Below are 57,006 nucleotides of genomic sequence, written 5' to 3'. Positions count from 1 at the left end.
TGTTTTCGACAGAACAGACGACGCCATTGTTGACAATGCCGTCAACTCCTCGACGAATAGAAGCAGGTTTGCGATAAGGAAGAGGTGGGATGGTCGATTACGACTGAGAATAACTTCTGGAGGGTAAGCCGCTAAGTAGAGCTGCTTTAGCGAACCTCGAGATACCCGTCTACGAACAGCAAGAACGCGAGTACGAATACCGCGATAACGAGCAATCCGACGGTGTTCGAACCTTGGAACGCAAAGCGCCAGATGAAGAACCCTGAGACGGACGCAAACAGGCAGATCCCAAAGAAACGGAGTTCTGACGACGTGGTCACAGTCTCATCCGTATCTGTCACACGTTAAGTGGTCCTCTATATCGAGCGGTCGTTCCGGTTAGAGCGTAGATGAAGCCTGGTTGCATCCGTATTCAGAACTCGCCTAGGATGATGTCGGCGACGTGCCGACGGTCGAAGAACCGTTCTTCCGCCGGGAGCTCCGGGTACGCTCCGTCGACGTACGTCGGCCACTCGCCGAAGGCGTCAGGATAGAGTTGCTTGGCGGTCATCTCCAGTTGGAAGAGGTTCAGGATGGGTCCCTGATAGCGCGCGCCCTGCGCGTAGATACGGTCGTTCTGCACCGCGGTGAGTTCCTGTCCGACGGGGTCGTTTCTGAGCGCCGTTCGGACGTTCGCCATGTCGGTATCGGGGTGCATTCCGCCGAGGGCGAGGATGACGTCGGGGTCGGCTTCTAACAGCGTCTCCATGTCTATCTGCGAACCGGAGGCGACGTCGTCTCCGAACGCGTCGACCGGTTGTAGGGGGCGTACGTGCGCGGTGAGGAACCCGGGCGTGTCCACGTTGTACACGTAGGGCGCCGACGGATCGGAGAATCCGCCCATGACGATGCTCGGACGCTCCGACTCGGGCGGGAGGTCAGCCTCGATGGCGGCGAGTACGTCGTCGTGAACCGCCGACAGGGCGTCGTACTTCTCCTCTTCACGGAACACCTGCGCGACTTTCCAGAACTGTTCCCAGAGGGTGTAGTACCGGTATCGGTCGGCGTACGCGTCGGGCGGCGAGATGTGTCTGTTGCTGTAGTGGTTGCCGAACCACGGCGCGATGTTCTCGCGGACCTCCTCGACGTCGGATCGGCTCCACCCGTCGAGTTCGAGTACGCTCGCCGGGTCGGCGAGGTGAACGTCGCTGTCGAGTTCGTACAGCGTCTCCTTGCTCGGACTCCACGAGGAGTAGAGACCGCTCCAATCGAGCGAGACGCCCGGGAGGCGCGGGGTGAACTGGTTCCAGAGGCGTCGTAGTAGTCCGGCGCGTGCATCGTGTTCACGTCGTCGCCGCGACCGAGTGCGAACGCCATCCCGGCGAGGTGCGTCAAGCGCGTGAAAATCGTCTCCGGTACCGCTTCGAACTCGACTTCGCCCATCGGCGCCATCGACACCGCGTACGACTCGTCCGTGGTCGTGCCGGTGGCCGCCGGCGACGCCGACGGTGTCGAGTCCGTTCCGCTACCGCCCGTACACCCGGCGAGGAGGCCGCCGGCGAGAACGGCACCGCCGTACTTCACGCAGTCACGTCGTGTCGGCGCACTCCGACTCGCGTCGTCTCGTCGCATGGAACTTAGGCTAGCCTAAAAATATAAAACGGTTCCGAATTTTAGGCGGGCCTAAACGATGATGGGGTGGGGCGTAAGGTCGCCAGTCGCGTCCGTTCGTACGCTGTCGCGGCGGCAATCCGAAGGTTACGTGAGACGCCCAAGGCGTTGCGAGGGACGACCGAGGGCGGATTCAGCGATAGTGCGGTTCCCGAAACGGGACGGCGGGGATGTTGCGGACGCGGAACGCCTCGCCGCCGCGTTCGACGGTCGCATCGAGCGTCGCGGGAACGAGTTCTGCGAGTCGGTCGAACGAGAACGACGGCGGATTCGGAACCGCGGGGACGGTCCCGGGTCCGGTTTCGTCCACCGGGTAACTGACGCCGACCCAGAGAACGCGCTCTGGAAACGCTGCCGTGCCGATTGCCGCGCGCGTAGCGACACGTAATGCGTCGGCCCCGTCTCCGAACCGTTCACGCACCATCCGTTCGACTGTCTCCCTCGCGGACTTCGTCGCTTCGACGAGAAGCCAGCTCTGAAACGACATCTCGTCCGTTCTCCGGACCTCTTCGTTCGATTCCGGGTCGCGAAGACCGCCGTACTCTCGCGCAATTGGCGCTCTTCCCCGGAGGAACTCGGGGGTGACGCGGTGAGCCGTCGCGTCCTCGTCGCTCGCGTCCAGAGCGTCGGTTGTCTCGCCTTCGACGCCGAGTCGGACGACGGCCGCTTCCAGTTCGTCTCGCTCGACGCCGAATCGGCCCGCGACTTCGGCGAGCGAGTTCGGGTCCACCGACCCTCGTTGGACGAGGAGGGTCCCGAGCGCGGCCGCTATCCTCCCGTCTTCGTGAAAGGGAAAGAGGTCGTACGTCGCCTCCATCGGAGAGGGTCGGTTCCGCGAGGTGATAACGGTAGCCTCTCGGAGGCGTTTCTTTCGCGGGTGTCCGTTCCGCCGGGGAACACCTCCCCGGCGAACCCCTCTGACCCTGAGCGAGAAGGTGAGCGTTACTTCCGCGCTTCGCGAAGGAAGACGAGGGCCGCGCCGAACAGCGAGAGGTTCTTCATGAACGCGATTTTCTGGGAACTGCGCTCGTCCTCGTCGGCGTTCCAGTAGTCGTGCATCACCGGCGTGACGCCCGCGAGGAACGTCGCCACCGCGCCCGCAGAGAGCGTCGGCAGTCGCCACAGGGCGATGCCGAGACTCCCGAACGCGAGCATCCCGCCCGTGAACGGCACCATCGTCTCCGCGTTCGGCACGTCCTTGGACTCCGCGTACGCTATCTGCCCTTCGAGGTTGCGGAACGTATCGACGGCGAGAGAGCCGACGCCCGCCGCGAACAGCAAGCGACCGAGCGTGGACGGCGCGCCCTCGGTTTCGTTCGTCGTCTCGGTAGTCATGCGTCCGGCATCGCACGGAATTTCCTTGAATTCTGTGGCCCGAAAACGGCGGTATCGACGGATCGACCGCCCGAGAACGAACGATTCCGTCGAGGTGCGGTGGTGAGAGGGGGCCGCTCTCACAGCGACGACTCGACGAACCGCCGGACGATGAGGTCCTCTGCGGTCCGCAGGCGGTACTGGACGGTCGAACGCGGCGTATCGAGCAGCTCCGCGAGGTCGGCGACGGTCACCTCTCTGGGACGGGAGTAGTACCCGCGTTCGACCGCCGTCTCCAGCGTCTCCCAGTGGGCGGGCGAGAGTTCGGCGGCCACCTGCGACTCGGTGTCCCAGTTGCCCGCGCGACTCAAGTGGGACACCTTGAGGTGGAGGCCGTCGCGCAGGTTCTCCTCGATGGCCGAGTAGAGCTCGCCGATGGGCTGGTCGCCGGGGTAGAGGATGCGCCACCGGTACTCCCGCCCGGCGCGCCGCGACTCGAAGACGACGCCGTCGCCGACGTGGTTTACGACGTGGTGCGGAATCGAGTGACAGCGGTGAACCTCGTCGCGGTAGGTGTACACCGTCCGGGAGTTGGCCTTCCGGTCGAGGACGTGGTACTCGCGGTGCGTGTGGCAGTTCGGAACGTCGAGGCACTCGTTGCACCGCGACTCGTCTAAGAAGATATCGTCGAGTCGTTCGAGCCCTTCGCTCGGGCCGCGCGCGTGGTCGATGCGCCACATCGTGCGCTCCGTCGAGGTGCAGACCGACGACCGCATCGTGAGCGTCGGATACTCCGCGAAGACGTCCATCAGATCGTCGCTCCCGTCCTCGAAGTGGACGATGAACTCGAACTCGCGCATCTGGTCGGCTGACTGGCTTTGGGAAGGCATCTAGTTTCTGCTAATCTACTCTCAGGGGGCGTACGGATGAAAAGTGACCGAATTTGGCCGTTTGTACCTCCTCCGAAACCGAACCTAGCTATAGCCAACGGTACTCGCAAGCCCGTGACCGTCCGACGATGTGATGGGTAGCACGATGAGCGACACCGAACGTCCCGGCGAACGCGCGGCGGCCGAACCGGGAGAGACACCGCCCTCGGCGGACGCCGCACGCACTGCGACGCTCGGGACGATTCGGTCGTCGTCCGACGGTACGACGAACCCCTCGAACGACGAGCGCGGCACGACGCCGGAACATTCGACCCATAGATACATGCAGAAGAACGTAACTCGACACGAAAGCGATAGATTGAGCGCACTCGGCGGCTACGGCGTCCGAAAGCGAGGACTCCAACTGGTCTTCTTCGACGGGCAGACCCCTGACGAACGGACGGCGTTGCGGCGCGGCGTGAAAGAACAGACGATGGCCGCACTCGACCGGGTCACCGCCGTCGCCGCGGAGTCCGACGTCGAAGCCGACGACATCATGCGGACGACGGTGTACCTCACGAAGATGGACCGACTCCCGGAGGTGGAGTCGGCCTACGAGGAGTTCTTCGACGGGCGACGGCCGTCGATGACCGTCGTCGGCGTCGGCGCACTCCCGAACAGCGCCGCCGTCCAAATCGAGGCGACGGGCGTGGACCGGTGAGCGCCGCGAGTACGGCGTGAACCGGTAAGCCGGACGACTCGAACGCCGACGCAGACGACAGAGGCACCCTCGAAATTACGATCACTTACATTCGAAATGACGTTCGAGAGCGGACCTCGGTACCTCCGAAGCGGTACCGAGACCGACTCACAACTCGTCCACGCCGACCGTCATCTGACGGCGTTCCGTCCGGAAGCCGAGCGCTTCGTACGCGGAGAGCGCACGCTCGTTATCGACGTGGACGTCGAGTGCGAGCTCCGAACACCCGATCTCTCGCGCACGCTCTGCGACGCGGTCGATAAACTCGCGGGCGAGGCCCCTCCCGCGGTACGGCCCGCGGACGTAGATATCGCCGACGACCAGTCGGTCCGGGCGGTCGAAGACGGTCGGCGACTCGTCTACGTCGGCGGTGACGAAACCGACGAGTTCGCCGTCGAGGCCGCCCTTCGAACGCTCACCGGTCCCCTCGACGGCGACCCAGGTTCGGTGGTGCTCGGTTTCGAGCAGATCCAGCCGGAACTCGGCCTCCTCGGCGACGAGGTCGATATCGTCGGCGAGTGCGTGGGCATCGACGGTCGCTTCGAGGTGGCGGTGGTAGGGAAGCCACAGTTCCTCGACGTAGCGACGGACGGCGGCCTCGTCGGCGGGGAGGCGGCGGATTTCCATACGAACGAGTACGCGGCGACCTCGACTTATTCGTACCCCTCAGTCCTCGGTGTCGGCAACTCGCTTCTCGCGCCGTTCCGGGGTCGAATCTGTGCTCTCATCCTACCGAGAATGGACGTAATTTATTGGACGAACACCGGCCGCATCGATTCCCGAAGTACCGACGGGAGTCGAAGATTGGGCGGGGCGGACGCTCGTCGCCCGAATCACCGATCTCGGGAGCGAGCGGATTTATGTGTCCGAGCGGAGACGTGGACACGATGTCATGGACGTTCGAGCGGGTTTCCGGCCCCCGCGAGGCAACCGAGGGCCCCGTCTGGACGGGCACGGCCGTTCGATTCACCGAGATTCGGCGGAACCGAGTTCTCGAATACGACCCCGAGACGGACGCGACGGAGGTGTACATCGACGAGACGGCGGGTGCGGTTGGTCTCCACGAGGGGCGCGACGGAACCCTCTACGCCTGCGAGGCGGAGGGGCACCGAATCGCGGCGCTCTCGCCCGACGACCCGACGAGGGTAGTCGTAGACAAGTTCGAGGGGACGCCGCTGAACGGCCCGAACGACTTGGAAGTCGACCGCGAGGGGGACATCTGGTTCACGGACCCAGACGACGTGGGACGGGTCGAACTCGGTCACACGTCGGTGTACCGGGCCGAACGGACCGACTCGGGGTGGGACCTCGTCCACCTGACCGACGAGATGGACCGGCCGAACGGGATCTTGCTCTCGCCCGACGAGTCGCGACTCTACGTCGCCGAGTGCACGTACGGTTCGGACCAAGACTGCGACCTGCGGGCCTACGAGGTTCTCCCGGACGGGTCCCTCGGCGAGTGCGAGGTGCTCCACGACTTCGGCGACCACCGCGGCATCGACGGGATGACCCTCACCGAGGAGGGGAACGTCGTCGCCTGCGCCGGGTGGGAGAAGAGCGGACCCGGACCGTCGGTGTACGTCTTCTCGCCTTCGGGCGAGATACTCGCGCGCCACCCGTTCCCGGAGAATCGACCGACGAACTGCACGTTCGGCGGCCCGGCCCGCACCGACCTCTACGTGGCCGACATGACGGGTAGTCTCCACCGCGCGGAGACGGACCTCACGGGGTTCGAGCGGTTCTGAAACGACGGGAAAAGGGGCAGACGCCGCTGTTCCTCACCGCGAGGTTCGTGTTCAGGTCCACCTCCTCGGCTCTCTCCTCCGCGGCGTCGAGCGTCGACTCGGCCTCCGCCAACGTGACCGCTGCTACATCGGTCGTACCTCGCCGCAGGCGACGAAAAAAACCACCGCTCCGTCGGACTCGGTCGCCGTCCGCCGCGGTCGATTACAGCGAGGGGGCGTTGCCCGACGTCGCGAACCGCTCGACGTCGCCGGGGTCCTCCGCGTCGAGTAGGTCGTTGTTCGTCAGCAGGCGTTCGTCCTCCGTGCCGTCGAGGGCGAGGAACGTCGTCGTGCCATCGGCGGCGCGCGAGTCCCGGACGGTGACGTCGCGGGCGTCCGAGAGGCGAATCGCCGCGCCGTCGCTCCCGTCTTCCCCGCGGTGGGCCTGTCTGCCGACGAACCCGTCCACGAGCACTCCCTCGACGTTCGAGCAGGCCAGTCCGTCCCGATAGTACCCCGGCAGGTCGTCGGCCCACGAGAGTTCCACGTCGCGCATCGTCACGTTCCGGACGTTCTCGACGTGGACGCCCGCGATGTCGTGTTCGAAGATGGGCGGCAGCACCGACGTGGGTTGCAGGTCGAAGTTCCCGCCGACGAGTTCGGCGTTCTCGCTCCCGGTGAGTTCGATGCGCACGTCGTCGAACGTCACGTTCTCGATGTCGGACCCCTCGGCACCGTAGACGAGTGCGCCATTCTCGCTCCGGGCGACGACGTTCTCGAAGCGGACGTTGCGAATCGCGCCGAGTTCGGTGTCCTCGTCGCGGGGGACGGAGGAGACGTGGATGGGTTCGCCCTTCCCCCACCACGGGCCGGGGAGCAGGTTCGAGTCGATGACGACGTCGGTGAACAGCACGTTCTCCAAGTCGCCCGAGTCGCGGTGTTGGATGCCGAGCCCTCGGTTCGAGCCCTGCACGACGATGTTCTGAAACACGCAGTCGCGGATGGTGTCGTCGGTGCCCGACCCGAACTTGATGGCGCAAGCGCTGGAGGAGAGCGTGCAGTTCGTGACGGTGACGCCCTCGCACGTCGTCTCCACGTCGGGGCGCGCGCCGAACGTGATGCAGTCGTCGCACGACCGGATGGTGCAGTCGGAGACGTGGACGTTCCGACTGTCGCCGATGTGGATGCCGTCGCAGTTCGGAATGAGCATGTGGTTGAGGATGTCCACCCCGAGCACGTCTATCTCCTCGGACCCGTGGAAACTCAGCGTCCACGCGGGCATGTCGCGGAGCGTCACGTCCCGCACCGTCACGTCCGTGCAGTGGTTAAATCGGAACATCGGCCCCGGCCTGAAGTCGGGCTTCGCGACGGGCCACCCCTCGGTGCCGTCGCTCCGGGCGAGGTATCGCTGTCCCTGTCGCGCCTCGTGCGGGCCGTTCGAGACGAGGGGGTGGCTCGCGCTCTCGTTGGAGTGGCCCTGAATCGGCGTGTCCATCCGCATGAACTCCGTGCCGCGGCCGTCGAACTCGCCCTCGCCGGCGATGGTGACGTTCTCGGCGTCCTCCGCGAGGAGGAACACGCGTTCGCCGTCCGGGCCGATGTGCTTCGACGTGAACGCGGACTCCTCCGTCGCCGGGCGAACCACCGCGCCCGCCTCCAAGTGGAGCGTCACGTCGCTCCGCAGGCGAATCGTCCCCGTCGTGTACTCGCCGCTCGGAACGACGACGGTGCCGCCGCCGGCGTCCGCGCAGGCGTCTATCGCGCCTCGGAACGCGTCGGTGTGGACGCCGTCGTCCGGGTCGCCGTACTCCGTCACGTCGTACGCACTCGCTGCGGGTGACATGTACTCGTCGAGACACCCGGCCGCGCCTTTATGATACCGGTGGTCGAACTGACGCGGGTGTCCGCAGGCAAGCCTAACGTCCTCTTCGTGATGACGGACCAACAGCGATACGACACCGTCCGCGCCCTCGGAAACGCGCGAATCCACACCCCCAACATCGACCGTCTGGTCGAACGGGGCGTCTCCTTCACCGACGCCTACTCGCCGGACCCCATCTGCATCCCCGCCAGACACACGATCCGGACGGGGTGCGAGGCGACGACGACGGACTTCCTCGGGAACGAGAAGCGAGACGCCCGCCACCTCGAAGACCGGTGCGGCCCGTTCCTCGCCCGGGCGATGGGCGAACGGGGGTACCGGACGTTCCTCGTCGGGAAGTACCACGCCCACCCGCGCGACATCGACTTGGGGTACGACACCCGCCTCAGCGTCGAGGCGTACCGCGAGGACACCGGCCACGAGGTCAAGACCACCGCCCGCGAGGGCGCGATGGTCCACCTCCCCCAGCAGAACCACCTCCCGCCGGAGTCGAACTACGAGGCGTGGATGACCGACCGGGCGGTTGAACTCGTCGGCGAGGACGGCCCGTTCTTCGGCCTCGTCTCCTACGAACCGCCGCACCCGCCCTTCGCGCCGTCGCCGCCGTTCGACCGGATGTACGACCCCGACCGACTGCCCGGCCCCGTCCGCGGCGACCGGACGGTCGACCACGCGGACGAGAAGATTCCGGCCCAGAACTACCACTTCTGGACGGCGCGCGAGGACGGCGTCGACGAGACCACCGCCCGCGTCATCAAGGCGCACTACTACGGGATGATCTCGGAGGTGGACCGCCACGTCGGGCGACTGCTGGACGCCGTGGAGGCCCGCGACGACGCCGAGAACACGCTCGTCTGCTTCTTCTCGGACCACGGCGAACTCCTCGGCGACCACCGCGGGTGGGAGAAGTCGTCGTTCTTCGAGGCGTCCTGCCGGATTCCGTTCCTCCTCAGTTGGCCCGCGGAGTTGCCGCGTGGGACGCGAAACGACGAACTCGTCTCTCTCGCGGACCTGTTCGGCGTCGCCACGACGGCGGCGGGGGACCCGGACCTGCGGGAGGGAGTCGACCTCCTCGGGATGCTCGCGGGCGACGCCGACCCGCGAGACCGACTGCACGGGTACCACGAGACGCCCGGCCTCGCGCCGAACTTCACGACGATGGTCCGCGAGGGCGAGTGGAAGTACGTGTTCATGGCCAACGGCGGGCGGGAGCAGTTGTTCGACCTCTCCGCCGACCCCGACGAACGCGACGACCTGTCCGACGAACGTCCCGAGAAGACGGCCGATCTGCGGGAGACGGCGGCGCGGAAGTTGGCGGCGGACGGCCGAACCGACTACCTGGAGAACGGCACCCTCAAGCGGCACCCCTACCGCCGACTCGATATGGGGCGTCTCGTCCGGGAACCGTACCCCGACTCCCCGAGCGACGTTCTCGACTGAGTGCAACTCGTCGCTCTGCCGTAATTTTATTACCGCCGCTAGCGGATGTCACGCCATCGATGGAAATCACCGACGTCCGTACTATCCGGTTTAGCTGCGCCTCTCACGTCGAGGCCGACGAGAAGGGCCACGGCCACCCCGGACCGCCCACCGAGACGACGAGGACGATAACGCACATCGTCGTCGAGGGCGGTCCGGACGGCTACTGCCGCGGCGGCCACCCGGAGGCCAACGAGTTCGCGAAGCGCCACCTCGTCGGGGAGAACCCCCTCTACCGCGAGGAACTCTGGCAGCGACTCTGTCGCGCCGAGCGGTTGAACAAGGGACTGCTCACCGACAAGCGTGTGGCGGCCATCGACTGCGCCCTGTGGGACGTGGCGGGCAAGCACGCCGGACTCCCCGTCTACCAACTGATCGGCGCGGCGCGCGACGAGGTGCCGGCCTATGGGAGTACGATGGTCGGCGACGACGACCCCGAGGGACTCGGGACGCCCGAGGCGTACGCCGACTTCGCCGAGGAACTGGTCGAGGAGGGGTATCAGGCGGTCAAACTCCACACGTGGATGCCACCGTTCGGCGAGAGCCCCGAACGCGACATCGAGGCGTGCCGCGCCGTCCGCGAACGCGTCGGCGACGACGTGGACCTGATGCTCGACGCGCACCACTTCTACAGTCGCTCGGAGGCCAAGGAGATCGGGAAGGCCCTCGAAGAACTCGACTTCCGGTGGATAGAGGAACCGATGGACGAACACTCCATGTCCTCCTACGAGTGGTTGTCGAACGAACTCGACCTCGCCGTCGTCGGCCCGGAGACGGCCGAAGGGCGGATGCACACCCGCGCCGAGTGGATAAAGCGTGACATCTGCGACATCGTCCGCGTCGGCGTCTTCGACACGGGCGGTATCACGCCCGCCCTGAAGGCTATCGGCCTCTGCGAGTCGTTCAACGTCGAGTGCGAGATACACGGCCGCGACGCGCCGAACCTCCAACTCCTCGGGACGATGGCGTTCCCCGGTCGGTACTACGAACGGGGACTGCTCCACCCGAAGCACGACTACGAGACGTACTTCCCCGAACTGGAGGAACTCCCCGACGAGGTAGACGACGACGGCGTGGTTGAGATGCCGCAGTCGCCCGGACTCGGCTACGAGTTCGACTGGGAGTTCGTCGAGGCGAACCGCCTGAACTGACGCCGCGAGAACCGACTCCGAGCGGACCCGATTCTTCGCCGTTCGACCCGTTCAGCGGTCGTATGCGCCCCACGCCCACAGGAAGAGGCGCGCCCCGACGCTGGCGAGTATGAGCGAGATGCCCCACACGCCGAACATCCCCGCCATGACGCCGTCTAGCGCGAAGCGAGCGAGCATGATCATCACGATTCCGCCGGCGACCGAACCGACGAACAGTTTGTGCTCCGACAGCGCAGAGAGGGGGGCGAACCGACGAGATGTCTCGACAGCCATGTTCTGCCGGCTGTTAGACAGCCACTCACAAATAGATGTTGCTCCGCCTACCGGAGTTCGCCCTCGTCGTCCACGATGCTCGGACTGTTCCAGTACTCGTGGGTGTCGTCGGCCCGGTAGCACCGCGCGAGGCGGCCGCCGTCCGTGGTGATGAGGTCAGGCTCCTGCGCGCGGCACGTCTCCCGCGCCTCCGGGCACCGGGGGTGGAAGTGACACCCCGTCGGCCGGTTGACCGGGTCTGGGATGTCTATCTCCCGCACCGGCAGTTCCTCCTCGCCCTCGTCGCCGTACAGGTTCGGCGTCGCCCACTTCAGCGCCTTCGTGTAGGGGTGCTGGGGGTTCTCTATCACCTGCTCTATCGGGCCGATTTCGACTATCTGTCCGAGGTACATCACGGCGATGCGGCCGCCCGACTTCTCCGCGATGTACCGCGCGTTCGAGAGGTCGTGGCTGATGAACAGGTAGGACGTGCCGAACAGGTCCTGCAGTTCGAGCATGAGGTCCATCATTTCGACGCGCAGGCTCACGTCCAGCGCGGAGATGGCCTCGTCGGCCAGAATCAGGTCCGGATTCAAAAGCAGCGACCGGACGAGGACGACTCGCTGTTGCTCGCCGCCGCTGAGTTGGTGCGGGAAGCGATTGACGAAGTCCTCCGCGGGCGAGAGACCCACCTTCTCCAGGAGCGCGAAGATTCGCTCCTTGCGGCGTTCCCGACCCAACTCGGGGTTCCACTTCTTCATCGGGAGCATCAGAGAGGTGAGCAGTCGCTGGTTCGGGTTCAGCGCGCTTCCGGGGTCCTGGTGGATGATCTGGAGGGAGCGGCGAATCTCGGAGAACGGTATCTCCGGGTTACGTCCATCTTTCGCCTCCCAGACGTCCTGACCGCGGTACTTCACCGACCCGGAGGTCGGACGCTGCGCGCCGATGAGAGCCTTCCCGAGCGTCGATTTCCCGCACCCGCTCTCGCCGATGAGGGTGACCACATCGTTCTCGCCGATGTCGAGCGAGATGCCGTCCACGGCGCGGACCGTTTCGTCCTCGGAGAACAGGTCGAACAGGCCGCCGCTGTCTGTGAAGTGGACGGAGACGTCGTCCGCGGAGACGACGGGCGCGTCGCTCATCGGCTCCCCTCCCCGTCGCTGCGAAGCGGCATCGCCTCGTCCACCTCGTCGTGGTAGAAACACGAGGTTCGGTGTCCCGGTGACCGCTCCACCATCGGCGGTTCCTCCTGCTTGCACGACTCGTCGGCCATGGGACAGCGCGGGTGGTAGGAACAGCCCGGAATCCTGACGACGGGGTCCGGTTTGTTCCCCTCGACGGACCGCATCTCGTCCACGGGGACGTTCAAATCCGGCGTCGCCTGCAGGAGCATCCGGGTGTACGGGTGCGCCGCGTGGTAGAGGATGTCCTGGGTGTCGCCCATCTCCACGACGTCGAACGCGTACATCACGACGAGCCTGTCCGCGAGTTTGGTCAGGAGCGGCAGGTCGTGCGTGATGAAGATGATGGTCAGGTCGTACGCCTCCTTGAGGTCTCGGAGCAGGGAGATGATAGAGCGCTGCATCAGGAGGTCCAGCGCCGCCGTCGGTTCGTCCATCACGAGCACCTCGGGTTCGAGGACGAGCGAGAGGGCGATGAGCGCCCGCTGTTTCATCCCGCCGGAGAGTTCGTACGGGTAGGAACTCAGCACCCGTTCGGGGTCGAGGTACAGGTCTTCGAGGATCCCGCGGGCGCGTTCCATCCCGGCGTCCACGTCGCGGTTGTGGTCCTCGAGCGTCTCCTTGAAGTGGCCGCGAACGCGCTTGACGGGGTTGAACGAGCTCATCGCGCCCTGGAACACCATCGACACCTCCTCCCAGCGGAACTCCCTCAGTTCGCTCTCCGAGAGGTCGAGGACCGATATCGGCTCCCTGTCGTCCGGCGGGTAGTACGTCACCTCGCCGCTGGTCTCGCCGGGCTCTACGACGGCGTTCATCAGCGTCGAGGAGAGCATCGACTTCCCCGACCCGGACTCGCCGACGATGCCGAGCGTCTCGTTGCGGCGGATGTCGAGGTCAACGTTGCGAACCACCTTCGACTCGCCGCGGTCGGTCCCGAAGGTGACCTCTAAGTCCCGCACTTCGAACACCACGTCCGATTCGTCCCGCGTCTCGTCGTCCATCCTTGATTCCGTATCGAGTGTCGAGTTCATAGTTTTACCTTCGGGTCAGTCACTTTGGCTGGCGGACGGTGCGTCCTTCTTCGGTGCGTCCTTCTTCGTCGTGTTCGCGTGCCGGGCGCGGAGGCGGACGTTGAACAGGCTGTCGAGCCCCTGCGAGAGGAGGACGAGGCTGAACGACAGGAGGAAGATGCAGACCATCGGGAACACCATCCAGTGTATCATGTCGGGCCGCGTCAGCGCGTTCCCCTCGTACGCCAAGTTCATCATCACGCCCCAGTTGAACGTGGTGAAGGGGAGGATGCCGAGGAAGTACAGCCCGACGGACTCGAAGATGATGCGGCGGGAGGTGATTGCGCCGTTTATCATCACGTACGGCATGAGCTGCGAGAGGATGTCCCGCCGGAGAATCGACGAGAGGGGGATGCCCATTATCTCCGACGCCTCGACGTAGGACTCCTCGCGGATGCTGAGCACCTGCGACCGGACCGTGCGGGCGAGTCCCGGCCAGTTGTCGATGCCGAGGAACACGCCGACGAGGTAGGGGTTCTCCGGCTGGAAGATGGCCGTGATGACGATGATGAGCGGGAGGCCGGGAATCGTGATGACCACGTCCGTGAGCGTCATCAGTACCGTGTCGATTCGCTGGCCGTGTTTGAATCCCGAGAGGACGCCGACGAGGGCGGCGAACCCGACGCTGACGATCGCCCCGGCGAATATCATCTTGAAGATGCCCGGCGTCGCGTGGATGAGTTGGGCGTGAATCGGCTGCCCGAACACGTCCGTTCCCAAGGGATAGGCCAGATTCTCGAACGGCCCCACGAGGACGGGCGCGTCGCCGCTGGTCGGCTTGTCCACGAGGGCGACGCCGACGGTGCCCATGAATATGAACATCGCGAGGAGGGCGCCGCCGAGGAGGGCGCGCCAGTCGTTGACGGCCACCCGCGCGGGCGCGAGCACGTTCAGGTCTATCGCGCGCTTGAGTCGAACCCGCGTCGATTCGGGTTCGTGGTCGATGCTCTCGTCGTAGACGCTCTGTAGGTCGAAGCTGTCTGTCTCTGGGTTGCTCATGACTCCTCCACGGAGATTCGCGGGTCGATGAGGCTGTACGTGAGGTCGGCGACGAAGATGGCCGTCAGCGAGATGGCCGTGAAGACGATGAGCGTCCCCATCAACAGCGGGTAGTCCTGCGTCTTCACCGCCTCGAACATCAGCAGTCCCATGCCGGGGTAGGAGAACACCTGTTCGACGATGACGGCGCTACTGAACACGCCGGCGATACCGATCATGAACTGCGTGTACATCGGCAGTATCGCGTTGTGTCCGAGGTACTGCGTCGCGATTCGCGTGTCGCGGAGGCCGCGGAGTTGCGCGACGCGGACGTAGTCCTCCCCGAGGATTCGTATCGCGTTCCCGCGCATCGAGAGGGCAGCCGAGGTGGCCAACACCCCCATCGAGAGGGCGGGCAGTGCGGCGTGTTTGACGAGGCTTATCATGAACTCCGGATTGTACCCCACCGGGACCCCCGACCCGATTCGCCCGCCGACCGGGAAGAACGACTGGCGAATCGCGAGGAAGTAGATGAGGACGACGCCCACGATGTAGTAGGGGACGGAGTTGAGCGCGATGACCACCGAGGAGACGCCGGAGTCGAACCGCGATTTCTCCTTGTACGCGGTCAGGACGCCGAGGACGATACTGAGCGAGTACCCGAGGGCGAACGCGTACAGGCTGATGAACATCGACCACGGCAGACGCTGCAGGATGAGCGTCGTGACCTTCTCGTTTTTGAAGAACGACCGCCCGAGGTCCTGATACAGCACCACGTCCCGGAGGTAGTTCAGGTACTGGACGTGGACCGGTTGGTCCGGACTGACGTTCGTGTACAGCTGAATCAGCGTGTTCAGGCGGTCCATGTCGATACCCGTCGAACCGCTCTGCGAGAGGATGACGCTCTTCATCGCCTCCGCCGGGCCGCCCGGCATCGCCTGATACAACGCGAACGACAACGTGATCGTCACGAAGAACGTCAGCAACGCTTGTCCGATCCGTTTCAACAGATATCGTGGGGTCATGAGATAACGTCCACCGTGCGATATTATAAACGTTTAGCTGTGATGTATTACGCCGGACATTTTACTTCGAGCTGATCCATCCGTTCTTGAAGGCGAACTGCCCCGGTCGGTTCGTGTTGAGCTCTTTGTCGCCCTCCGTGGGCATCGAGAAGCTTTCGACGTCGCCCCAGTAGCCGGAGTCCTCCTCGACGAACACGAGGTCCGGGAGCGCGTAGTTGAACCACTGCACGAGCGTCCGGGTCTTCTCTTTGACCGCCTGTTGGGACTTCGACGAGGGGAGCTCGTTCATCAGCGTCGCGGGCTGAATCTCCGTTCCGCTCCCCTGTACCTCCTTTGCGCCGACTTCGCTCGGGATGGTCGTCGTGAACGGCTTGCCGGTCGGACCGGTCTCTCCGCCGCCGGAGGGGTCGCCCACTTCGATGCCGTAGAAGTTGTTCGAGTAGTACGCCGACGGGTGCCACAACGCCTTCGCGACGTGCCAAATCCAGAAGATGTCGGCCTGGTACGTCTGCAGGCGCTGGTAGTAGTCCGAGGAGCTGACGGTGCTTATCTTCGTCTGGAGGCCGAAGGAGTTCAGCTGGTCGTTGAACACCTTCGTCGCCTGCACCTGCGTGTTCTTGTTCTGCGTCAGCACGGTTAACGTGAACTTCTTGCCGTCGGGGTCCACCCACGCGCCGTTCTTCTTCGTGTATCCGGCCTGTTCCATCAGTTTGGCCGCGCCCTCGGTGTCTTTCCCCGTCGGGTAGTCGATGAGTTTATCCACGAAGCTCGACCCGAGGTACTTGTCGTGGATGGTCGAGCGAAGCGCGGTCTGTGTCTCGGGCGGCTTACCGACGGTTCCGGCCTGCCGCATCGCGGCGACCATCGATTCGAGGTCCACGGCGTGCGCGATGGCCCGGCGAACCGGGAGCTTCGCGAGGTGTTCGTTCTTGAAGTTGAAGGTGAACTTCTGCATCCGGAACCAATTGAGGCGGTAGACGTTCTGTATGTTCTTCGGGTAGGTGCTCTTCTGGGACTCCGACATGAGCACGTCGGGGTTCATGTCGAGTTTGTTGTTGACGGCGAGGGAGTCCACGTCGGCCGTCGTCTCGGGGACGATCTTCACCTTCGGGACGTTCGTCCTGTCGGCGTACGGGTGGTCCTCGAACTTCTCCAGCGTCGTCTCCGAGGAGTTGAACCCGGTCACCTTGTAGAGGCCGTTGCCGAGTCCGTCGTCTATCAACTGCTGGGTCGTTATCTTCATGTTCAGCAGTTCCTCGGTCACCGAATCGCGTTCGCTCTGGTCCGCGGCGTCTTGGAGCTTCGTGAGGTACTCCTTGTAGACGGACCGCGGCGTGTTGACGAACGTCTCCGCCACGTCGGCCTTCATGAGGTTCGGCGCGACGGCGGTCTTGAACGTCCGTTCGATGGTGTAGTCGTCCACCAGCGTGTTGCTCTCGATGTTGGACTCCTCGGGTTGCTGCAGTCGGTCGATTTCGAGGCCGATGTAGTAGTCCTCGGCCGTCAGGTCGTCGCCGTTCCACCACTTGAAGTCCTTCGGGAACTTCAGCGTGAGCGTCTTCCCGTCGACGGACATCTCTTCGAGGAGGTCCGGCCGAACCGACCCGTCGGCGTACCCTCTGGCGACCTGTTCGAACAGTTGGTCCTGGAGGGTGTGAGCGTAGTTGCCGAGGCTGTACCGGTTGAACTGGACGTCCGTCGCCGGTCGGCCGGCCGGGAAATCGAGGGTGTCCTCTCCCGACCCGCTTCCGCCGCCGCTTCCCCCGCCGCCTCCGCCTCCCTCGGCGGTCGCCGTCGTCTCCGAGTCACTAAAGCAACCCGCCAAGCCGGCAGTGCCCGCGACGGTGCCGTACTTGACGAACTCTCGTCTGCTCCAACGGTTTGAACTCTCTTTCGCCATGCGTCATCACTTATCATACCGGGCGCTCCATAAATACGTGTTGGTAAGCACTAATATTAGATTCGAGACATTTCGCAGGGGTGGGTCCCCCACCTTCGGAGGGGCATATGTCCGGCTCACCCGCGGTGTATCGTCCAGAGGAGCGCGGACATGACCACGAGGAGGACGGCGAACGTCGCCAACTGCACCAGCGCCAGCACGTAGGTGCTCGTCCCGGGTTCGACTTCCGTCAGCGACAGCAACAGGAGGACGACGGACACCGCCGAGATGACGAGTACCACCTTCATCTGAGTCGTGTAGTCTCGGAGGACGTCGACGAGTCGCGTCTCGGCCATAGCGACTACTCGCGCCCGGCGTATTTGATTGTGTTGTCCGTCGGAGAGTGTGCCGTCCGCGAGAGTGTCTCCGTCGATAGAGTTAGATAACGGGGGTCGCATGCCTACGGTATGGACCGAGGAGTAGTCCTCTTGGAGGACACCGAGATGCACAGGCGACTCCTGCGCGAGGCCAAAGAGCACGCCGTCGGGGCCGACACCGACCTCGTTCTGTTGGTGACGCTCACCGAGGAGGAGTACGAGGAGACCCACGAGATGCTCGACACCATCGGGAGCGTCGAGCACACGACCTACACCGACGATCAAGTGCTCACCGCGGCGACGAACGTCGCAGAGGAACTGGCCCGCGACGTTCTCGCGGACGGTGCCGTCTCGTACGAAATCGTCCCGCGCGTGGCCGACGAGAAGGACCGCGCAGAGACCGTCGTGACCGTCGCCGAGGAGACGGGAAGCGACCACGCGTTCGTCCTCGGACGAAGGCGGTCCCCGACGGGGAAGGCGATATTCGGCGACCTCGCCCAGCACGTCGTCCTCAACTTCGACGGGTACGTCACGCTTCACGCCCAGTGAGGCGGTGACGCCGTTCGAACGGCCTCGTTCGACCGCGCGCCTCGGAACTCGGCCTCTTGGACGGCGACCGGTACCGCGAGACGGCGGAACGGGCCGTCGAGGCGTCGGTCCGCGTCGTAGACGACGGCGCGGTACGGCGCGTCGCAGGGCCGCCGGGCGGCCCGGAAGCGCCCTCACGGACACGCCCTACGGGCAGGAGTGGTTCCTGATGGCCGCGAACGCGTTCCGCTGAGCCGAGTCGCTCGCCCGCTTTTCCGATTCAACGCGTCTTGTCCACCACGTAATCGACGTCGACGTCCGACCCGGGGTCGGTCCGCCACTCGAACACGAGGTCCCAGACGCCCGCTTGGCCGTCCCACTCGAAGTAGCTCTCCCACGAGTAGGTGCTCGACGTGCCGCCGGTCGCGGGTTTCGCGCGGAGGTCCAGCGCCGAGCGTTCGAAGTCCTCCGGTTCCTCGACGCTACCGGGAACGGACGCGTAGTCGGACCCGCGGACGCCCTCGACGCGCGCGGCGGGCGACTCGCCCGAGGAGAGGGTGACCTCGCCGGACGCGAACCCGCCGCCGACGTTGTCGCGGACGACGGTGGTGTTCGAGAACGTCCGGACGTTCTCCTCGGTCCCCGCGCCGCGGACGTCGTTGTTGACGATGCGGTTGTTGTTCGTCTTCGGGCCGGTCTCCAGGATCCCCCACGCCTGCTTCGGGTCGTCTCGGTCGTCGTACACGCGGAGGTTGGTCACCGAGACGCTCTCGGCGGGGATCTGTTCGCCGTCGTTGCGGGAGTCGATGCGGACGCCGTCGCCGTCGCAGTTCTTCACGACGCCGCCCTGCACCGCGAAGTTCCGACAGTTCTGGATCAGGATGCCCTGGTCCGACGCGCCATCGATGTTCACCTCGCCGACGGTCACGTCGTAACACTCCGAGACGCCGAAGATGCCGCGCGCGCCGCCGCGACTCACCACCTCGCCGACGGTGATGTCGTGCGCGCCGTTCGCGACGCGGAACGTGGCGTACCCGGCTGGGACGCCGGGTTCGAGACCGACGACGCCGTTGACCGTCGCGTCCACGGTGTCGTTGAGGAGGACGACGCAACTCGCGGGGTCCACGCCGATTATCTGATCCACCTGCAGGCGGTCCACGCCGTACGTCTCGAACGCGTGGTGGTCGTTGCCCTCGACGTACACCCGTTCGACCTGGATGTCGGTCGAACGCGGCGCGTCGCCGCGGCCGTCGATGCGGACGCCGTCGCTCTTCGTGCCGACGATTCGCAGGTCGCCGAGGCGAACCTCCGAACAACTCGTCAGTCGGACGCCCATCTCCGCCGGTCCCTCGACGACCAGCGACTCGACTTCTATCTGCTCTGCGCCCTCGGCGCGCACGACGGGCAGCACCTCCTCGCCGTCGGGAACCGAGAGCGTCACCGGCGCGTCGAGGATAGTGTAACTCGGCAGTTCGATGGACCCGTCTCCCTCGCGTATCTCGCCCGGCGACGCGACGACCACCTTCTCCTTCGACGTTCGGCCGTCCGTGAGGCCGTCGATGGCCGCCCGCGTGACGGGAACGACGCCGTCTCCGCTGGCAATCTCGCCGTCCGGGCCGTCGGCGTGGAAGACACCCTCCTCGTCCTTCCAGACGACCACGTCCGCCTCGCGGGCCGAGGTGTAGACGTGTCGAACGTCGAGTTCGTCGAGTTCGTAGAGGCTGTGACCGTTGGCGTCCACGTCCCGGTTCCACGGCTTTCCGGAGGGACCGCCCTCCGTCCCTCCGTCGGCGGACGGCGTTTCGGCACTCGCGTCGCGTCCGAGTGCGGCGACGCCGCCGACGCCGAGGAGTGCCATCGCCGTCCGCCGAGTGTACGTCAGGGCGTTCTCCGTCTGCTGTTCGTCACCGTCGCTGTGTGAATGCGATTCACTCACACGATACCGATTACGTTCGTCCGTTAAATAAACTGTCTCTCTTTTGAACGTCCGGGAATCGGACGCATCTACTGCGAAGGCGGCGGAGAACTCGGTCGGTTCACCGGGGCGGACTGTCCCACTCCTCGCCGTCGTCCTGCGGGTTGTAACCGATGCGGGCGCGGGCGTGTTCCAGGTCGTACCACCGGCGGTGGTTGTCGCTCACGCCGCTGAAGATGCCGAACTCCACGTCGTCGTCCCGCAGACAGCAGTCTATCTCGTGGGCGAAGTCGCGGCGGGACTGCCACATCGCCTTCATGCGGGCGACCATTCTGTCGTACTCGGCGCTTCCGCGTTCCGTCGTGCCCTCGTCTACGGCGTGTTCTGCGTCGCCGTACGGGTGGTCGTACTCGGGCATGTTAACGGTACAAACGCGAAGCGCGTAGAACTGCTCGGGGTGCTCGTAGTTCTCGACGTAGTACCGACCCATGTCCTCTCCGTAGGCCTTCGTCATCCCGTAGAAGGAGTCCGGCCGGACCGGGTCGGTGTGGTCGATGACCAAGTCGTGGTCGGGGTAGTAGATGTCGGGAGCGAACTCCTGTTCGTACCCGCCCATGACGTGGTTCGTCGAGAGGAAGACGAACGTCTCCATCTCCGCCTCCCGCGCGGCCTCGAGGGCGTTGTACATCCCGATGATGTTCGGCTCGAACACGTCGTTCCAACTGCCGTCCGTGTCCGGGTACGCCGCCATGTGGACCATCGCGTCCTGCCCCTCCGCCGCGGATCGAAGCGCATCAGCGTCGGCGACATCTCCGACGACGGTGTCGTACCCGCCGTAGGGGTGGTCCTCCGGGCGGTCAGACCGATTGAAGTACGTGAAGTCGTACTCCTCTCGGTCATGGAGGTGGTCTATCACCGCGGTACCGCATCGACCGTACGCGCCGGTCATCAGCACGTCCATACCTTCCCACTCCGAGGTGTCCGTAATAAGTTGCGGGGTTCGCACCAGTGCGCTCTGTACCGCGAAACGCGGCGAGACGGCCTCACTGACGGTGGGTTTATATTCGGCGACCCTGTGGTTACGACCCATGTCATCGTCAGACACATATCTGCGGCGACGCCTGCGTGGCGTCGCCGTCGGGTTGTTGACGCCGTTCGACGACGAACTGCGGGTCGCGCACGGGAAACTCGCGGAGAACGCGCGGACGCTCGCCGACGAGGGAATCGAGACGTTCCTCGCGGCCGCGAACATCAGCGAGTACCACTCGCTCTCGCAACGGGAACGCGTCGAGGTGACCGAGACGAGCGTCGACGCGCTTCCGTCCGACGCCTGCGTCCTCGCCGGCGTCGGCGGGTCCACCGCGGACGCTCGGGAACTCATCGAAGCGTACGACAGAGTCGGCGTGGACGGGATGATGATAATGCCGCCGGACCACACGTACCTCCACGAGCGCGGACTCCTCCGCTACTACGAGAAACTTGACGAGGCCACCGACACGCCCCTCGTCCCCTACGTCAAGGGGTTCGACCCCTCCGTGGCCTACCTTCGGGACCTCACCCACATCGACGGCGTGGTCGGCATCAAGTACGCCTTGGAGGACCCGGTGAAACTGGGTGCCGGCGTCGCGGCCGGGGCGGACGACGTGGTGTGGGTGGACGGCCTCGCGGAACCGTACGCCGTCTCGTTCTGGAACGAGGGGATCGAGGGGTTCTCCGCCGGCGTCAGCAACTTCCGGCCGGAGGTCGGACTCGCCCTCTTCGACGCCCTCTCCGACGCCGACTGGGAACGCGCCCGGACGATTCGGGACCTCACGCTCCCCTACCAGAACTTCCGCGACTCCACCGGCCGGGACAACGACATTCCGGGCGCGGTCAGCGTCTCCGCGGTGAAGAAGGGACTCGAACTCGCCGGCCTCCACGGGGGGCGGGTCAGAGAACCGATTCGCCCGCTCTCGCCCGAGGACGAGCGGAGAGCGGAGGAACTCTACGCCCAACTCGACGACGACATCGAGCGAGTCATCGGGTAATCCGGTCCGTCCGCCGAGTCGACGTCTGTTTCTCCGTACCGTGGCGTCTCGCCGTCGCAGTCACCGTCTAGCTGCGACACCGGCCGCCTGTCCCCCGGTTTCCCGTTAGAACGCGTCACCTCCGGAACATCGCGTCCGGACCGGGCCTCCACCGCCGACCCGTTCGCGCTGGGGGAACGGAATCGAGCGGGGGACCCCCGCCTGAGCGGAAAATCTACCCTGGTAGTTCCCGACAGGGGAACCGTTCGATTAACGGCTCGTACCAGCCGGTCGTCGGCGGTTCGTCCACTCTCGAACGCGATTCGCCGCTCGGAGACGGTTCCACGAGCGCCGAAATTCGCCTCGAACGGACGAACTGCGACCGGACGTTACAGTTCTATGTGCGTAACGGTTCGGCCGCAGGGAACCGGGGCGTGGTAGCAGTCACCGAATACGCCGAACGAATCGTTCGACCGCCCTCCGGCGGCGGGGATACCGATAAGTGGGTGTACCGCGCAGGGAACCCTACATGAGACGAGACGGTATCACGTTTCACAACGTTCGGGAACTCCGCGACGTCGAGGGCGACGGTCTGAGACTCCAGCGAGTGCCCGAGGACGTTCGGACCCGACTGAACGAGGGCGCACAGACTCGGATGTGTCACCCCGCCGGCGTCGAACTCCGGTTCGTCCCCGACGGGCCCGTGCGAGTGACGCTCTCCTCCCGCGTGCGCGACAGCGTCGTTCGACCGTTCTGGGGCGACTTCCAGGCCGCCGGCGAGGAAGTCGTCGTCGGGGAGGAACCCCGCACCATCGAACTCGAACTCCCCGAGAAACTCACCGACCTGCGTCCCTCGGTCCGGGACGGACTTCGGTACGACCCGCGCCTCTGTCGCCTCGTTCTCCCGGGAGAACACCGCGGCGGACACATTCGTTTCCACGGCGTCGAGGGGGATGTTCGGCCTCCCCGAGAGTCGGAAGTTCCCTCGCTCCGGTATCTCGCCTACGGCACCTCGATAACGGAGGGGGAAGCCCCCAGTAGTGAGACGCTCACGTACGTCAATCAGACGGCGCGGCGACTCGGCGCGGACCCGATAAACCTCGGGTCCTGCGGCACCGCCTACTGCGACGAGGCGATGGCCGAACACATCGCGGGCCGGGGCGACTGGGACCTGGCGACGCTCTCGCTCTCGGTGAACATGGTCGGGACGTTCTCCGTAGAGACGTTCCGCGAACGGGCGGCCGCGATGGTCGATGCCGTCGCGGGGGCGAACTCCGACCGGCCCGTCGCCTGCATCACCATCTTCCCGAACGCCCGCGACTACCGCGTCGGCCACGAGGAGGGCGAGGAGTGCGAACGCTTCCGAGAGGCCCTCAGATCCGTCGTCGCCGACTCCGACCGCGAGAACGTCCACCTCGTCGAGGGACCGGACGTGCTTCCGACGGCCGCCGGACTGACGACGGACCTCGTCCACCCCGGCGACGACGCTATGGTGCGGATGGGCGAGAACCTCGCGCGCGAGTTGAAACCTCTCCTGCCGGCGGTGGAGTCGCCGGCCTGACGCACCGTCGGAACGACCGCTAACCGCGTAAAATCGGATCCTGCGGGCGTATACGCCGAGGGTGTACAATACGGTTTGAGAATCGCCGTCGCCGAGAACGCAAGAGACAAACCGTCCACGGCACTCCGGGCGACTATGAGTGTCGCACTGAAGTTGGGTTACATGCTCGCGCTCCTCGGCGTCGGCCTCGTAGCCAAATCTACGGGCGTCGTCACCGAGAGCCGGCGCGACCGACTCACCGTCTTCGCGTTCTACATCGCTCTCCCCGCCTTGGTGTTCTCCTCGACGTACGCCCAGCCCATCAGCGAAGTCGTCACGCCCACGCTGATGCTCGGCCTGTGGGCCGTCATGTTCCTGATGATAGGCGTCAGCCTCCTCGTCCACCGGTCCATCGCGGGGCGGGGAGCCCGAAGCGTCGCCATCGTCCAGTCGTACCACAGCAACTTCGGCTTCCTCGGGCTTCCGCTCGTCGCTTCCACCTTCGGTCCCATCACCACGGCGAAGGCGAGCATCATCCTCGGCGTCGGTTCGCTCACGCAGGTTCCCGTCACCGTCGCGTTGCTCGTCTCCATCAACGACGCGGACGTGGCGTTCCGCGACGAACTGGTAGAGGTGTTCAAGACGCCGGTCATCCCGGCCCTCGTGACCGGACTGCTGTTCTCCTACTTCGGACTCGGCGTCCCCTCGGTGGTCGCCTCCGGATTGGACGCCGTCGCGAGTCTCGCGCTTCCCGTCGCCCTCGTCTGCGTCGGCGCGTCCCTCTCCGCGGAGAGAGAGTCGTTCGACGCCCGGACGGTCGGCTCCGTGGTCGGTCTGAAGGTGTTCCTCATGCCGATTCTCGCCCTTCTCGTGTTCTCCGCGATGGGATCGGACTGGTCTACCGTCCAAGCGGGCGTGACGATGCTCGCCGCGCCGACGGCCGTCTCGACGTTCGTCTACGCGACCGAACTCGGCGGCGACCCTCGGTTGGCGTCGATGAACGTGTTCGTGACCACCGTCGTCTCCGTCGGAACGCTCCTCGCGGTACTTCGATTCCTCCTCTGAGCCGCCCGCCGAAACCTAACCATCGATAGTTTTAATACCTGAACGGTGTACGTCTGTACCGTCCCGCCTCTCACCGACGGGACTGTGATGCCGCTGCTCCAACACATCACACCGCGACCGACCGCCGCCACGGCCCGCGAAGCTGTTCAACCATCACTGTCTGTCCATGCCGCTTTCGCGGGAGGCCGGTTCGTCGAGGCATCGACGGGCCGGCCGTAACGGTCGCGTTCGATACGCACTGTCGCCGATCCTGCAACGCGCGCAACTCCATCACCGACGGAACCCCGCCTGTACCGAACGTTACTCCTCAGATTCGTTGTATCCGTCATCGAGACTCCCGACAGCGCGGGCCGCCGTCCGCGACAACTGAAGCGTTCCCGAGCCGGGAACTCTCTCGCTCCGTACCCGAGACGCCGAACGGCGCGGTTTTCGGCCTCGGCGGGTCGGAGCGACGGGAGCGGCGTTCGCCCGGACCGGTCGGATTCGGCCGAACGCGACCGATTCGACGCCGAGACGGGACGGAGCTACGCCCGTTCCGGTTCGGATGGCGGGAACGGGACGGAGACGAGGGACGAAACGGGCGGAGTCGGCCGCCGGGGCCCGTCACGCGAACTTCGTGTTCAGTTCGATGACGTTGGCCGCGCGCCGGACGTGATCCGAGAGGTCCCCGTGGAGTTGGTCCTTCGTGAACCGACTCGACGGACCGGTGATGCTGACCGCGCCGAGAACCTCGCTCCCGTCTCTGACCGGCGCGGAGACGCAGCGGAGGCCCTCGATGTTCTCCTCGTCGTCGATGCCGAACCCGCGTTCGCGGATGGCTTCGAGGTCATCGTACAGTTCCTCCTCGCTGGTCACCGTGTTGGCGGTCACCGGTTCGAACGACATCGACCGGACTATCTCCTCGGTGCGTTCCGGCGGGAGGAACGCGAGGATGGTCTTGCCCAACGACGTGGAGTACATCGGCGCTTGCGTCCCGACCCGAGAGCGAGTCTCGACGGCGTACTCCCCGGCCGCCTTGTAGAGGTACGACACCTGCCCGTGCTCTTCGATTCCGAACTGGACGATTTCGCCCGTCTCCTCGGCCAAGGAGTCGACCTCTTCGCGGATGACGTCGTAGTTTCCGACCTGCTCTCGGACGTGCGTCGCCATGTCGAGAAAGCGGAGACTGAGTCGGTAGCCGTCAGCCTCCCGGACGAGTATCTTTCGCTCCTCCAGCGTTCGGAGGTGACTGTGGACGGTGCTCTTCGAGTGACCCAACTCGTCCGCGATTTCGGTCACCCCGATTCGACCCCTGTCCTGCAGGAGGTCGATTATGTTGAACGCTATCTTCACCGAACGGATGGTGCGCCCCCGACGTTTGTTCGTGCTTGTCATACGACGACCCACGGTACGACCGCCCATAAATTTGTTCCCGAGCGGGGAACGAGACGACGGTCGTTCGCGGCCTCTCTCTGCTCTCCGTCCGCCGACGCGTCGCGGGCGAAAAAGGTTCGGTCCCGAAGAATTATCTTGCAGTGCGTCGCACCACCGAGTGATGCGATTCGTACGATTCACTGCGGACGGAAGCGTCGGCTGGGGCGTTCGAGACGGCGACCGAATTCACGACCTGCGGGCGCACGCGACGGGCGTGCCCTCGTACGGCGACGTCGCGTCCGCGGGCTACCGAAACCGAGTTCGAGACGCGGTCGAACGGGGGTCGCTCACGACGCACGACGCCGAGGACGTGAAGGCGTTAGCGCCGGTAGCCCAGCCCGGGAAGATAATCTGCGTCGGCCTCAACTACCACGACCACGCCGAGGAACAGGACGAGGAGGTGCCGGAGAAACCGATGCTCTTCGCGAAGGCGCCGTCCGCGGTGACGAACCCCGGAGACCCCATCGTCCACCCCGCAGACGTCGAACAGGTGGACTACGAGGTCGAACTCGGCGTCGTCATCGGACGGACCGCCCGAAACGTCGAGGAGGCGGACGCCGACGACTACGTGGCGGGGTACACCGTCGTCAACGACGTGAGCGCGCGCGACGCCCAGTTCGAGGACGAACAGTTCTTCCGCGGGAAGAGTTACGACACGTTCGCGCCGATGGGCCCGGCTCTCGTCACCGGCGACGAACTCGACCCGAACGACCTCGAAGTCGAGTGCACCGTCAACGGCGACGTGAAGCAGTCATCCACGACGGCGGAGTTCATCTTCGACGTCGGCGAACTCGTCGAGTACCTCTCCCACCGGATGACGCTCCACCCCGGCGACGTCATCTCCACGGGGACGCCCGGCGGCGTCGGCATCTTCCGCGACCCGCCGGAACTCCTCGAACCCGGCGACTCCGTCACCGTCTCCGTCGACGGCATCGGCGACCTGACGAACCCCGTCGTCTCCGAGGACTGAGTCCGCCTTCGACCGTACGGAAACGCTCGGTACCGCGCGGTAGCGGCACTCTTCCTCCAGTTCTCTCCTCGTTCGTAGCGGGCTTCACCCGCCGGACCGAGCGGTTCGCGGACAGCATTGCCCCGACAGTGACTTACAAATACGTTCGTTATATATCCCATCTCACAGTTGTAACTTTACCTCGATTGCCTTTCCTCCGACGGTCGGAACGGCCGTCTCTGCTCGTGAGTCGTCTTCCGCGCGTGAGCGTCGGAACGGGGATTCGTTCCGACCGCTTATCGGGCGAGTACTCGCGCGGCCCACGCCCGGAACCTCGGTCCGAGGGCGTTCGAATCGACGGCGACCGGGTCGCCGTTCGCGTCGAGGTACGTTCGCTCCTCACCGTCGCGCGTCCAGGCGAGACTCCGTCCCCCGTCGGTCGCGTTCGCGCCGCCGCGGAGTTCGTACCCCGGCGGCGCGCGGAGCGTGAATCGGTCGGTGCCGAGGTAGCGCGGCCCCTCGCTGCCCGAGGCGAACGGCACTCCGGGCCCCTCCGGGGACAACGGCGTAAACACGACTGCGCCGGCGACCGACTCCGCGGCGTCGGCGTCGCGGTAGTCGACCACCAGCGTCTCGCCGTCGATTCGACTGCGGACCGCTTCGGGTTCCGCGACGCTCCGTCTCGTCGTCTCTTCGACGACGGCGCGCCGTAACGACTCGTTCTCAGCGAGGGCGTCGCGTCCGGACGCGAGTTCGACGCGCGCCCGCCACGTCGTCGAACCGTTCTCGTGGAGCGTGACGGTCAGCGTGCTGTCGCCGGCGGTGACGGGAGTGCCGTCCGGGGCTGTCAGGTCGAGCGAACAGACGCCGCAGACCGGCGTCGGCGGCTTTCGCGCGTCCGCGGACGGGACGGCGGCGACGGCGGATAGCGCGAGGAGGAGGGCGATCGCAACCGCGGTAGTTCCGTGGGGACGCATACCTGACAGTCAACATTGAATAACATATCGTTTTCGGATACAGAAGAGACGGCCCGACCCGCCGGCGGCGGACCGACGCCTCAGTGCCGCCCGGGTTCGACGGTCAGCGTCGCCGTCTCGCCCTCACAGGAGAAGACGAACGCGCCGGGTTCGACCCGTTCGTAGTCGCCGGCGCGGACGGCGAGGGATTCGACGGGCACCGTCATCTCCAACTCGGTCGACTCGCCGGGTTCCAGCGACGCCTTGGCGAACCCGACGTGTTCCCGGACGGGCGTGACGCGCGAACTGACCACGTCCTCGACGAACAGGTCAACCGACCGCTTCCCCGCGCGGTCACCCGCGTTCTCGACGGTCACCGACGCCGTTACCGTCCCCGCGGGGCCGACGCTCTCGGTTGAGAGCGTCAGGTCCGACACCTCGAAGTCGGTGTAACTCAGGCCGTGGCCGAACGGGTAGAGGGGGTCGTACGAGTCGGGGTGTTCGTCCGCGCCGATGGGCGTCGGGTGCGGCAGGTGGTCGAACAGCGTCGGCAGGTGCGCCGCGGACCGCGGGACGGAGACGGGGAGGCGACCGCTCGGGTTGTGGCGGCCGAACAGCGTCTCGGCCACCGCCGTCCCGCCGTCCATCCCCGGAAAGTAGGCCGTGAGGATACCGGGGACGTTCTCGTCGGCCCACGGAATCGAGAGGGGGCGACCCGACACGAGGACGAGAACCGTCGGCGTCCCCGTCTCCTGTACCGCCTCCAGCAGGTCCCGTTGGGCCTCGGGGAGTTCCAACCGCGTCCGCGTCGGGAACTCGCCGGTCGGACGGGTGATCTGCTGGGGGCCGAACTCGTGGATGTACCAGTCCTCGCCGAGGACGACGACGGCGGCGTCGGCGTCCTCGGCGGCGTCCGCCGCGGCGTCGATGCCGACGTCCTCGGTGATAGTCGCCCCTTCTTGGTACGTCACCGACTCCTCGCCGACGACGTCTTCGATGCCCTCGCGGACGGTCACGCCCTGCAGGTCCGTGTCGTCCATGACGCTCCACCCGCCAAACTGGTTGTGCAGGTCGTCGGCGTTCGGCCCCGTCACCAGGACGTCGTCCAGCGACTCCGAGAGGGGGAGGACGCCGTCGTTCTTCAGGAGCGTCATCGACTCGCGGGCCGCCTCCAACGACGCCTCGCGGTGGTCCTCGGTCGAAAGCGCCTCCGACGCGGCGTCGGGTTCGACGTAGGGGTCCTCGAACAGGCCGAGTCGCGCCTTCAGTTCGAGGACGCGTCGAACGCTCTCGTCGAGGCGACGTTCCGATAGCTCCTCCTCGCGGACGAGTTCGACCAACTCCGCGGCGTAGTCGGGGCCGCCGACGGAGACGAGGTCCAGACCGGCGGTGAACGCCTGCCACGCGGAGGTGCGCCGCGAGTCGGAGGTGCGGTGGTCCTCGTGGAGGTGATCCACGCCGCCCCAGTCGGAGGTGACGAACCCGTCGAAGCCGAGTTCGCCCCGCAGGAGGTCCGTCAGGAAACGCTCGGACCCGTGAGCGGGTTCGCCGTCGACGGAGTTGTAACACGGCATTACCACGTCCACGCCCGCCTCTAATACTCGCTCGAACGCCGGGAGGAACGTCCGGCGGAACGTCGATTCGGATATCTCGACCACCGAGGCGTCCTCGCCGCGTTCGGGTTGCCCGTAGGCGGGGAAGTGCTTCGCCGTTGCGGCGATTGTCGGGTCGTCGCCGTCGGGTCCGCGCAGGCCGCGCGCCTCCGCGGCGGCGAGTTCGCCGCAGAGGTACGGGCTCTCGCCGTACGTCTCGAACACCCGCCCCCAGCGCTGGTCGCGGACCACGTCCGCCGTCGGGCCGTAGTTCAGCGTCGCGCCCGTCGCCCGCGCCTCCAGACCGGTCACCTCGCCGCCGCGTTCGACGAGTTCGGTGTCGCGCGCCGCGGCCATTCCGACGTTGTGCGGGAAGATGGTCGCGCCGTTGATGTAGGCGTGCCCGTGCACGGCGTCTACGGGAATCAACAGGGGGATGCCGAGGCGCGTCTCCTCGATTGCGTGCCGTTGGAGGCGGTTCGCCACCTCAGCGGCCCGTTCGGGTTCATCGAGCGTCGTGATGGCGATACCGAACGGCGACACCGCGCCGATGTGGTCCTCGGCTATCTCCCGTTCGGCGTCCTCCATCGTCTTCTCGGTGCCCAACTTTCCGACGTACGTTCCGGCGAGTTGCCCGGCCTTCTCTTCAAGCGTCATCTCCGCGAGCAACTCGTCGATGTCGTCCGCCGAAACGCCCGGAAGCGCTCCGTCGGACCGCCGGCCGTTCTCCGTATCCGAGTCCATGCGTCCCACATCTTCGACCGGCGACATAACCTCTTGGGAACCGTCCACATCTCCTGACGCCTCCGCGGCTGCGCGTACCTCCGACCTGCTTCGCGTATTCCCTCCCTCCGCGACGCCGCCCACCGACGGCGACGAGCTTCCACGGCCCGCGACGGTGCGGTGTCTTTTTTGACCGCGGCGACGAGGTTCCGCTATGACAGACACGCCGTACCGAACGCCCGCGTGGTTGCGTCGGGACGCCCTCGGCGTCCTCGACTTCCACAGAGAGCGTTCGCTGGACGCCCACTTCGGCGGCTACACCGCACAGGTAAGCGACGTCGACGGGGCCGTCTACGACCAGCGAACGAAACACCTCGTCCCGACGGCGCGGTTCGTCTTCGGGTTCAGCGTCGGCAAACTTCTCGACGGTCCGGTCTGGTGCGAACCGGCCGCCGAACACGGCCTCGCGTACCTGCGAAACGTCGCGTACGACGCGGAACGCGACGGCTACGGCTGGCAGTTCGAGGGGCGCGAAGTCGTAGACGACACCCGGGCGACCTACGGCCACGCGTTCGTCCTCCTCGCGTACGCGACGGCCGCCCGCGCGGACATCGGCAACGTCGAACACCTCGTCACCGAGACGGCGGACCTCCTGGACGACCGGTTCTTCGAACCGGAACACGGCGCGTACGCGAGCAACCGAACGGCGGAGTGGGAACCGGTCGAACCGTCCTACCGTGGGCAGAACGCGAACATGCACGCCTGCGAGGCGTTGCTGGCGGCGTACGAGGCGGTCGGCGACGAACGCTGCCTCGAACGCGCGACGACCGTCGCGGAGAAGATAGCCCTCGACAGGGCAGACGCCGCCGACGGCTTGCTCTGGGAGCACTTCACCGAGGACTGGGAGGTCGATTGGGAGTACAACCGCGACCAGAAGGCCGACCTGTTCCGCCCGTGGGGCTACCAACCCGGCCACCTCCTGGAGTGGTCGAAACTGCTCGTCCAACTCGACGAACACGACGACGCCGACTGGTACCTCGACCGCGCGGAGCGATTCTTCGAGGCGGCCGTCGAGGACGGGTGGGACGACGAACGCGGCGGGTTCTACTACACGTTCGACCGCGACGGGTCGCCCATCGTCGAGGACAAGTACACGTGGGCGCTGGAGGAGGGTCTCGGCGCGGCCGCCCGCCTCGGCGCGGCCACCGGCGACGACGGCTACTGGGAGTGGTTCGACGCCATCCACGCCTACCTCGACGAGTACGCGACGAACCACTCGCTGGGCATCCGCTACGAACGCCTCACGCCCGACGGCGAACCCCACCCGACCATCGACGAGACGCCGAAGGTCAAGAGCGGCTACCACCACGTCAACTCCTGTTACGAGGCCCTGCGGGCGTTGGACGCCGTCTAGGCGAACCGGCGCGTTCGGCGCTTCTCTGGAGCGTCGGGCGTGAACCCGATTCGACGGTCCCGAGGACGCGACTGGGGATGTGGGGGCGTTCGCAGACGGTGTGTGAGACGAAATGACTATGTGTTGGGTCTGTCATGACGTAGACGGATATGAGCAGGTACACAGTCGCCGTCGTGGGAACCGGGGCCGACCCGAGCAATCCGACAGTCGAGGGGTTCGCCATGGGGTATCGACACGCAGAGGCGTACGCGACCGACGACCGCTGCGAACTCGTCGCGTGCGCGGACATCGTCCGCGAGAACGCCGAGGCGTTCGCGGAGACGTTCGGCGTGCCCGAGGCGGGCGTCTACGAGGACTACGAACGGATGATAGCGGAGGTGGAACCGGACGTGGTGAGCGTCTGCGTCCCGCCGAGTCTCCACCGCGACCTGGTGGTCGATTGCGCGCGAAGCGGCGTCGTTCGCGCCGTTCACTGCGAGAAGCCCATGGCCGACGCGTTGGCGGACGCCCGCGAGATGGTTCGGGAGTGCCGCGAGTGCGACGTGCAACTCACGTTCAACCGTCAGCGACGCTTCGGCGCGCCGTTCACGGAGGCGAAGCGTCTGCTCGACGAGGGGACGATCGGCGGCCTGACGCGCGTGGAGATCGGCTGGGGTGACTTCTACGACCTCGGCGCGCACACGGTGGACCTCGCGGGGATGTTCAACGACGAACACCCCGCCGAGTGGGTCATCGCGGCCCTCGACTACCGCGAGGAGGACCTCCGGTTCGGCTCCCACCAGGAGAACCAGATGTGGGCGCAGTGGCGGTACGAGAACGGCGTCTACGGCGTCCTCTCCTCGGGGAAGGGCGACGACTTCGTCGACGCGGCGTTCCTCCTCCGCGGCACCGAGGGGAACATTCGAATCGACGTCGAGGGCGGTCCGATGCTCGAACTCGAACGCGGCGGCGAACGCGAACCGATAGACGTCGGCACCGAAACGCTGCACCGCACGGGGACGGAGACGGACCGCTTCGGGTCGCACTTCCACGACCGGGCGGTCGCGGAGGTGTTCGACGCGCTCGACGAGGGGCGAGAGTCGGTTCTGAGCGGCCGTCTCGGCCTCAACACCGCGGAGATTCTGTTCGCGGGCTACGAGTCCGTCCGCCGCCGCGGCCGCGTGGACCTGCCGTTCGACGCCGACGACCACCCGTTCGAGGCGATGGTCGAGTCCGGCGAACTGTCGCCCGAACCGTCCGACGACTGAGGACGCGGCGCTTCGCTTTCGACTCCCCGTCTCGGAGGCCACCGACGCCCGATTTCCGTGAACATAGACGTGATTACACTTCTATGACTGTAACGCCCGTTCGATCCGCCCGCGACCTATCGCTACGAGCCTCCGCTCCGCGCTTTTATCCGGCCGACGAGTGTAACTCGGACAATGACCCCCGACGGCCCGCGGTTCGAGTTCGAGTACAGTCCCGGGAAGATACTCTGCGGCGAGGGGTGCGTGGCGGATCTCGGCGACGAACTCGCCCGACGGAATCTCTCGCGCGCGATGGTCGTCTCCGGGTCCACCGTCGGTTCGACGCCGGGCGTGATGGACCCCGTCCGCGACGGACTCGGGGACTCGTTGGTCGAACTGTTCGACGAGACGACGCCCGAGAAGTACCTGCGGACCGCAGTCGAGGGCGCGCGCGTCGCACGCGAGAACGACGTGGACGCTCTCGTCGCCGTCGGCGGCGGCAGCAGTCTGGACACGGCGAAGACGATGAGCGCACTCCTCTTGCACGACGCGCCGCCGGAGGAGACGGCCGAGGCGGCCATCGAGGAGGGAGCCGTTTCCGTCGCACCGGACGGCCGGCCGACGCCCGTCGCGGCCGTTCCGACGACGCTCGCGGGCGCGGACCTCTCGGTCATCGCGGGCGTGAAACTCACGCTCGACCCCGGAGAAGCGCCCGACCACGAACTCCCGAACGGGTCGGTCAGCGACCCCCGTCTGATGCCCGCGGCGATCTTTTACGACCCCGACCTCTACCGCACGACGCCCGCATCTGTCCTCGCCCCGTCGGCGATGAACGGCTTCAACAAGGGTGTGGAGATGCTGTACTCGCCGTACGCCACGCCCGTCACCGACGGGACGGCCGTCCGCGGCCTCCGACTCCTGCAGTCCGGCCTCGGAACGATTCGGGAGGACCCGATGGACGACGAACGACTGTTCGAGACGCTCTCCGGCGTCGTGAACGTCCAGTACGGCATCTCGACGCCCGGGCGGTACAAGGCCTCCGTCATCCACGCCTTTGGACACGGGTTCTCGCACGACTACGACGCTCACCAGGGGACGGTCCACGGCATCGTGACGCCGCACGTCCTGCGGTACGTCTTCGACCGCGCGGACGGTCGCCGCGACCTGTTGGCGGAGGCGTTCGACGTTCGAACCGACGACAAGACGGACGCCGAGGTGGCCGACGCAGTCGTCGAGGCCGTGGTCGGCGTCCGCGACAGTCTCGAACTCCCGTCCCGCCTGCGGGAGATAGACGGCCTCGAACGCGACCACCTCCCGAGCGTCGCGGAGGAGATTCGCGCGGACGGACTCATGGACGCCGCCCCCGAGGGAGTGGACCCGACGGCCGAGGAGATTCTGGAGATTCTCGAACGGGCGTGGTGAACGCCCCCAGTAGGGCCCCTTCCTCTGGGGCGAGGCGCGAACCGCGACCGCGACGCGCCCGAACGATCGTTACAGCCCTGTTCGATATCTTCGAACGACTACGAGTACGCGATGTTCAGTTCGAGTTCGTTCGCCGCGCCGAGGAGGAGGTTCGGCAACTCCTCTTCGAACCACTCGCCTTTCAGCCGGTGGGAGGGGCCGGAGACGCTGAGCGCGCCGATCACCTCCTCGTCCACGGAGACGGGCACCCCGACGGCGTTGAGTCCCTCGATGTTCTCCTGGCGGTTGAAGCTGTAGCCGCGTTCCCGGATTTCGTCGAGTTCGTCGCACAGAACCTCCGAGTCGGTTATCGTCTGCTCCGTCATCGGTTCGAACTCCGTCCGTTCGACGACTTCGAACAAGCGTTCCTCGGACAGTCCGGCGAGGATGGCCTTCCCGGCCGCCGTCGAGTGGAGGGGGATTCGGCTCCCGATTCCGGGGTCGGTCATGACCGCGCGTTCGCCCACCGACCGGCAGAGGTACACCGCCTCGCCGTGCTCTTCGACGAGGAACTGGGCGCGTTCGGCCGTCTCGTCGGCGATCTCGGCCACCTTGTCGCGGGCGAGCTTGTACCCCGGCTGGCGGTCCCGTGCCCGTTGCCCGAGGTCGAAAAAGCGGAGGCCAACGTGGTACCCGTCGGACTGTCGGACGACGTACCCCAGCGTCTCCAGCGTTCGGAGGTGCCGGTGGACCGTGCTCTTGGCGTAGTCCAACTCCGCGGTCACCTCCGTGACGGTCATCCCGCCACCGACCTTCAGACACTCCACGATGTCGAACATCGTCCGGGCCGAACGGACGGTGTCTACCTCCCCCGCGTCGTCTGGTTCGCTCATGGCGGGAGGGAGGCCTGGACGCACTAAAGTTTGTTCGATAACTTCGAACGACTGGCGGCCGGCGGAGAGCCAAACGCTTAACTGGCGAGGTGGGGGAGTAACTACCATGCCACCGGAGTCGCCCGAGCGACGCTTGAGCGAGTTCGCCGCCGAAGTCGAGTACGCCGACCTCTCCGAGGAGGTGCGAGAGACGGTGATTCGGGCGTTCGTCGATACGGTCGGCGTCACCCTCGCCGGAACCGTCGAGGGCGCGGGGGAGACGACGACGCGTTCGCTCTGCGTCGAACCGACGGACGCCGACGCGGCGACGCTGTTGGGAATCGACGCCGCGGAGCAACCCGCCCAAACCGCCCTCCGCGTCGGGACGGCCAGTCACGCTCTCGACTACGACGACCTGTCGTGGGCGCTCGACGGCCACCCCAGCGTGACGCTCGTCCCGCCCCTGTTGGCGTTGGCCGCCGAGGCGGACGCCGACGGGCGGGACCTGATAACCGCCTACGCCGCCGGATTCGAGGTGGAGTGCGCCGTCGCGGGGCCGATAAGCCCCGCCCACTACGAGGCTGGATGGCACGCCACCTCGACGTTCGGGACGTTCGGGGCCGCGGCGGCGGCGGCCAACCTCCTCGGTTTGGACGCCGAGACGACGGAGCGAGCGCTGAACGTCGCCGCCTCGATGCCCTCCGGGGTGAAGCGGAACTTCGGGTCGATGACGAAACCGTTGCACGCAGGGCTCTGTTCTCGGTCCGGGGTCACCGCCGCCCGCCTCGCCCGCGACGGCCTCACCGCCTCCGCGACGGCGATAAGCGGCGAACGCGGCTTCTGGGACCTGTACGGACCCGGCGAAGAGGGGGCCTTCGAACTCGGCGACGAGTGGGCGCTCGAAACCGAGGGCATCCACGTCAAAGCCTACCCCTGCTGTTACTTCACACACACGAGCATCGCCGCCACCGAGTCGCTGGTCGAGGAGGAGGGCATCGACCCCGACGAAATCGAGCGTATCGAGGTTCGGGCCGCGGGCGGCGCGGGCGACGCCCTCACCTACCCCGACCCCGACTCGGGACTCGAAGCGAAGTTCTCGATGGAACACGCCGTCGCCTGCGCCGCCGTCCGCGACAGGGTTGACCTCGCTGCGTTCGAGTCGCCCGCGATAGAGGACTCCGCCATCGCGGACCTGCGCGAACGCGTCGCGTTCGAGGTGGACGAGGGACTCGACTACGACTCCCACGAGGCGACGGTCCGAATCGTCGCCGCCGACGGGACGTCCGAACGCCGACAGGAGAACCCGCCGGGGACGCACGACAACCCCCTCTCGGCCGGCGAACTCCGGGCGAAGTTCGGCGAGTGCGCGGAACGCGCGCTTCCCGCCGAAGAGGCCGACAGACTCTACGACGTCGTGGCCCACCTCGACACCGTCGAGGACGTCGCCGACGCGCTTGCCGGCGAATAACAATCCGTGGCTTTAAGCGGGAGGTCGTCTCATACCAAGCTGACCCGAATGGTACGCAGAGACACGGTTCAGTTGACCGAGCAGCAGCGACGCGTGCGCGACTCCATCCGCGACATCTGCGCCGACTTCGACGCAGCGTACTGGCGCGAGTGTGACGCCAACGCCGAGTATCCGTCGGAGTTCGCGGACGCGTTAGCCGAGGACGGCTGGCTCGGCGCGCTCATCCCCGAGGAGTACGGCGGCATGGGCCTCTCCACGGAGGAAGTCGTCGTGATGCTGGGCGAGGTGGCCGCGAGCGGTGCCGGATTCAGCGGCGCGCAGTCCGTCCACGGCGCGATATACAACTCCGTCCCCCTCGTGAAGTACGGCGACGAGGCGATGAAAGAGGACCTCCTGCCGGAAGTCGCCGCCGGCGAGACGTCGATTCAGGCGTTCGGACTCACCGAACCCGACGCGGGGTCGGACTCGACGTCCCTCGCCACGCGGGCGGAGAAGGAGGGCGACGAGTACGTCGTCAACGGCGAGAAGATATGGATATCCCGGGTGGACGTGAGCGACTACCTCGTGTTGATGGCCCGGACGACGCCCCGCGAGGACGTCGAGAAGCGAACGCGCGGCATCTCGATGTTCCTCGTGGACTTGGAGGAGGCGTTCGACGCCGGCAGCCTCCACCTCTCGCGGATAGACAAGACGGCCAGCGAAATCGTCCACTCCTACGAGATGACGTTCGAGGACTTACGACTCGACGAGTCGGCGCTCATCGGCGAGGAGAGCAACGGCTTCTACCAGATGCTCGACGGCCTCAACGAGGAACGCCTCGTCATCGCCGCCGAGTGCGTCGGACTGGGCGAACTCGCCGTCGAGAGGGGCGCGGAGTACGCCGGCGAACGCGAGGTGTTCGGCCGCCCCGTCGGGCAGAACCAGTCGATCCAACACCCCCTCGCGGAGGCGTACGCCCGGCTGCAGGCGACCAAGCAGATGGTGTACAGCGCCGCGGAAGCCGCCGAACGCGACGGCGACGCCAAGGCCGTCGGCGCGCGGGCGAACATGTCGAAGTTCCTCGCGGCCGACGCCGCCTTCGACGCCGCCGACGCGGCGGTCCAGACCCACGGCGGGTTCGGCATCGCCCGCGAGTACGACGTGGAGCGATACCTCCGCGAGGCGCGGCTCGCGCGGTTGGTGCCGATAACGCAGCAACTCGTCCTCAACTTCGTCGCCGAGAACGAGTTGGACCTCCCGCGTTCGTACTGACGACGAATCGGCCGACGACGGGGGCGAACGAACGGACCGACAACGAACGTACAAGCGACGAACCGACCGACGACGAACGCACCAGCGACGAACACACCCGCGACACACCACCATGACAGAAGAACACGACGCGAACGGAACCGACGAGGAACGCGAGCGACGACTGGTCGAAGGCTGGCAGGGCCGCTACTACGAGGACTTCGAGGTCGGCGACATCTACAAGCACCCGTACGGGCGGACGGTGACCGAGACGGACAACGTCTGGTTCACGAACCTGACGATGAACCTCAACCCGATGCACTTCAACGAGGCGTACGCCGCCGAGACGGAGTTCGGCGAACGCCTCGTGGACGGCACGTTCGTCATCGCCCTCACCGTGGGGATGAGCGTCATCGACGTCTCCGCGAACGCCACCGCCAACCTCGGCTACGACGACATCCGCCACCACGCGCCGGTGTACCACGGCGACACCATCTTCGCGGAGAGCGAGGTTATCCACAAGCGCGAGAGCGAGTCCCGCGACCACGTGGGCATGGTCACGACCGAACTCCGCGCGTACAATCAGGACGACGAACTCGTCCTCTCCTTGGAGCGGACGCCGATGGTGCTGAAACGCGAGTACGCCCAACCCTCGGCGGCGCAACCGACCGGGTGGCCCGAAGGAATCGGGACGCAACCGGAGGAGTTGGAGTAGTGAGCCTCGAGAGTCGTATCGAGGGCGACGTTCCGGTGACCGACGCGGAGACGGCGACCGACGCCGTCGGCGACGACGCGACGCTTCTGGTCAGCGGGTTCGGGAGCGTCGGCTACCCGAAGGCCGTCCCGAGGGCGTTGGCCGAGTCGGGGCGGGACCTCTCGCTCACGGTCGTAAGCGGCGGGAGCGTCGGCGAGGAGATAGACGTGGCGCTGGTCGAGTCCGACTCGATGGAGCGCCGCTTCCCGTTTCAGGCGCGGCCGGCGGTTCAGGAGGCGATAAACGAGGGCCGCGTCGCCTTCGGCGACCGGCACATCTCGTCGCTCGGCGACGAGGTGCAGTACGGCGGACTGGTCGACTCCGAGGACGCCGTCGCGGTCATCGAAGCCGTCGCCGTCGGGGAGGATTGGCTCGTCCCCTCCACGTCCATCGGCACGACGCCCGCCTACGTCGAAGCGGCCGACCGGTTGATCGTGGAGGTGAACGCGGCGCAACCGCGTTCCCTCGAAGCGTTCCACGACGTCTACCGGCCGGGGAAACCGCCGAACCGCGAGCCGATACCGATGACCGACCCCGGCGAGCGAATCGGCGGGTCCCGCGTCGAGTTCGACCCCGAGAAACTCGTCGCCGTGGTCGAAACCGACGGCCGCGACGCCCCCTACGAGTTCCGCGACCCGACCGAGGACGACCTGACCATCGCGGAGAACCTCGGGACGTTCTTGGAGGCCGAAGTCGAGCGCTCACCCCTGTTCGAGGAGTCCATCCGCCTGCAGTTCGGCGTCGGCAGCCTCGGAAACGCGCTGATGGGCGCACTCGGCGGCGCAGACTTCGGCGACAGGGACCTCGTGTACTTCGGCGAGGTGATACAGGACGGCCTCTTGGACCTGCTGGACGAGGGCGAACTGCGCTCGGCGAGTGCGACGTCGCTCGCACTCTCGACGGAGGGGCAGGACCGCCTCTTCGAGAACGCCGACCGCTACGCCGAAGATATCATCCTCCGCCCCGGCGACCTCTCGAACAGTCCGACGCTCATCGACCGCTTCGGCGTCGTCGCCGTCAACAGCGCCGTCGAGGTGGACGTGTACGGCCACGTCAACTCCACGAACGTCGGCGGGTCGCAAATCATAAGCGGCGTCGGCGGGAGCGGCGACTTCACGCGCAACGCGCCCCTCTCCGTCGTCGCCCTCCCCTCGACCGCCGCGGGGGGCGACATCTCCCGAATCGTCCCGATGGCCCCGCACGTGGACCACACGGAACACGACTTGGACGTGGTCGTCACGGAACAGGGCGTCGCCGACCTGCGGGGCACCTCCCCCCGCGAACGGGCGAGACTCCTCGTCGAGAACTGCGCACACCCCGACTTCCGCGGGGACCTGCGCGCCTATCTCGACCGCGCGGCCGAACGCGGCGGACACATCCCCCACGACCTGCACTCCGCCTTCTCGTGGGAGGAGTGAGGGACCGACCGCGGTCACCGACCCCTGACGCTACGTTTCTTCGCCGCGGTGGACCGATCCCCGACGCTCGTACTCCATGCGTTCGGCGACGGCGGCGGCGACGTCCGCGCCGAACTCGCGTTCGACGAGGTGGAGAGCGAGGTCCAACCCCGAGGTGACGCCGCCCACGGTCACCACGTCGCCGTCGTCTACGACTCGCGCCTCGACGACCGTCGCCCCCGACTCGCGCAAGTCGTCCACCGCGCCGCGGTGCGTCGTCGCCGGGCGACCGTCGGTGATGCCCGCCCGCGCCATCAGCATCCCGCCGGTACAGACGCCGGCGATAGCCGCTCCGTCGTCGTGCAGTCGGCGAATCGCCGCCGGGATGTCGCCCCTCTCGGCCTCCGCCCGCGCGCCCGTCTCCCCGCGGGCGTTCCACCTGCCGCCGGGGACGACCAACAGGTCGGGCGAGACGTCGTCGAGGCGGGCGTCCGAACCGAGTTCGAGGCCGTGACTCGCCGTCACGGTCGGCGCGCCGTCGAGCGTACAGAGCGTGACCGTCAGGTCCGCACCTTCGGCGGCGGCGTTCTCGAACACTTCGAACGGAGCGACCGCGTCGAGTTCGTCCACGCCGTCGAAGAGAACGATCGCGATGTCCATGGTACCGGTCCGCAGGCGACCGAAAAAACAGTTGCGCGTCGCGTCGCTACTTCCCTTCGGCTTCGCCCGCCTTCGGCACCGAATCGCCGGAGAAGCCGAACGCGCCCTTGAGCGCCGCGATCGGGCTCGGCCGACCGGTCGCCGCACCGGCAGTCGCGGCGTCGGTTACCCCTCGTCGGGGGACCACTCGCCGCCGACGCGGTCCGCGCCCATGAGTTGGTCGCCGTCGTGTTCGGTGAACGCGACTTTCAGGTTCGGACGCGGTACCGCCCACGACTCGCAGAGCCAATCGACGACGGCGACGGCGAACGCCCGCCGCCGTTCGAACGACCGGCCCCGCCGAACGTCGGCGTCCAACACGGCTATCGGTCCCTCGACGGCCCGACCGATGGACATCGCCGTCGACGGATGCTCCCGGACGGCGACGGCGACGTGGCCGGCCGTCGTCGCCATCTCCTCGGTGTAGATGTCGGTGAGCGTCTCCGTCGCCTCCCGTCGTTCCTCCGCGGTGAGGTCGGCCGTCGTATCGAGTGCGAGATACGGCATCGGGCGGACGGACGCGCCCGCCGGTGTTAGTTGTACTCCTGTTCCTCGCACTCGCGCCTCCGCGCTCAGTCCGCGGCGGCGGTGACGTTCTCCGGCGGTTCGGTGAGGATGACTCGGACGACGAACCCAGCGCCGACGAGTGCAAGCGCCGCGAGCATGAGCCAACTCCACCGGTAGCCGACGGCGTCCGAGAGGTAGCCGAACGCCGGCGGCGCGAAGAGCGCACCCGACGTGAGCGCCAACTGCCCGCCGCCCGTCGCGCCGCCCATCTCGTCCGCCGAGACGAGCGTCGCCATACAGGAGTAGTAGACCCCGGTGAACCCGAGGACGAAGAAGCCGAGGATGACGAACGCCGCCGTGGCGAGCGTCGTCCCCTCGACGAAGGCGACGCCGACGAACAGCGCCGCGCTGGCGAGCGACTGGACGAGCAGAATCGAGCCGATTCGGCGGCGAGGCTCGCCCGGGAGCGCGTCGCTCAACCACCCCGTGACGACCCGCCCGGCGCTTCCGGACACCTGTAGTGCCGCGAGGACGATACCGCCGAAGGCGACGGACGCGCCCACCGACTCGTCGATGTAGAGTATCGTGTATCCGGTGGTGGTGAACAGGCCCGCGCCGAGGCAGACGCCGGCGGCGGCGAGCGAGCGGTACGGTCGATTCCCGAGCAGTCGGCCGAAGTCGGGGTAGCTCGCCTCCTCGGCGCTGCCGGATCCGCGGTAGACGAACCAGAACGCCACCGCGACGGCCAACCCGCTCGCCGCCGCGGCGTAGAAGCCCACCTCCCAGTACAGCACGCCGGCGATGCCGGTGACGAGCAGCGCACTCGCCCCGCTTCCGGCGGTGACGCCGACCTGTTTCACTCCGACGGCGAGGTTCTGCCGTCCGGGCGGCGTGCTGTCGAAGATCGCCTTGTTCGTCCCTGGCATCGCCGTCCCGTAGAGCGACCCGAGCAGGAACGCGCTGACGAGCAACGCGGGGTACGACCACGCCTGCGCGACGAAAATCGATCCGAGGGAGAGTCCGAGCAAGCCGACGGTGAGCGTTCGGTGTTCGCCGAACCGGTCCGTGAGCGCTCCCAGGGGGAGCAGAAACACCGCGTACCCGAGGGTGAGCGACGTGACGACCAACCCGACGGCCGCCCCCGAGAGTCCGAACTGGTCGCGGAAGAACGGCGTCGCCGCGAACACCGCATAGTAGCAGATGCTCGCGGCCAACTGCCAGACGAAGATCAGCGATACGACTCGGTAGATACCCATTCTCGACGGGACTGTTCTCGGCCAGACCCTAAAACCGTCGGGTTCCGGAACGAGCGTCCGCCCCTCGTATCGACTCAGCCGCCTCGCTTGCCTGCCCGGGAAGATTCAGCGGACAGCTTCGCCCCTCCCGCACAAAAGCGTCCTCTCCCGGCGAAACCGGTGCGAGAAAGAGAGTGATAGCACATTTGCGAATATAATTTATCATACGACGACAGTCGGGTCGTTCGACGTGGGAATTGTACTATAATATCTACACTAGAAAATAAGAGCAGTAGTCGCCTTTCTTCACAGTAAGTTAGTTGTATACCCTTATATCTTGACTAGTTCTATCTCGGCAGAAAACGCAACTGTTTACTCATCCAATTAAATGTGTGTGCACTGTGCTGTCCGGCGCAAATTCTACTCGGTGAGAGACGCACAGAACTCGCCGACGCCGGAATATCCCCCGCCCTCTCCGCGCACTATCCGTCTCCGGGGTATTACACCTGTATTCCTGTAACACACGAATCTATTAGTCGGACTACGAAATTCCAGCGTGACTGGAATTCCTCCTCCGCTCGTCACCGAGCAATGGGCGTTCGGTGCCGGTTCCGGCGGAGTCGAACCAGCGACGGTCGGGAGGCCGTCGAGTTGCGAGACGACCGTTCCGCTACGAGGAGAAGTAGTGCACTACCGAAACACGCGAGACGGTCGAAAACGGGGGTCAGCCGCTTCCGAGAGCTTTTCGCGCGGTTGCGAAGTCCATGCAGCTCTGCCCGGAGTACGGTTTCGTCTTTTCGAGCCACTGAACCTCCATCACGGAGAGTCGGTAGTGGCACGTCGAGGGTTCGATGCGGTTCCAGTAGATGTACCGGACTTCGGGCACGGAACCGACCGCTTCCACCTCCTCGGCCCGGTCGTTCGTCTGCAGGTCTTCCATGGGGACCGGGCCCGGCGTTTCGACGGGCGAGAACACGAGTCCGAGGCTTCCCAACAGGACGATGTTCACGACGAGAACGGCCGCGATCGCGCCGCCGAGGTACCGTCGTCGACGGGCGTCGTCGAGACGCGCGGCGACGACACCGACGCCGATAGCGAGGAACCCCAAGCACGGAATCAGGTCCGTGTACCCGCCGACCTCGAAATCGACGAAGAGGATGAAGAATCCGAACCATGCCCCTCCGGCGAGAATCCACCACTCGTCCCGTCCGATAGGGTCGTTCCGGTCGGTCAGAACGTCCACCGCGACTCTGACGAGGCCGGCCGCGCCGAGAAGGACGAACGGTGAGGCCCACTTGAAGTGGATGACGCCGCCGGCGAGACGGTTCAGGAGCGGCGTCGATTCACCCACCGTCAGCGGGACGAGGACGGCCTGTACCAGCATCTCCGACGTCGAGTTCCAGAGGAGGTACACCGGTAACAGCATCGCGGCGGTGAACGCGACGCCGCCGGCGACGGTGCGAACGAGGTTCGTCCGGTCGCCGTCTCTGAGGGCCATGCCGACGACGAGACACGGGAAGATAATCGCCGCCTGCCAGTACCCGACGCTGGCCGCGGCGGCCGCACCGCTGAGCGCGGGATACCCGCGGGTGTAGGCGTAAATCGCCACTAATCCCGCGAACAGTACCATGTACTTCGCTTTGAAGCCGTAAGCCGGCCGAACCAAGAACCCCGGCAGGAGGAACATCGAGAATCCCGCGATGGACGCGGCGAACCGGTCGCGCGTGGAGTGCCAGACGAGGGCGGCGACGAGCCCCACGATGCTGCAGGCGACGACCATCATCAGCAGCACGCTCAGGAGGTGGAGGAGATACACGTCACCCCCCGCGAGGAGGGCGAGGATCCCGGTCGTCTCGAACGAGAGCGGGGGTTTCACCTCCCACGCGTCCGCGTACAGGCGGGCACCTCTCGTCAGGAACCAGCCGATGTGCTGGAATATCCCCGCGTCGGGCGTCATCGGCGGTCGAGCGCTTCCGAGCGTGATGTCGAACAAAAAGTATAGCTCTACGACTCCGGCAGTCAGAACCGGGAGAGCGAACCAATGGTCGAGAGGAGCGAAGGCGGGCAACCACTCCAAGCTCAGAGCGGCGTCCAAGTGTTTCCTGCTCACGACTCCCCGTACAGATTCGTTTGTATTAATAACGGAGACTATAACTCGTAAACGGGTCCCTGAGGTGAGGATAATGCGACATTAATCCGGTCAGCTGTGCGGATATTGGGTAAAACCGTCAGACGGAGACGCCGTGCGTCTGACGCAAAACTTCAGGAACCGCTTCGTCACCGTTCAGTGCGCTGGTACTTCGAGTTCTGCGAATCGGAGTTAGTCGATTCGTACGGACCCCTGTTCGGCAGTACCAGGTAGTCTCTCGGTATCGCGAGGCGTTCTTACTGCCTTTCTCCTCGTGATGAAGGACCCGTCCGTCGCGGATTACGTTCGCTAGTCGGACCAGAATCGCCATACTACCGGGCTTCGCACCACGGTTCGTTGCAATGAGCAAGGGACAACCAAGTCGGGTTGACGAAGCGACGTGTAACTCTACGACACGGCGACGACTCCTGAAAGGGACGCTCGGTGCGGCGGCAACGGTCGCTGCCGTTCCCGCCCTGGGTGGCGTTGCGGCGGCGCACTTCCCGGTCGAACTCGACATCGATGTTCAGCCCGGAAACGAGGAGAACTTCCTCGACGCGGCGGAACACGAGTCGGTGTCGGTCGCCGTACACCCTTCCGAGTTCCTCGGCAGCGACGGCGAACGCACGACGTTCAACCCCGCCGACGAATCCGTCCGCTATCGGTTCGGTTCGCGGTTTACCCTCCAGAAGGGAGAGGGTGCACGACCCCTCGACGAGGGAGAGATTACTCGAGTCGAAGGCGCGTCCGGCGAGAGTCATGAGATGCTCGTTCTACGCTTCCCGGTCGACGACACTGGATTCGACGGCGGGGAGGAGACGGGATGGCTCTACTGGGAACGCGACGAAGACGGACATCACGGCTACGCCGGGTTCGACTCTGTTAGGGTCTACGGGACCGAGACCCTGAATTCAGACTTACTCGAGCTATTCAAACGAAAGCTCGGCGCGGAGGATAACTGAGGAGGCTACCAACAGATCATGCTGTCGAGCACTGACTCCGATACGGATTCAGCATGACCACTGCACGGCTAGTTCGGTCACGTTGCACTGACGAACTCTCGGAAGGAGACGCTACGTACGCATCGGGGTGTCGGTCTCACTACTGAGACCACCGCATCTGTATCGTACTATGGGATATACGTCGAGTGCAGGAGGAGGGAAGAACACTCTCGGCGAAGAGGCTCACGCCAGTCGACCCCGCAAAGTCGGTCCTGGCAGAACAGCCATGTACCTCTACCGCGAACGGGAACTAACTACCCACATGGACTCAACCGACTGGCTCATCGAGTCGATTGCGGAGGCGACCGGGACCGTCAGGACGCACCTCCACGACCACCGGAACAAGACCGGCGCGACGAACCCGACCGGCGACGAGCAGATCGACGCCGACGACTGGGTGGACGGCGTGTTCTACGACGCGTTGACCGGGACGGACGCGGTCGGCGCGTACGCCAGCGAGGAGCGTTCCGACGTCGTCGACGTCGGCGAGGGCTACGGGGTCAGCATCGACCCCCTCGACGGGTCGTCGAACCTGCTCTCGAACTCCGTCACCGGTACGATACTCGGCGTGTACGACGCACCACTTCCCGCCCGGGGCCGGGACCTCGTCGCGGCGGTACTGGTGCTCTACGGGTCGTACACCACGGCGACGGTCGCGACCGACGACGGCGTGACTCGGTACGTCCTCTCGGACGGCGAAGCCGTGGACAGCGAACCGGTTTCGCTTCCGGACGACCCGGACATCTACGGCTACGCAGGTAACCGGAGGGAGTTGTCGGACGAACTGCTCTCGACGCTCGACGAGTTGGGGAAGGCGTACAAACTCCGATACAGCGGTGCGATGGTCGCCGACGCCGCGCAACTCCTCACCCACGGGGGCGTACTCACGTACCCCAGTCGCGATTCCGCGCCCTCCGGTGACCTCAGACTGCAGTACGAGTCGAACCCGGTGGCGTACATCGTCGAACGCGCCGGCGGAGCGTCCTCCGACGGGTCGCAGTCGATACTCGACGTCTCGCCCACTGAACTCCACCAGTCGGTCCCGACGGTGCTTGGGTCGCCGGAACTGGTCGAACGCGTGGCGGCGATCGACAGCAGTTCGTAGAACCGTCTCTCCGTCGTCGGTCAGGCCGCGTGTCGAAGACCCGTATTTCTGTGAATCCCAGCGAGATTCTTCTAAACTGCGTCGGCCATCCTCCTCGACGTCTCTAACCCCCCATCTCGCCTGCAGTAAACGTTCGGTATCGGGGTACGGCATCGCCCCGCCCAAACCCACTTGGGCTTAATAAACTAAGCCCAAGTGAGATACTGAGATTCTGATTCTAGTGATACGGCCCCGCTACCCGTCGAATCTTTGCCTTCCTCCGTTTCAGAGCATGTCATGTATCTTATTTCGCTATATCAAATTTAAGGACGTAATGAATCCACTGCGAACGCGAAGCAGAACACCCCTACTCGAAGGTATCAGATGCCGTCACCGTCTAAGAGAGCAGTTCGACTATCGCGTTACGGTGCACGACGACGATCGTGGACGAAACGATGAGGAGCAGAAGGTCCAGAAGAACGGCGTTTTCAGAGACGAGTTTGATTGGAGAACGTAGTCTATCAGATAGACCTCAGCGGCGTCGTTCCCCATCGCAGGCATCACCAGCACTAGTATTGAAGCGACCATTCCCTCGATAGCTCCGAAAGAATCGAGGTTCTTTACTCGGGCGTTACACGGGACGCAATACGGGAGCGGTCCCTAAATCGATGAGAGCCTTCTTCGCTAGTATATTAGCCGCTACTCGGCGAGCGAACACGTTCATCGTTCTTCGACCGGATTTCCGAGCGCTTACGACAGAGAGAACGCTACTCGTGGTATTCGGCCAACTCCTCCGGGTTCCCCTTCGAGTCCCAGATCTGCATCAGAACGTCGGCGAACACTTCGGTCCGTTCGGGGACGCCCGACTCCGTCGGTTCCATCGACGCGTCGGCGACGCGTTCGGCGTACCCGCCGCCGAACGGCAGTCCGTCCATCGCCTCGCGGACCTCGAACGTGAACGTCCGGTCGTCGTCCGTCTCGACCCACGGGACCGACGCCGCGCGCTTATCGTACTCGATGGTGTAGGACTCGCCGCCGACGAGGTCGTACACGTCCGAGAGCGACCCGACGTCGAGACGCCGATCCTCGACGGCGAGGAACACCGATTCGTCCTCGATTCGAATGTGAGCCTGATTCGACATACTCGAAGATACGACCGACGGTACAAGAACGTTTGCCGGCGGCGTACGGGACCAGGGGGGCGAATTTCTCGCCCGTCGGCGACGGGACGGAACGCGGCCACCGTCGGGAGAGTGCGCCGTCTCCGAGCGGACTGCCTAGAGACCCAAGTATTATGTGGGTGCTACGCGTCGTTCCACCGAAGCATGCGAGAGAGCTACAAGCAAGTAAAAGACGCTATCAAAGGCGGAGTCATCCCGGCGACCGTCACTCCACTGACGCCCGACCTCGAAGTCGCGGAGGACGACCTGTACGGACACATCCGTAATCTCACCTCCACGGACGGCATCGTCGCCACCGTCGCGAACGCTCACTCCGGCGAATGCAAGATGTCTCCCCCGGAGGACAAGGAACGAGTCATCGAAATCCACCAGGAAGCCTCCGAGGATGCGATGGTGTTCTCGGGCATCCACGGCGAGAGTACCGCCATGGCCGTCGAAGAGGCGAAGCGAGCCGAAGCGGCCGGCGCGGACGCCCTCATGCCCGTCCCCATCGACGTCTACAGCCACGGCGACCCCAACATAATCGTTGAGTACTACAGCGACATCGCCGACGCCGTGGACATCCCCCTCATCGCCTTCCAGTTCGGCAACTTCGGCGACATCGCCCAACCGGTCAGCGCCTACGTCGAACTCTGTAAACTGGACGGCGTGGTCGCCCTCAAAAACGCCACCTTCGACGTCACCCGCTACGAGGAGACGGTTCGCGCGCTCGAACCCTACCGCGACGAGTTCACCCTCATGACCGGCGAGGACGTGTTCCTCTATCACTCCTACCTCCTCGGAGCCGAAACCGCCCTCATCTCCTACGCCAACCTTATTCCCGACATGCACGTCGAGAAACTCCGCGCCGTCCGCGAGGGCGAGATAGAGCGCGCGAGGGAACTCCGCTCGGAGATGCTCCCGCTCACGAACTTCCTGTTCGGCGAACCGGTTGGCCGCAACCGCAACCGCATCAAAGCCGCACTCCAGATGCAGGGCGTCTTCGAACACGACACCGTCCGTCCCCCCGCCCAGACCCTCGACCCGGAGGAACGCGACCACCTCCGCGAAATCCTCCAGGACATGGACCGCCTGTAAGCACCGATAGACGCGCCCGACAGTCCGCGTCTCCGCCTTTTCGGCCGCTCAACGCTCGAAGGAGTGCGAGCATCGCCCGAGCCTCGTGGCCTCACTCGCCGTCGAACGACGCTCAGATAGGCTTCGCGGTCCAGGCACGGAACGCCTCCCTTCACCGTCCCGTCGGTGGAAGTCAGCGAGTCACCCCACATCGTTCCCGAGGGGGGAACGGTAGCGTTACAGTCCTAATGATGTAATCCATTATCGGGTAACGGTGTTCTCCTCGGAAAAGTCAAGATACGTCGTATACGGAAAGAGGAGACTGGTTCCCTCTAGGGGAACAGTTTCGGGGTCAAAGTCCGGTTCGCCCTCGGGTATCGGGCCGGAATCGCCGCCGTCCGGCGGACGGAGGAACGCGTAACGATGTTCTCTGACGACAGGTCACGCGGGCGACCGTTCCCCGCACGGGAACGAATACGACGAAGAAAACATCCGCCGTCGCCTACCGAGCGGAGTCCCACGGAAGGGCGTAACTTGGGTCGTTCGCGAAGCGGTCGAGCTCCGCTGTCACGGAGATTCGGCTTCCGCTGGGGAGTTGAACCCGTACCGCGTTCGACTCGCCGGACTCGAGGGCGTCTCTCCCGTTCGCGTCGCCGCCCGCGTCTCCGACGCCCACGCGGTTGCCGTCGGTTTCGACCGACTCGAACCGGTGTTCGCCGTACGCGCCCGCCTGTACGACCAGTTCCTCGTTCGTCCCTCCGGCGTTGACGAGGGTGAGTTCGATTCCCTCCCGCGAGACGTCCTCTACGAGTGCGGCGACGCCCTCGGGGAGTCCCGGCCGTTCCCGGCGAGCGTCGAAGTGCCGAACCTGCGCCATGACGAGGCCGCCGTAGTAGACGGGCTGAGGCGCGCCCATCGTGAGTTGGAGCAACGCCTTGTGGAAGACGGGGTTCCGGTCGCGGAGGTAGTCCTCGTCTACCGTGGTCGGTTCGTTCCCCTCCGCCTCCATGAGGTCCAGTCGCTCTTGGACGTGTTCGCGGGTCGCTTCGAGAATCCGGTCGGGGTAATCCGGGAACTCGCCGTCGAGGTACGCAAGCCACGCGTACTCGTGGCCGTCGCCGTGCTTCGTGGAGGCCCGGGGGTCGACCCGCTTCCAGTCGCGCTTCCCCCAGTCGCGGAGCCGACGTACCCGCTCTCTGTCCTCGTCACTCATCGACATGTACCAGAGGTGGACGGCGTACGGGTCGTCCGTGTGCGGTTGGAACTCGTACCAGCCGTCGCGCCAGAGAACCTCCCCGTCGTCCTCCGTGAGGACGCCCGAGGCGTCGTAGTGGTAGTCACCCTCCCCGCCGTGCTTGTGCGGGATGTAGAGCGTGCTGTGGACGTCGTCCTCTCGCACCTCGATTCCGTTCTCCACGAGGACGTCGAGTTGCGACCGGGGGAACTCGAGGTACTCCCGGTCGCCCTCCAGCAGAACCGCGTTCTCCGCAGCGACGGTGGGGCCGATGCCGACGTAGTGCCATCCGCCCCACGACCACCCGTAGTAGCCGCCGTACCACGAACCGTCGGTGTACTCGCCTATCTCTCCGGACCGACCGACGTTGTCGGGAATTATCCCGCCGTTCTCCGCCGTTCGCTCCCGCCACGCCGCGAGGTAGTCGGTGACCCACTCGCGGTACCTGTCGTCGCCCGTGTGGAGGTACGCGTTCGTGAACAGGCTCGTGGCGTTGAGGTTGAGCGGGATGTCCCCCTTCGAGCACCGGTCGTTCAACACCTCGAACAGTCGCTCCTCGTTGTCCGGGTCCAGAAGGTCGGCGGCCTCGTCGAACTCCAAGTCCCGCCACGGAAGCCCGTGTCGCGCCCAGCGGTAGTCGGCGCCGTACGGGTGGTGCTCGTACGCGGAGAAATCGCAGTAGTCGGGGCCCATGCTCCCGTTCATCGGACCGCGAATCAGTCGCTTCTCGCCGTCGTAGTTGTTCGCGTCGGCGGTGGCGGAGTAGAGATTCGCGAATCGCTCGGCGCGGTCCACGACCGTCTCGTCGTCGGGGGCCGCGAGACCCATGTTGTACGTGTAGAGGTTCCCCTCCCCCATGTGGAACCAGTCCCGGCACTGCTCGAACTCGTCTACGACCATCGGGTGACCGAACGGCGTCTCCATGTTCGCCCCGCGTTCGAGTGCCGCCTCGTACACGCGTCGGGCGTGGTCGAGGACTCGTTCGTCGCCGCCCATCGCGTACAGCAACGGCCAGTTGTAGAACCCCTCGACCACGTCGTCGAAGCCGTCGACGCCGACGTGGTCCTCCGGCGGCCAGAACGGTTCGCCCTCCGGACCGGTGTAGTCCGCGACGAATCGGTCGGTGACGCTCGCCACCAGGTCGAACAACTCGCGTTGTCGGCGCGCCCAGGACGGCACGCTCGACGCATCGACGGTCGCTTCTAGTTCGAGCATGCTCTCATCGGTGCTGTCGGTCCGCTGTATCGGTCGGTATCGTTTGTCACGGTCAGTTCGGGTGCTCGTTGCGGTACGGTTCCTCGTCGCTCCGTTTAGGCGATGACACGTTCGATGTCGTCGTCGAGTTGCTGATAGAGTTCCTCCGCTCTCTGCTCGTCTTCGGCCGAGAGCGGTTCGATGGGGTCGCGAACTTCGCCGCCGTGGAGGCCGGCGAGTTCGAGGCCCTTCTTCACGGCGGAGACGCTTATCGCGCCCTCGATGGTGTTGTTCTGACCCGCTTCGTCGCGGAAGTTCTGGTACGGGAGACTGATGTTGCGAATTCGGCGCGCGCGCTCCCAGTCCTCCGCCGCGAGGGCGTCGTACAGTGCGAGTCCGACCTCCGGCCGGAAGTTACTGACGCCGGCGGAGAACCCCTCGATGCCCTCGTTCCAGAACGAGACGGCGAACGGTTCCGCGAGGCCGTCCACCCACACCACGTCGTCGGGGGAGGAACTGCTCGCTGCGCCGAGTTTCACCGCGTCCTCGATGGCGTATTTGACGCCGACCACGCCGTCGATGTCCGCGAGGTTGCGGAGGTAGCGGACGGAGGGGTCGAATCCCTTGACGTAGGGGACGAGGGGCGTGTCGGTGGCCTCGTCGAGCTTCTCGTAGTAGCGGATGAGCCCTCGTTCGTGGATGTAGGAGTGATCCGGCGGCATCACCATCATCGCGTCGACGCCGACGCGGTCGTACGCTCGGATGAGTTCCTGTGCGTCCGGCGTGCTCCCGCCGACGCCCGCGAGGACGCAGGCGTCGGACGGAAGCGCATTTACGGCCGTCTCCGTCACTTCTCTCCGTTCGGTCTGAGAGAGCGAGTGGTACTCGCTGATGTTCGCGGATGCGAGAAACGTCCGGATTCCGGAGTCGTAGAGCGAGTTCGCGTTCGCCTCTAACTTGGCGTGTTCGACGCGGAGTTCGTCGTCGAAAGGGGTGAGGAGTCCGGCAGCGACGCCACGCAGGTGCTGACGCACACCGCTCTTGGAAAGTGGCATATCCGATACAGCGAGTGCTCGAACATAAAATCTTTGGAGGGAGAGACGGAAACGAGCGGTCGGAGTCGCTCCGATTCGACGGCGATTCCGCCGTGACTGAGGCCGAGGCGACAACCGGAGGCGAGCGACTCGATGCGGCAAAACAGTTATTGGTCGGATTTCTGTATAGGTAACCGTTACAATGAAAAGCCAGACCGAATCTTCCGCCGTCGCGGTCGGACTCGTCGGCGTCGGGAGTCTCGGACGGAGACTCGGCCGACAGTTCGTCGAACTCCCCCGCTCGAACCTCGTCGCGCTTTCGGACGTCGATAGCGACGGACTCGCGGCCGCCGGGCGCGAACTCGACGTGTCGGAGTCCTCCCGGTACGAATCGTACGAGGAGATGCTCGATTCGGAGGCGTTGGACGCGGTGGCGATAGCGACCCCCAACGGACTCCACTACGAGCAGACCACGGCCGCACTCGACCGCGACCTGCACGTCCTCTGCGAGAAACCGCTGGCGACGAGCGTCGAGGACGGGTACGAGGTCATGCAGCGGGCCGAATCGAGCGATCGGACGGTGATGATCGGCTACCAGCGGCATCTGAATCCGGCGTACGAACTCGCCCGGAAGCGGTGGGCGTTGGGCGACAGGGAGCCGAGGTTCGTCACCGGGGAGATAACGCACGACTGGCGGTCGTACTACGAGGAGATGGACGACTGGCGGATGGACCCCCACCTGAGCGGCGGCGGCCACCTCCTGAACGTCGGGACGCACATCGTCGATGCGATCCTGTGGACGACCGGCCTCACCCCGACGCACGTCTACGCGTCCATTGATTTCCACGACGACGAGGAGGTGTTCGACCGCCAGTCTTCGACCACCGTCGAGTTCGAGGAGGGCGCGGTGGCGAACGTCTCCGACACCGGCGTCGTCGCCCGAACGCGCGAACACGTCCACGTCTGGGACGAGGAGGGGGCGGTCTACCTCGAAGGTCGAGAGTGGGACGACCGAACCGGCTTCGTCATCGACGCCGAGGGGACCGAAAAGAGCCCGTATCACGGTTACGACCGACGACTGAGCAAGGGAACCGCCTTCCTCGACGCGATAGAGACGGGCGAGGCCCCGCCGGCCACCGCCCGCGACGGACTCAAGGCGCTCATCGTCACGATGGCAGCCTACGAGTCCGGCCGCCGGAACGAACGCGTCGCGGTTGCGGACCTCTACCCGTTCGCCGCCGACGTCTTCCAGTAAGCGGTCGAGCGCTCTCTCTCGCTTCGCGCCGCCCGGTTCGTCGATACTGATTTATCGGCGGCTCGCAACGTTCGTCTACAACGATGGCCGATCAGCAGTTCGAGTTCGACTACGGCGAGTGGACGGACCACGTCTCCGAGAACACCACGCGGGTGTGCACGTACGGCGGAGAGACCGGGATAGCGTTCACCGCGTGGCAGAAGACGTTCCGCGACCAGTTGCGCGACGTCCTCGGCTTCCCGGTGATACGCGACAACGGGGTCGCGGACCTCGACCCGCGGCGACGCGGGACGTCGGAGGTGACGGGGACGGACGCGGACTACGAGCGACAGACGTGGAGCGTCGAGACGGAGCGCGGGTTCCGCGTCCCGTTTCACCTGCTCCTTCCGAGTTCGACCGACCCGCCGTACCCCGTCGTTCTCGCCCTCCACGGCCACGCCCAGAGCGGAAAGGACCTCGCCGCCGGCGTCGTCGAGAGCGACGCCGACCGGCGGCGCGTCTCGGAGGAGCGGCGGGACATCGCGCGGCAGGCGGTCGAACGCGGTTTCGCGGCGTTCGCCCCCGACATGCGCGCGTTCGGGGAACTCGCGACGCACGCGGGAGACGGGGAGGACGAGTCGGCGGACGAGTTACGGCCGTGCACCCGGTGGCAGAAGACCGCCCAACTCGTCGGCCGGTCGTTGGTCGGAGAACGGGTCTGGGACGCGCTTCGACTCGTCGAGTTCGTCGAACGCCGCCCTGAACTCGACGGCGACCGGGTGGCGGTCACCGGTCACTCCGGCGGCGGGATAGTGGCGCTGTTCGCGGCCGCACTCGACGAACGACTCGCCCCCGCCGCCCCCTGCGCGTCGGTCAGTTCGTTCGACCGCTCCATCGTTTCGATAGACCACTGCCTCTGTAACTACGTGCCGGGCGTCCGGCGACTCGGCGAAATCGGGGACGTCGCGGGCCTCATCGCGCCGCGACCGCTTCGCGTCGTCGGGGGCGACCGCGACCCCATCTTCCCGGAGGAGGGGACGAGACGCGCGTTCGACCGCATCCGCGAAATCTACCGAGGTGCGGAGGCGGAGGAAAGGTGCAGCCTGTACGTCGGCGAGGGCGGCCACCGGTTCTACGAAGCCGGCGTCTGGCCGTTCCTCGAACGGAACCTCTGAGCGCCTCGTCCCGGCGACCGTTCGGTCGGGAGTTCGACAGTCCCCCTTCCGACCGCGAACGTTTACTCGCATCTAGATATCTTCCCTCACCCGACCATTTTCAGTTACATTAATCGTTATGTATATGTAACGACGGGATGTATTTCGGCTGCATGTCGCAAGACAGCACGCAACACGGCGAACGGAGCGACAGCGTAGGACGGACAATCAGCCGGCGGGGTGCACTCGCGTTGACGGGCGGTCTCGTCGTGGGATCGGCGCTGACCGGCACCGCGGCCGCGGATTCGAGCGAGACGGTCGTAACGCCCGGCGAACCGCTCGGGACGGTCTCACCCAGCTCGCCGATAGACCCGGTAGACGGGTTCGCCGACACGGACTGGACCGCCGGGACCGACCTCTCTGTGGTGAAAGTGACGAACCTCGATGCGACCGGCGAGGGGTCGTTCAAACACGCGATGGAACGCGACGTCGAAGGGGACGGGCGCATCGTCGTCTTCGAGGTCGGCGGCGTGATCGACCTCTCGGAGGCGAGCGGCGAGCTCGACCCTGAGGCGAACAACATGTTCGTCGCGGGGCAGACCGCGCCGGGTCCGGGAATCACGCTGATAAAGGGGACGTTCGAGATCGACGGCGAGAACGTCGTCGTCCAGCACATCAGGTCGCGGGCCGGGACGCAGACCGCCCCGGGCGCGAGCGGCGAGGGAGACGCCGCGGACTCGATAACCATCGCCGACGAGTCGAAGAACGTCATCGTGGACCACTGCACCGCCACGTGGGGGACGGACGAGAACCTCTCCTGCGGCGACACCGCGTCGGACATCACCTTCAGCAACAACCTCATCGCCCACGGCCTCGCGGCGCCGAATCTCCACCCTGACGGCGACGAGCACTCGAACGGGAGCCTCGTCGGCCACGATACCGAGGGGATGGCCATCCTCGGGAACCTCTACGCCCACAACAACGACCGGAACCCGCGTCTGAAAGGCGGCACTCGGAGCATCGTCGCGAACAACGTCGTCTACAACTACGACACGGCCGTTCGACTGGGTGACGACGCCGAGTCCAACGCAGGCGAGGAGTTCCCGACGCAGGTCAGCCTCATCCGCAACGTCTACCGCCCGGGCGACAACACGCCCCTCGACGACCCCGTCGTCGGACTCAATCAGGAGGACGACGTCCTGAAGGCGCTCGTGTACCTCAAGGAGAACGTGACGCAGGGGCCCGTCGAGATGCTCTCGGAGAATCCGGACGAACGACTCGTCGTCGCCGACGAACCGCCCGTCCTGCCGTCGGGGTTCGACGCTCCGAAGGGGACGTTCGCCAACGTTCTGAACGCCGTCAGCGCTCGCCCCGCGCGACGCATCTCCTACGACGAGTCCATCGTTCAGCAGACGAAAGCCAAGGAGGGCGAAGTCATCGACCAGGAGGACGAAGTCGGCGGCTACCCGGACTTCGGTCCGGTGACCCGCCAACTGGACGTCCCGACGGACGGCTTCGGCGAGTGGTTGGCCGGCCACACGGAAGCGGTCGAGCGGTAACCCCGTCGCGCGTCGTACGAGACGCCCGGCGAATCGGACGAAGCCGACCGACGTGGCGTCGGTTACCGTAACCCCAACGCTATTTATCTCTACACTGTAACGGCGTGACACGACAATGCGAGAGATAGGTATCGTCATGAACGGCGTAACGGGACGGATGGGAACGAACCAACACCTCATTCGGTCGATATTGGCGCTCCGGGACGAAGGCGGGGTGGAGCTACCGAGCGGGGAGCGAGTGATTCCGGATCCGATGTTGGTCGGCCGGAACGAGCGCAAACTGCGGGAGTTGAGCGAGGAACACGGCGTCGAGCGCTGGACCGCCGACCCCGACCTCGAATCCTGCTTGGAGGGCGACGACGAGATTTACTTCGACTCGCAGGTCACGCCGCGACGACCGGAAGCGCTCCTGAAGGCCATCGAGGCCGGGAAGGACGTGTACTGCGAGAAGCCCCTCGGCACGGATTTAGACACCGCCCTCGAAGTCGCTCACGCCGCCGAGCGGAGCGGCGTCAAACACGGGATAGTGCAGGACAAGCTGTGGCTCCCCGGACTGCTGAAACTCCGACGACTGCTCGATCAGGGGTTCTTCGGCGAGGTGCTCTCCGTGGACATCGACTTCGGGTATTGGGTGTTCACCGGGCACGACCAACCCGCGCAGCGTCC

General features: G+C 65.7%; 48 protein-coding genes and 1 pseudogene (1 of these 49 running past the window's edge). 23 read left to right on the top strand and 26 right to left on the bottom strand.

The window, feature by feature from the left end; genetic code table 11:
* Positions 1-412: 412 nt before the first annotated feature.
* From ACFQEV_RS09420 to ACFQEV_RS09405, 4 genes and pseudogenes are all read right to left on the bottom strand, one after another.
* Positions 413-1,611 (bottom strand): annotated as a pseudogene (locus ACFQEV_RS09420) (ABC transporter substrate-binding protein).
* Positions 1,612-1,783: 172 nt separating this feature from the next.
* Complete coding sequence (locus ACFQEV_RS09415) at positions 1,784-2,467, bottom strand: hypothetical protein (RefSeq protein WP_379695204.1); 684 nt, start codon at positions 2,465-2,467, stop codon at positions 1,784-1,786.
* Positions 2,468-2,592: 125 nt separating this feature from the next.
* Positions 2,593-2,985, bottom strand: a complete 393-nt coding sequence (locus ACFQEV_RS09410; protein ID WP_379695202.1) for a DoxX family membrane protein — start codon at positions 2,983-2,985, stop codon at positions 2,593-2,595.
* Positions 2,986-3,104: 119 nt separating this feature from the next.
* Positions 3,105-3,824 (bottom strand): helix-turn-helix domain-containing protein, encoded by a 720-nt coding sequence (locus ACFQEV_RS09405; protein ID WP_379695241.1) that lies wholly within the window; start codon positions 3,822-3,824, stop codon positions 3,105-3,107.
* A 163-nt stretch (positions 3,825-3,987) separates the two neighbouring features.
* Between ACFQEV_RS09405 and ACFQEV_RS09400 the strand changes: the two genes are divergently transcribed.
* Positions 3,988-4,554, top strand: a complete 567-nt coding sequence (locus tag ACFQEV_RS09400) for a RidA family protein (protein WP_379695200.1) — start codon at positions 3,988-3,990, stop codon at positions 4,552-4,554.
* Between the two features lie 147 nt (positions 4,555-4,701).
* Here the strand turns inward: ACFQEV_RS09400 and ACFQEV_RS09395 are convergent, their stop codons facing one another.
* Positions 4,702-5,220: a GNAT family N-acetyltransferase gene (locus tag ACFQEV_RS09395; protein ID WP_379695198.1), complete on the bottom strand. Its 519-nt coding sequence runs from the start codon at positions 5,218-5,220 to the stop codon at positions 4,702-4,704.
* Between the two features lie 260 nt (positions 5,221-5,480).
* On the opposite strand from ACFQEV_RS09395, the gene ACFQEV_RS09390 reads away from it, so the two are divergent.
* Positions 5,481-6,338 (top strand): SMP-30/gluconolactonase/LRE family protein, encoded by an 858-nt coding sequence (locus ACFQEV_RS09390; protein WP_379695196.1) that lies wholly within the window; start codon positions 5,481-5,483, stop codon positions 6,336-6,338.
* 202 nt (positions 6,339-6,540) lie between these two features.
* Here ACFQEV_RS09390 and ACFQEV_RS09385 read toward each other — a convergent pair whose 3' ends face one another.
* Complete coding sequence (locus ACFQEV_RS09385) at positions 6,541-8,160, bottom strand: glycosyl hydrolase family 28 protein (protein WP_379695194.1); 1,620 nt, start codon at positions 8,158-8,160, stop codon at positions 6,541-6,543.
* A gap of 30 nt (positions 8,161-8,190) precedes the next feature.
* On the opposite strand from ACFQEV_RS09385, the gene ACFQEV_RS09380 reads away from it, so the two are divergent.
* Positions 8,191-9,639 carry a sulfatase family protein gene (locus tag ACFQEV_RS09380; protein ID WP_379695192.1) on the top strand — a complete coding sequence of 483 codons (1,449 nt, stop codon included), beginning with the start codon at positions 8,191-8,193 and terminating at the stop codon, positions 9,637-9,639.
* A gap of 59 nt (positions 9,640-9,698) precedes the next feature.
* The gene (locus ACFQEV_RS09375; protein ID WP_379695190.1) at positions 9,699-10,829 is read left to right on the top strand and encodes an enolase C-terminal domain-like protein; all 1,131 of its coding nucleotides are present in this window, start codon (positions 9,699-9,701) and stop codon (positions 10,827-10,829) included.
* A gap of 51 nt (positions 10,830-10,880) precedes the next feature.
* Here the strand turns inward: ACFQEV_RS09375 and ACFQEV_RS09370 are convergent, their stop codons facing one another.
* The 7 genes from ACFQEV_RS09370 to ACFQEV_RS09340 form a co-directional block, all read right to left on the bottom strand.
* Entirely contained in the window at positions 10,881-11,102 is a 222-nt protein-coding gene (locus tag ACFQEV_RS09370; protein ID WP_379695188.1) for a hypothetical protein, read from the bottom strand.
* Positions 11,103-11,149: 47 nt separating this feature from the next.
* Positions 11,150-12,223: an ABC transporter ATP-binding protein gene (locus ACFQEV_RS09365; protein WP_379695186.1), complete on the bottom strand. Its 1,074-nt coding sequence runs from the start codon at positions 12,221-12,223 to the stop codon at positions 11,150-11,152.
* Positions 12,220-13,263 (bottom strand): ABC transporter ATP-binding protein, encoded by a 1,044-nt coding sequence (locus tag ACFQEV_RS09360; protein WP_379695184.1) that lies wholly within the window; start codon positions 13,261-13,263, stop codon positions 12,220-12,222. Before ACFQEV_RS09360 ends, ACFQEV_RS09365 begins: the two co-directional genes overlap by 4 nt.
* A 45-nt stretch (positions 13,264-13,308) precedes the next feature.
* Complete coding sequence (locus tag ACFQEV_RS09355) at positions 13,309-14,331, bottom strand: ABC transporter permease (RefSeq protein WP_379695182.1); 1,023 nt, start codon at positions 14,329-14,331, stop codon at positions 13,309-13,311.
* Positions 14,328-15,335 carry an ABC transporter permease gene (locus tag ACFQEV_RS09350; protein WP_379695180.1) on the bottom strand — a complete coding sequence of 336 codons (1,008 nt, stop codon included), beginning with the start codon at positions 15,333-15,335 and terminating at the stop codon, positions 14,328-14,330. Before ACFQEV_RS09350 ends, ACFQEV_RS09355 begins: the two co-directional genes overlap by 4 nt.
* A 61-nt stretch (positions 15,336-15,396) precedes the next feature.
* On the bottom strand, positions 15,397-17,235 hold the full coding sequence (locus ACFQEV_RS09345) for an ABC transporter substrate-binding protein (protein WP_379695178.1): 1,839 nt from the start codon (positions 17,233-17,235) through the stop codon (positions 15,397-15,399).
* A gap of 116 nt (positions 17,236-17,351) precedes the next feature.
* Positions 17,352-17,570 (bottom strand): hypothetical protein, encoded by a 219-nt coding sequence (locus tag ACFQEV_RS09340; RefSeq protein ID WP_379695176.1) that lies wholly within the window; start codon positions 17,568-17,570, stop codon positions 17,352-17,354.
* 111 nt (positions 17,571-17,681) lie between these two features.
* Here ACFQEV_RS09340 and ACFQEV_RS09335 point away from each other — a divergent pair, with 111 nt between their 5' ends.
* Positions 17,682-18,140 (top strand): universal stress protein, encoded by a 459-nt coding sequence (locus tag ACFQEV_RS09335; RefSeq protein ID WP_379695174.1) that lies wholly within the window; start codon positions 17,682-17,684, stop codon positions 18,138-18,140.
* 259 nt (positions 18,141-18,399) lie between these two features.
* Here ACFQEV_RS09335 and ACFQEV_RS09330 read toward each other — a convergent pair whose 3' ends face one another.
* Together ACFQEV_RS09330 and ACFQEV_RS09325 are read right to left on the bottom strand one after the other, a co-directional pair.
* Positions 18,400-20,055 carry a right-handed parallel beta-helix repeat-containing protein gene (locus ACFQEV_RS09330; RefSeq protein ID WP_379695173.1) on the bottom strand — a complete coding sequence of 552 codons (1,656 nt, stop codon included), beginning with the start codon at positions 20,053-20,055 and terminating at the stop codon, positions 18,400-18,402.
* Positions 20,056-20,155: 100 nt separating this feature from the next.
* Complete coding sequence (locus ACFQEV_RS09325; RefSeq protein ID WP_379695171.1) at positions 20,156-20,995, bottom strand: NAD-dependent epimerase/dehydratase family protein; 840 nt, start codon at positions 20,993-20,995, stop codon at positions 20,156-20,158.
* Between the two features lie 127 nt (positions 20,996-21,122).
* Here ACFQEV_RS09325 and ACFQEV_RS09320 point away from each other — a divergent pair, with 127 nt between their 5' ends.
* From ACFQEV_RS09320 to ACFQEV_RS09310, 3 genes are all read left to right on the top strand, one after another.
* The gene (locus ACFQEV_RS09320) at positions 21,123-22,061 is read left to right on the top strand and encodes a dihydrodipicolinate synthase family protein (protein ID WP_379695170.1); all 939 of its coding nucleotides are present in this window, start codon (positions 21,123-21,125) and stop codon (positions 22,059-22,061) included.
* Positions 22,062-22,569: 508 nt separating this feature from the next.
* Entirely contained in the window at positions 22,570-23,601 is a 1,032-nt protein-coding gene (locus tag ACFQEV_RS09315) for an SGNH/GDSL hydrolase family protein (RefSeq protein ID WP_379695168.1), read from the top strand.
* Between the two features lie 135 nt (positions 23,602-23,736).
* Positions 23,737-24,645: an AEC family transporter gene (locus tag ACFQEV_RS09310; RefSeq protein WP_379695166.1), complete on the top strand. Its 909-nt coding sequence runs from the start codon at positions 23,737-23,739 to the stop codon at positions 24,643-24,645.
* Between the two features lie 603 nt (positions 24,646-25,248).
* Here the strand turns inward: ACFQEV_RS09310 and ACFQEV_RS09305 are convergent.
* The gene (locus tag ACFQEV_RS09305) at positions 25,249-26,019 is read right to left on the bottom strand and encodes an IclR family transcriptional regulator (RefSeq protein WP_379695164.1); all 771 of its coding nucleotides are present in this window, start codon (positions 26,017-26,019) and stop codon (positions 25,249-25,251) included.
* A gap of 160 nt (positions 26,020-26,179) precedes the next feature.
* On the opposite strand from ACFQEV_RS09305, the gene ACFQEV_RS09300 reads away from it, so the two are divergent.
* Entirely contained in the window at positions 26,180-27,028 is an 849-nt protein-coding gene (locus ACFQEV_RS09300) for a fumarylacetoacetate hydrolase family protein (RefSeq protein ID WP_379695162.1), read from the top strand.
* 275 nt (positions 27,029-27,303) lie between these two features.
* Here ACFQEV_RS09300 and ACFQEV_RS09295 read toward each other — a convergent pair whose 3' ends face one another.
* Positions 27,304-27,984: a hypothetical protein gene (locus ACFQEV_RS09295; protein WP_379695160.1), complete on the bottom strand. Its 681-nt coding sequence runs from the start codon at positions 27,982-27,984 to the stop codon at positions 27,304-27,306.
* Positions 27,985-28,064: 80 nt separating this feature from the next.
* Complete coding sequence (locus tag ACFQEV_RS09290; protein WP_379695158.1) at positions 28,065-30,299, bottom strand: glycoside hydrolase family 3 N-terminal domain-containing protein; 2,235 nt, start codon at positions 30,297-30,299, stop codon at positions 28,065-28,067.
* Between the two features lie 193 nt (positions 30,300-30,492).
* On the opposite strand from ACFQEV_RS09290, the gene ACFQEV_RS09285 reads away from it, so the two are divergent.
* The 3 genes from ACFQEV_RS09285 (at position 30,493) to ACFQEV_RS09275 (ending at position 34,340) form a co-directional block, all read left to right on the top strand.
* Complete coding sequence (locus ACFQEV_RS09285; RefSeq protein WP_379695156.1) at positions 30,493-31,692, top strand: AGE family epimerase/isomerase; 1,200 nt, start codon at positions 30,493-30,495, stop codon at positions 31,690-31,692.
* Positions 31,693-31,841: 149 nt separating this feature from the next.
* Positions 31,842-32,939, top strand: a complete 1,098-nt coding sequence (locus ACFQEV_RS09280) for a Gfo/Idh/MocA family protein (protein WP_379695154.1) — start codon at positions 31,842-31,844, stop codon at positions 32,937-32,939.
* 174 nt (positions 32,940-33,113) lie between these two features.
* A complete protein-coding gene (locus ACFQEV_RS09275; RefSeq protein ID WP_379695152.1) occupies positions 33,114-34,340 on the top strand; it encodes an iron-containing alcohol dehydrogenase family protein in 1,227 nt (408 codons plus the stop codon).
* Positions 34,341-34,438: 98 nt separating this feature from the next.
* Here ACFQEV_RS09275 and ACFQEV_RS09270 read toward each other — a convergent pair whose 3' ends face one another.
* Positions 34,439-35,212, bottom strand: coding sequence for an IclR family transcriptional regulator (locus ACFQEV_RS09270; protein ID WP_379695150.1), 774 nt, complete (start codon positions 35,210-35,212; stop codon positions 34,439-34,441).
* A 106-nt stretch (positions 35,213-35,318) separates the two neighbouring features.
* Between ACFQEV_RS09270 and ACFQEV_RS09265 the strand changes: the two genes are divergently transcribed.
* The 4 genes from ACFQEV_RS09265 (at position 35,319) to ACFQEV_RS09250 (ending at position 40,061) form a co-directional block, all read left to right on the top strand.
* Entirely contained in the window at positions 35,319-36,659 is a 1,341-nt protein-coding gene (locus ACFQEV_RS09265) for an MmgE/PrpD family protein (protein ID WP_379695148.1), read from the top strand.
* A 48-nt stretch (positions 36,660-36,707) separates the two neighbouring features.
* Complete coding sequence (locus tag ACFQEV_RS09260; RefSeq protein ID WP_379695146.1) at positions 36,708-37,910, top strand: acyl-CoA dehydrogenase family protein; 1,203 nt, start codon at positions 36,708-36,710, stop codon at positions 37,908-37,910.
* Positions 37,911-38,022: 112 nt separating this feature from the next.
* Positions 38,023-38,604 carry a MaoC family dehydratase gene (locus ACFQEV_RS09255; RefSeq protein ID WP_379695144.1) on the top strand — a complete coding sequence of 194 codons (582 nt, stop codon included), beginning with the start codon at positions 38,023-38,025 and terminating at the stop codon, positions 38,602-38,604.
* The gene (locus tag ACFQEV_RS09250) at positions 38,604-40,061 is read left to right on the top strand and encodes an acetyl-CoA hydrolase/transferase C-terminal domain-containing protein (RefSeq protein ID WP_379695142.1); all 1,458 of its coding nucleotides are present in this window, start codon (positions 38,604-38,606) and stop codon (positions 40,059-40,061) included. Before ACFQEV_RS09255 ends, ACFQEV_RS09250 begins: the two co-directional genes overlap by 1 nt.
* A 30-nt stretch (positions 40,062-40,091) precedes the next feature.
* Here the strand turns inward: ACFQEV_RS09250 and ACFQEV_RS09245 are convergent, their stop codons facing one another.
* From ACFQEV_RS09245 to ACFQEV_RS09230, 4 genes are all read right to left on the bottom strand, one after another.
* Positions 40,092-40,700: a DJ-1/PfpI family protein gene (locus ACFQEV_RS09245; protein ID WP_379695140.1), complete on the bottom strand. Its 609-nt coding sequence runs from the start codon at positions 40,698-40,700 to the stop codon at positions 40,092-40,094.
* 165 nt (positions 40,701-40,865) lie between these two features.
* A complete protein-coding gene (locus ACFQEV_RS09240) occupies positions 40,866-41,246 on the bottom strand; it encodes a tautomerase family protein (RefSeq protein ID WP_379695138.1) in 381 nt (126 codons plus the stop codon).
* Between the two features lie 65 nt (positions 41,247-41,311).
* Complete coding sequence (locus ACFQEV_RS09235; protein WP_379695136.1) at positions 41,312-42,502, bottom strand: MFS transporter; 1,191 nt, start codon at positions 42,500-42,502, stop codon at positions 41,312-41,314.
* Positions 42,503-43,205: 703 nt separating this feature from the next.
* Positions 43,206-44,474, bottom strand: coding sequence for a DolP-mannose mannosyltransferase (locus ACFQEV_RS09230; protein WP_379695134.1), 1,269 nt, complete (start codon positions 44,472-44,474; stop codon positions 43,206-43,208).
* A gap of 497 nt (positions 44,475-44,971) precedes the next feature.
* On the opposite strand from ACFQEV_RS09230, the gene ACFQEV_RS09225 reads away from it, so the two are divergent.
* Together ACFQEV_RS09225 and ACFQEV_RS09220 are read left to right on the top strand one after the other, a co-directional pair.
* A complete protein-coding gene (locus tag ACFQEV_RS09225; protein WP_379695129.1) occupies positions 44,972-45,571 on the top strand; it encodes a hypothetical protein in 600 nt (199 codons plus the stop codon).
* Between the two features lie 301 nt (positions 45,572-45,872).
* A complete protein-coding gene (locus ACFQEV_RS09220; protein WP_379695127.1) occupies positions 45,873-46,715 on the top strand; it encodes a class 1 fructose-bisphosphatase in 843 nt (280 codons plus the stop codon).
* A 746-nt stretch (positions 46,716-47,461) separates the two neighbouring features.
* On the opposite strand, the gene ACFQEV_RS09215 is transcribed toward ACFQEV_RS09220, so the two are convergent.
* A complete protein-coding gene (locus ACFQEV_RS09215; protein ID WP_379695125.1) occupies positions 47,462-47,836 on the bottom strand; it encodes a hypothetical protein in 375 nt (124 codons plus the stop codon).
* A 183-nt stretch (positions 47,837-48,019) separates the two neighbouring features.
* Here ACFQEV_RS09215 and ACFQEV_RS09210 point away from each other — a divergent pair, with 183 nt between their 5' ends.
* Positions 48,020-48,952 (top strand): dihydrodipicolinate synthase family protein, encoded by a 933-nt coding sequence (locus ACFQEV_RS09210; protein WP_379695123.1) that lies wholly within the window; start codon positions 48,020-48,022, stop codon positions 48,950-48,952.
* A 481-nt stretch (positions 48,953-49,433) separates the two neighbouring features.
* Here ACFQEV_RS09210 and ACFQEV_RS09205 read toward each other — a convergent pair whose 3' ends face one another.
* The gene (locus tag ACFQEV_RS09205; RefSeq protein WP_379695121.1) at positions 49,434-51,380 is read right to left on the bottom strand and encodes a DUF8034 domain-containing protein; all 1,947 of its coding nucleotides are present in this window, start codon (positions 51,378-51,380) and stop codon (positions 49,434-49,436) included.
* Positions 51,381-51,475: 95 nt separating this feature from the next.
* A complete protein-coding gene (locus tag ACFQEV_RS09200; protein ID WP_379695119.1) occupies positions 51,476-52,414 on the bottom strand; it encodes a dihydrodipicolinate synthase family protein in 939 nt (312 codons plus the stop codon).
* 181 nt (positions 52,415-52,595) lie between these two features.
* On the opposite strand from ACFQEV_RS09200, the gene ACFQEV_RS09195 reads away from it, so the two are divergent.
* The 4 genes from ACFQEV_RS09195 to ACFQEV_RS09180 form a co-directional block, all read left to right on the top strand.
* Positions 52,596-53,648, top strand: a complete 1,053-nt coding sequence (locus ACFQEV_RS09195; protein ID WP_379695117.1) for a Gfo/Idh/MocA family protein — start codon at positions 52,596-52,598, stop codon at positions 53,646-53,648.
* A gap of 83 nt (positions 53,649-53,731) precedes the next feature.
* Positions 53,732-54,802: an alpha/beta hydrolase family protein gene (locus ACFQEV_RS09190; RefSeq protein ID WP_379695115.1), complete on the top strand. Its 1,071-nt coding sequence runs from the start codon at positions 53,732-53,734 to the stop codon at positions 54,800-54,802.
* A gap of 152 nt (positions 54,803-54,954) precedes the next feature.
* Positions 54,955-56,340 (top strand): pectate lyase, encoded by a 1,386-nt coding sequence (locus tag ACFQEV_RS09185; protein ID WP_379695113.1) that lies wholly within the window; start codon positions 54,955-54,957, stop codon positions 56,338-56,340.
* Between the two features lie 115 nt (positions 56,341-56,455).
* A protein-coding gene (locus ACFQEV_RS09180) for a Gfo/Idh/MocA family protein (RefSeq protein WP_379695111.1) crosses the window boundary here: on the top strand, positions 56,456-57,006 show its beginning. 598 nt of this gene lie beyond the right edge of the window; only the first 551 of its 1,149 coding nucleotides appear in the window; it begins with the start codon at positions 56,456-56,458; its stop codon lies off the right edge, out of view.

The sequence above is a fragment of the Halopelagius fulvigenes genome, from assembly GCF_042662625.1.
In the GTDB taxonomy this organism is placed as follows: Archaea; Halobacteriota; Halobacteria; order Halobacteriales; family Haloferacaceae; genus Halopelagius; species Halopelagius fulvigenes.
The sequence above is the reverse complement of the archived record's forward strand: the minus strand, read 5'-3'. Positions and strand labels throughout refer to the sequence as shown.

Bases quoted from the DNA above. Each gene is read 5' to 3' on its own strand.
- ACFQEV_RS09415 (WP_379695204.1), bottom strand. From the start codon at position 2,467: ATGGAGGCGACGTACGACCTCTTTCCCTTTCACGAAGACGGGAGGATA.
- ACFQEV_RS09410 (WP_379695202.1), bottom strand. From the start codon at position 2,985: ATGACTACCGAGACGACGAACGAAACCGAGGGCGCGCCGTCCACGCTC.
- ACFQEV_RS09405 (WP_379695241.1), bottom strand. From the start codon at position 3,824: ATGCGCGAGTTCGAGTTCATCGTCCACTTCGAGGACGGGAGCGACGAT.
- ACFQEV_RS09400 (WP_379695200.1), top strand. From the start codon at position 3,988: ATGGGTAGCACGATGAGCGACACCGAACGTCCCGGCGAACGCGCGGCG.
- ACFQEV_RS09395 (WP_379695198.1), bottom strand. From the start codon at position 5,220: ATGGAAATCCGCCGCCTCCCCGCCGACGAGGCCGCCGTCCGTCGCTAC.
- ACFQEV_RS09390 (WP_379695196.1), top strand. From the start codon at position 5,481: ATGTCATGGACGTTCGAGCGGGTTTCCGGCCCCCGCGAGGCAACCGAG.
- ACFQEV_RS09385 (WP_379695194.1), bottom strand. From the start codon at position 8,160: ATGTCACCCGCAGCGAGTGCGTACGACGTGACGGAGTACGGCGACCCG.
- ACFQEV_RS09380 (WP_379695192.1), top strand. From the start codon at position 8,191: ATGATACCGGTGGTCGAACTGACGCGGGTGTCCGCAGGCAAGCCTAAC.
- ACFQEV_RS09375 (WP_379695190.1), top strand. From the start codon at position 9,699: ATGGAAATCACCGACGTCCGTACTATCCGGTTTAGCTGCGCCTCTCAC.
- ACFQEV_RS09370 (WP_379695188.1), bottom strand. From the start codon at position 11,102: ATGGCTGTCGAGACATCTCGTCGGTTCGCCCCCCTCTCTGCGCTGTCG.
- ACFQEV_RS09365 (WP_379695186.1), bottom strand. From the start codon at position 12,223: ATGAGCGACGCGCCCGTCGTCTCCGCGGACGACGTCTCCGTCCACTTC.
- ACFQEV_RS09360 (WP_379695184.1), bottom strand. From the start codon at position 13,263: ATGGACGACGAGACGCGGGACGAATCGGACGTGGTGTTCGAAGTGCGG.
- ACFQEV_RS09355 (WP_379695182.1), bottom strand. From the start codon at position 14,331: ATGAGCAACCCAGAGACAGACAGCTTCGACCTACAGAGCGTCTACGAC.
- ACFQEV_RS09350 (WP_379695180.1), bottom strand. From the start codon at position 15,335: ATGACCCCACGATATCTGTTGAAACGGATCGGACAAGCGTTGCTGACG.
- ACFQEV_RS09345 (WP_379695178.1), bottom strand. From the start codon at position 17,235: ATGGCGAAAGAGAGTTCAAACCGTTGGAGCAGACGAGAGTTCGTCAAG.
- ACFQEV_RS09340 (WP_379695176.1), bottom strand. From the start codon at position 17,570: ATGGCCGAGACGCGACTCGTCGACGTCCTCCGAGACTACACGACTCAG.
- ACFQEV_RS09335 (WP_379695174.1), top strand. From the start codon at position 17,682: ATGGACCGAGGAGTAGTCCTCTTGGAGGACACCGAGATGCACAGGCGA.
- ACFQEV_RS09325 (WP_379695171.1), bottom strand. From the start codon at position 20,995: ATGGACGTGCTGATGACCGGCGCGTACGGTCGATGCGGTACCGCGGTG.
- ACFQEV_RS09320 (WP_379695170.1), top strand. From the start codon at position 21,123: ATGTCATCGTCAGACACATATCTGCGGCGACGCCTGCGTGGCGTCGCC.
- ACFQEV_RS09315 (WP_379695168.1), top strand. From the start codon at position 22,570: ATGAGACGAGACGGTATCACGTTTCACAACGTTCGGGAACTCCGCGAC.
- ACFQEV_RS09310 (WP_379695166.1), top strand. From the start codon at position 23,737: ATGAGTGTCGCACTGAAGTTGGGTTACATGCTCGCGCTCCTCGGCGTC.
- ACFQEV_RS09305 (WP_379695164.1), bottom strand. From the start codon at position 26,019: ATGACAAGCACGAACAAACGTCGGGGGCGCACCATCCGTTCGGTGAAG.
- ACFQEV_RS09300 (WP_379695162.1), top strand. From the start codon at position 26,180: ATGCGATTCGTACGATTCACTGCGGACGGAAGCGTCGGCTGGGGCGTT.
- ACFQEV_RS09295 (WP_379695160.1), bottom strand. From the start codon at position 27,984: ATGCGTCCCCACGGAACTACCGCGGTTGCGATCGCCCTCCTCCTCGCG.
- ACFQEV_RS09290 (WP_379695158.1), bottom strand. From the start codon at position 30,299: ATGGACTCGGATACGGAGAACGGCCGGCGGTCCGACGGAGCGCTTCCG.
- ACFQEV_RS09285 (WP_379695156.1), top strand. From the start codon at position 30,493: ATGACAGACACGCCGTACCGAACGCCCGCGTGGTTGCGTCGGGACGCC.
- ACFQEV_RS09280 (WP_379695154.1), top strand. From the start codon at position 31,842: ATGAGCAGGTACACAGTCGCCGTCGTGGGAACCGGGGCCGACCCGAGC.
- ACFQEV_RS09275 (WP_379695152.1), top strand. From the start codon at position 33,114: ATGACCCCCGACGGCCCGCGGTTCGAGTTCGAGTACAGTCCCGGGAAG.
- ACFQEV_RS09270 (WP_379695150.1), bottom strand. From the start codon at position 35,212: ATGAGCGAACCAGACGACGCGGGGGAGGTAGACACCGTCCGTTCGGCC.
- ACFQEV_RS09265 (WP_379695148.1), top strand. From the start codon at position 35,319: ATGCCACCGGAGTCGCCCGAGCGACGCTTGAGCGAGTTCGCCGCCGAA.
- ACFQEV_RS09260 (WP_379695146.1), top strand. From the start codon at position 36,708: ATGGTACGCAGAGACACGGTTCAGTTGACCGAGCAGCAGCGACGCGTG.
- ACFQEV_RS09255 (WP_379695144.1), top strand. From the start codon at position 38,023: ATGACAGAAGAACACGACGCGAACGGAACCGACGAGGAACGCGAGCGA.
- ACFQEV_RS09245 (WP_379695140.1), bottom strand. From the start codon at position 40,700: ATGGACATCGCGATCGTTCTCTTCGACGGCGTGGACGAACTCGACGCG.
- ACFQEV_RS09240 (WP_379695138.1), bottom strand. From the start codon at position 41,246: ATGCCGTATCTCGCACTCGATACGACGGCCGACCTCACCGCGGAGGAA.
- ACFQEV_RS09235 (WP_379695136.1), bottom strand. From the start codon at position 42,502: ATGGGTATCTACCGAGTCGTATCGCTGATCTTCGTCTGGCAGTTGGCC.
- ACFQEV_RS09225 (WP_379695129.1), top strand. From the start codon at position 44,972: ATGAGCAAGGGACAACCAAGTCGGGTTGACGAAGCGACGTGTAACTCT.
- ACFQEV_RS09220 (WP_379695127.1), top strand. From the start codon at position 45,873: ATGGACTCAACCGACTGGCTCATCGAGTCGATTGCGGAGGCGACCGGG.
- ACFQEV_RS09215 (WP_379695125.1), bottom strand. From the start codon at position 47,836: ATGTCGAATCAGGCTCACATTCGAATCGAGGACGAATCGGTGTTCCTC.
- ACFQEV_RS09210 (WP_379695123.1), top strand. From the start codon at position 48,020: ATGCGAGAGAGCTACAAGCAAGTAAAAGACGCTATCAAAGGCGGAGTC.
- ACFQEV_RS09205 (WP_379695121.1), bottom strand. From the start codon at position 51,380: ATGCTCGAACTAGAAGCGACCGTCGATGCGTCGAGCGTGCCGTCCTGG.
- ACFQEV_RS09200 (WP_379695119.1), bottom strand. From the start codon at position 52,414: ATGCCACTTTCCAAGAGCGGTGTGCGTCAGCACCTGCGTGGCGTCGCT.
- ACFQEV_RS09195 (WP_379695117.1), top strand. From the start codon at position 52,596: ATGAAAAGCCAGACCGAATCTTCCGCCGTCGCGGTCGGACTCGTCGGC.
- ACFQEV_RS09190 (WP_379695115.1), top strand. From the start codon at position 53,732: ATGGCCGATCAGCAGTTCGAGTTCGACTACGGCGAGTGGACGGACCAC.
- ACFQEV_RS09185 (WP_379695113.1), top strand. From the start codon at position 54,955: ATGTCGCAAGACAGCACGCAACACGGCGAACGGAGCGACAGCGTAGGA.